The organism is Okeania sp. KiyG1 (genome assembly GCF_014132355.1).
Classification (GTDB): domain Bacteria; phylum Cyanobacteriota; class Cyanobacteriia; order Cyanobacteriales; family Microcoleaceae; genus Okeania.
Genome location: NZ_BLZO01000052.1, coordinates 1 through 47,193, shown reverse-complemented (window position 1 = coordinate 47,193; position 47,193 = coordinate 1). Strand labels below are relative to the sequence as shown.

The window sequence follows — 47,193 nt, the reverse complement described above, 5'->3', positions numbered from 1 at the left end:
AATGAATTTAGGGGAATTGTAGATTTGGTGGGGATGAAAGCTTTTATCTACACCAATGACCTGGGAACAGATATTAAAGAAACGGAAATTCCAGCAGAAGTAGAAGAGTTAGCTCAAGAATATCGTCTTAAGTTAGTTGAGTCAGTGGCGGAAATTAATGATGCTCTGACAGAAAAGTACCTTGAAGGTGAGGAGTTAACAGCAGAGGACATTCTTCAAGGTCTACGTCAAGGGACAATTGCAGGTACAATTGTACCTATGCTCTGTGGCTCTGCTTTCAAAAACAAAGGCGTTCAGCTTTTATTGGATGCAGTGGTAAATTATTTACCAGCTCCTACAGAAGTTCCAGCAATTCAAGGAACTCTACCAGATGGAGAATTGGATACTAGGCTATCAGATGATGAGGCACCTCTATCAGCTCTGGCATTCAAAATTATGTCAGATACTTATGGCCGTCTCACATTTCTTCGGGTATATTCAGGAGTCCTTGCTAAAGGTAGTTATATTCTAAATTCTACTAAAGATAAGAAAGAAAGAATTTCTCGTCTAATTGTTCTGAAAGCTGATGACAGAATAGATGTTGATGAATTGCGGGCAGGAGATTTGGGAGCAGTTGTGGGGTTGAAATATACCTTGACAGGAGATACGGTTTGTGATACAGCAAATCCAATTGTCCTAGAGTCTCTTTATGTTCCTGAGCCAGTTATATCTGTGGCTGTGGAACCGAAAACCAAACAAGATATGGAACAATTGTCTAAGGCTCTTCAAGCTCTTTCTGATGAAGACCCTACGTTCCGAGTTAGTGTTGATCCAGAAACCAATCAAACGGTAATTGCTGGTATGGGCGAACTGCACCTAGAAATCTTGGTAGATAGAATGCTTCGGGAATATAAAGTGGAAGCTAATGTGGGTCAACCACAGGTTGCTTACCGAGAGACTATTCGCCAACAGGTTCAGGCAGAGGGTAAATTTATCCGTCAAAGTGGTGGCAAAGGTCAGTATGGCCATGTAGTCGTAGAGATCGAACCAGGAGAGCTAGGTAGTGGCTTTGAGTTTGTCTCTAAAATTGTTGGAGGGACAATACCTAAAGAATTTATTAGTCCAGCAGAGCAAGGAATGAAAGAAGCTTGTGAAACAGGTGTCTTAGCTGGTTATCCATTAATAGATGTTAAGGCTACTCTGGTAGACGGATCTTACCATGATGTGGATTCTTCAGAAATGGCTTTTAAAATTGCTGGCTCTATGGCAATTCGGGAAGGTGTTACCAAGGCTTCACCTGTATTATTAGAGCCTATGATGAAAGTAGAGGTAGAAGTACCTGAAGATTTTATCGGTAATATTATTGGAGACTTGAACTCTAGAAGAGGACAAATAGAGAATCAAGAGTTAGAATCAAGTGTGGCCAAAGTGACGGCAAAGGTTCCTTTGGCAGAAATGTTTGGTTATGCTACTGACATGAGGTCAAAAACTCAAGGTCGTGGTATCTTTTCAATGGAATTTAGTAGCTACGAGGAAGTACCTCGTAATGTGGCTGAGACTATCATTGCTAAAAGCAGAGGATATGTTTAGTAGTTTGTGAAATTGTCTATTTTTAGGTTAAAATTTTAGCTTTGGGTTGAATAATGTGAAAATAAAATAGATAAGTAAATGAAAACTTACAGGTTACTAAAAAAATTTAGGTAATTGTCTAAAACCGAAGCTAACAAAGATTTAGGTAAAGGGATAGGCAGAGTTTTCAAAATTTATCTATCAACAATGGATCGAGAGGACTCCAGGTATAATCTCTAATTTACCGGGAGATGAATCGCGACCAAACAAACAATAAGCACTCCATCATTGAGGTGTTACTGCGGTTGGGCAGATCGTAGAATAAATTGACTGTGTAGGCGTACTGTCGGGGGACTGGCAACAGTCTAGATAAGTGCCATTCAAGCAGTAAACCTAAATCGTGAGGTTTGGGAATCTCCCGTTAAATCAAAGATTATAACGGGAGAGGATGTCAATATGAATCAGTGCATCCGTTTCCTAATTTAAGGGGAGCGGAATTAACAACGGAAAAAAGGAACGAGTAATTAATGGCACGCGCAAAATTTGAAAGAAATAAGCCTCACGTCAATATTGGAACTATTGGCCACGTTGACCATGGTAAGACAACTTTGACTGCTGCAATTACAATGAGTCTAGCAGCGCAAGGAAAAGCGAAGGCAAGGAATTATGCTGATATTGATGCAGCTCCAGAAGAGAAAGCACGGGGTATTACAATTAATACTGCTCATGTAGAGTATGAAACAGAAGACCGTCACTATGCTCATGTTGATTGTCCTGGACACGCTGACTATGTAAAAAATATGATTACAGGTGCAGCTCAAATGGACGGTGCAATTCTAGTAGTTTCTGCTGCTGATGGCCCAATGCCTCAAACTCGCGAACATATTCTATTGGCCAAGCAGGTAGGGGTTCCTAATATAGTTGTTTTCCTCAACAAGCAAGATATGGTGGATGATGAGGAACTTTTGGAGCTGGTTGAACTGGAAGTTCGGGAACTTTTAAGTGACTATGATTTTGATGGAGATAATATTCCTATCGCTGCTGGTTCTGCTTTACAGGCGGTAGAAGCATTAACAGCTAACCCAGGCATCGGAAAGGGTGAAAATGAGTGGGTAGATAAAATTCTCGCTCTGATGGATGAGGTTGATGGGTATATTCCTACACCAGAACGTGATGTTGATAAGCCTTTCCTCATGGCGGTAGAGGACGTATTCTCTATTACTGGTCGTGGTACTGTAGCTACAGGCCGGATTGAGCGTGGTAAGGTCAAAGTTGGTGAAACTGTGGAATTGGTAGGTATCAAAGAAACTCGTAATACTACAGTTACCGGTGTGGAAATGTTCCAGAAAATTCTGGACGAAGGAATGGCTGGTGATAATGTGGGATTACTACTGCGTGGTATGCAGAAAGATGATATTCAACGTGGTATGGTTTTGGCCAAACCAGGTTCTATCACTCCCCACAAAAAATTTGAATCAGAAGTATATGTTCTGAAAAAGGAAGAAGGAGGACGTCATACACCTTTCTTCCCAAATTATCGCCCTCAATTCTACATCCGGACAACAGATGTGACTGGTGCTATTGAGTCTTTTACTGCTGATGATGGTAGTGCGGCAGAAATGGTAATGCCTGGTGACCGGATTAAAATGACAGTTGGACTAATTAACCCAGTGGCAATTGAACAAGGTATGCGTTTTGCCATTCGTGAGGGTGGGAGGACTATTGGCGCTGGTGTTGTTTCTAAGATTATAGAGTAGAACAACTTTCTCAAAGATATAAGTGGCAGAAAAGTACATATATAAATAGATATTTGCTTTTCTGCTGCTTATTAATGAAGGAAGAAGGAAGAAGGAAGAGGGAAGAAGCGGTGCGACCCCGCGACGACGCCAGTCGCAAGGGAATGCGCACCAAGAGAGGAAGAAGGGTAGAGATTGAAAAAAAAGGAGAAACCGATAGAGATGACTATCTAAAATGAATTAGAGCAGCTATTTTTAACTATATTGAGTTTATATCTACCTTTTTGTGCATTTTGGATAAGCTATCTTTAAACATTTCCGTGATCAAAATAACTTCTGGCTTCTGACTTCATTAAAGTCTATTGCTGGTTAAGAAAACTAGCAATTGATAATTGAAAACTAAAAAATCTGAACCTAGAAAATTAAAGAGAAATGGCCACAATTCAACAGCAAAAAATTCGTATTCGTCTCAAGGCATTTGACCGCCGTTTACTAGATACATCTTGTGAAAAAATTGTAGATACAGCAAATAGAACGGGAGCCACAGCAATTGGGCCAATACCTTTGCCCACAAAACGACGCATTTATTGTCTATTGCGATCGCCTCACGTTGATAAAGATTCACGAGAACACTTTGAAACTAGGACACATCGTAGAATTATAGATATTTATCAACCTTCATCAAAAACAATTGATGCGCTGATGAAACTTGACTTACCAGCAGGTGTAGATATTGAAGTGAAGTTATAGCAAAATTAGTCCATGGGTAGTTGGTAGTCTAGAATTATTGAATGTACCCATGGCCTACAGTTATCCCTCGGACTTATATTGAAGTAGCACTCAGCACTCAGCTATCAGCAATCAGCTTCTAGTTGCGTGTATAATAGGGGATTAAAACCTCCATAAAAGGCGCACCACGCGCTTTTTCAAATAAGCGTGGGACTTAAACCCTTGAATTTTTAGGCTCCAGCTAAATACTGTTTGCGTTTGCGTAGCATTCTGTAGGAAAGCACTCCGGAACGGAAAAGCTGATAGCTAGTTAACGATTTTAATTATTTGATCCCGAACAACATAAGAACGAACTAATCTGTAAGGACGTTGTATGCAAAGTCCCTAACTGTTCCCTATTCCCTAAGTACGAAAACTATAGCTAAATTTACCAACTCCCAAAAATCTTAAAATCAAAAATAGTAAGCCCATAGATATCTAAAGAATAGAAAAATCAGCTAAAGTATAAGAAGTATTAAGAACCAAAACTTTATTTTAATAATGAAAGATGGCATCCTCTTCTGTAGCTGTTCGAGAACTTCCCCTATTTCCACTACCAGAAGTAGTATTATTTCCTGGTAGACCCCTACCACTACATATCTTTGAATTTCGCTATAGAATTATGATGAATACAGTTCTAGAAAGCGATAGTAGATTTGGAATTTTGATGTGGGATTCTACTCAAGACCGAGTTGTGGCCACTGGATGTTGCGCTAAAATTGAAAACTACCAACGCTTACCTGATGATCGGATGAAGATTTTGACAGTAGGCGAGCAAAGATTTAGAGTTTTAGACACAATTAGAGAGAAACCTTATCTAGTTGGTTTAGTTGAGTGGATAGAAGATAATTCTTCAGAAAATACTCTGGGAGAATTAGCAAATCAAGTTGAAGCTCTGCTAAAAGATGTAGTTCATCTTTCAGGTAAACTTATGGATCAGAGTATAGAATTACCAACTGATATTCCTAGTTTACCAAAAGAATTGTCATATTGGGTGGCTAGCAATCTTTATGGAGTAGCAACTGAACAGCAAGCTCTTTTGGAGATGCAGGATACTGCTACTAGGTTAGAGAGAGAAGTAGAAATTCTCACATCTACTAGGAATCATCTTGCAGCTAGAACTGTTCTGAAAGATACTTTAAAATAAACTGTAGCATTGATGTTGTAAATTCAAGGCTTTTGTTTAGAGGAAGTTATTAATAGAATATATAGCCTAATATATTGGTAGTGGGAAGCACGGAAGCTACTTAATTGTAGTTTCTGACTCACTTCCTCAATCTAATTTTTCCATCAGCTTTCTGATACCAAGTGTGAAAAAAGAATGTTACAAATAGTTTCGCTCCTTTAGATGTGAAATTACTGTAGTGTCAAAGTTTTGACTCCTAAAAATATTACTTTTAACTTTTAACTTTTGACTTTTGACTTCCATGAAACGGTATGACAAGGTCATCAAGTACTTTTTGAGTAAACTAAGCAGCTAGTAAACTCCTCTCTTCTGACTTTGCCCAGTTGCTATAGTCTAATAATAATTTATGCATCAATCCTTTCTTCATTTTGAGTAAAATACTACCTAATAAATTATTACCTGTAGATAGCAAAATTGATTTGGGTATTTTGTTGAAAGGAGCAGGTAAAAATATTTGTAAGGCTAACTCTACTTTTCCCTCTAGAATAGTTTTATTCTGAATTTTGGTAGGCTGCATTGTACCATTGAGATTCAATTGAAAATGTTCATTAATCATTTCAATCCCTTTAAGTTCACAACCAACAGACTTTAATTTGACTACTCCTTCAGAAGTTGTCAAAATTTTCATGTCGATAATTGGTTCAATTTTCAACATAAAGAATTTGAGAGGCTTCATTTTCAAACGATATGTATCGTTAGTTAATTTTTCTATACAATTAGGGTTTGCTAGAACTTCTACAATACGTTGTGGTTGACTTAAATAACTGTGAATACTTATAGACTGCTCTGGAACAGGTATATTGACAGATTGGGATGCAAAAAAATTATTATACATAGTAGCTAGTAAAAGTAACTTTTATTAAAACTATTAATTAGGGTTTGCTTATGGAAAGTCTTTTGCTGGGGTAGGAGACAGGAGACAACCCACCCCTAACCCCTCCCAACCCACCCCTAACCCCTCCCAGGAGGGGAGGGGAAGACAGGAGACAGGAGCGAGGAGTAAGAATTGTCAATTTGGGATTTTTCTGCCCAACTATGAGCCTAAAATACGCTCCTTTTTGAGCGTTTTAGACTGAAACAGGCGCACTGCAATTCGACCCCAAAAAGGCACTTGTCTTTATATGTCAATGCTTTTAGATTTAATCAGCAAGCCCTAATTACCTTATATTAGAAGATATTAAGTATTGTAACAACTTCTGTCAAGCTTGAGTGGAGAGAACTAAATACCGTTTCACCGAAGTTAAAAGTCAGGCATCGAGTGCGTAATTCTGAGGTTTCCTCAAAATGTAAGACGCACATCTGACAGTCAAAAGTTATTCATTAAGATTTTATAGAAGCTCAAAACTTTGATGCTACAGTAATTTATTTTGAAAGTGAATTGGTATAAATTAAACTGCCTGACTACCAGGAGATAAAACTGAACCTTGTTCGCTATGTGTTAATATTTCAGTTTCATCACAAGCCCATTTATGATAATCAGCTAATAGTTGATGGGTCAATCTTTGCTTAATTGTCATTAATACACTTTTCAGTAAACCATTACCAGTTGTTTCTAAAACTGGTAGAGGTGTTAACCATAATGGAGGGGGTAATTCTACCTTAACTTCTAAATCTGCATTGCCTTTGAGATGAGTAACTCCTTTAATTTGGTAGGTTTGGAGAATACCAACTAGATTGAGGGCAAAACGCTGATTAATATATTCTACGCCACGAATTTCACAACCCTCTGACTTTAAGTAAATTGTGCCATTAGCACTCACCCAAACCCGTATATCTACAGTTGGTTGAATAGTTAACATCATAAAGTGTAGTGGACGCATTTTGAGGCGGAAGCTATCTTTGTCTAATTGCTCCAATCTTGTTGGATCTACTAAAGCATTGACTAGGCGCTTCGGTTGACGAAGATAATGATGAATAGGAACTTGTTGTTCAACTACGGGAATATTTACAGATTGGGATGCGGTAAATCTAGTAATCATTATTTGTATAAAAGATAAATAAAAATAAATATTTTAATATCTAAATTTTATGAAATCTTCACATTTATTCATGTGACTTGGATCATACTGAAGTATTTACTCAAGTTTAGTCATTCTCCAGCAGGGGATTTAGGTAAAATTGAGTAATTCTAGTCATCATAATGGTTAATGGATGAGAACTGATTAAAGAAATGTAACGTAATTTTACGAAGTGTAACTTATTCAATTTTATAGAAAAGAAATTGGGTTTATAGCAGAAGAAAGAAGGAAGAAGGAAGAAGGAAGAAGGAAGAAGGAAAAATCTGGCGTTGTCTGGGTTTTTAAGCTTTTGATATGTCCTAACCTTTACTTCGACTGCTATAACTAGCTATAAGCATTTTCCGTACCGGAATGCTCTACAAACAGTACGCAGCTTTCAGCGCGCTAAAAGCTTGGGTTTAAATTCCCGACTTCTATAACTCGCTTAATTTTAGGAGGGTCGCGTATCCCCTTTCCGTTCCGGAATGCTCCACAAACGCCCAAAGCTGACTGTTAAACGCTGAAATACTTTTAGTTCCACATTCCGGAGCGAAACTATTTTTAATCTAAAATCTAAAAGAAAATGGAGATTCTATGACCATATCAATTGCACATCTTGGCCCCGCTGGTACTAATGCCGAGACAGCAGCAGTGGCATTTACTAATAAACTGAGTCAGTTTGGTCAAAAATCTTTTCTGTGTCCATATCCTAGTATTGCTCAAACTTTATGGGCAGTTTCTCAAGGGGAAGTTAATTTGGCAGTTGTACCTGTAGAAAATTCTATTGAAGGGAGTGTTACTGTTACTCTGGATACGCTTTGGCAATTGGACTCTTTAGAGATTCAAACAGCATTAATCTTGCCTATTTCTCATGGGTTAATATCATTAGCTGATAGTTTTGAGGAGATTAAAACTGTTTATTCTCATCCACAAGCTTTAGCTCAATGTCAAGGTTGGTTAGAAAAATTTTTGCCACAAGTACAGCAAATTCCTGATAATTCTACTGCAGAAGCATTGCGACATTTAGGTAAGGACCGGAGTGCCGCAGCGATCGCTTCTCAAAGAGCGGCTGAACTTTATCAATTACCTATATTAGCTTATCCAATTAATGATTATCCTGACAATTATACTCGTTTTTGGGTATTGAAAGAAGGATGTACAGAAATAGATAATTCTGATTTAAAACTAATAATTAATGGGATAAATCAACCGGGAAGTTATGTTTTTATTTCTCTAGGTTTTAGTGTTCCTGAAAATGTACCAGGAGCTTTAGTGAAGCCTTTGGAAGTATTTGCTAAAAGGGGAATTAATATGAGTAGAATAGAGTCTCGTCCTACGAAGCGATCGCTAGGGGATTATTTATTTTTTATTGATATAGAAACTAAGAATAATGATAATTTGATAACAATGGCAATAGAGGAGTTGAAGACCTATACGGAAACTCTAAAAATATTTGGCAGTTATAGGATTATGGCACTGAATTAAAAGATATCTTAAATAATTAATAATTAATAATTAATAATTAATAATTACCTCTTCTTTTCAAGGAGAGGATTGACGCGGTAGGGAAAATTTTTTCTTCTCTTGGTCGATTGGATATGGCGAGGAGACCCGCTCTTATCAGAGCCGCTCCGCTAACGCCATCCCATCCTACGGAATGCTGCGCAAACGACCGCTTTTTTCTCCTTTAAAGGAGAGGCTTTAAACTTTAATTATTGGGTAATTGGTACATTGCCGATAAAATATCAGTTTTTTTACTTAAAATATTTTGTTTTCAAAGATAGTCAATGATGTCTCTTTGATTAAGAAATAAATGATATTTAAGTGATTTATTATGACCAAAAAATCAGGTTTCAAGCTGTAAGCATTCCGGAGGAAATGCTTACTTCAAGTTTGCTCTTTTAAGGTAAGGAAATAAAAAAGAAAATTATGCATCTTCTCCCCTGCCTATTGCAGGAATTACTGATAGTGTAACTCCTCTGTCAAGAGGCTAACTTTTAAAGTAGTTCTTCCGGAGGAGGTTAACTGATAACTGATAACTGAATTGACTCCTGATTCCTGTAAAAAGTCTCACTATTTGTAGCAAATATTTATCCAATGGGTATAGTATTTTCAAATAATATTTCAATAATTTAGAATTTAGAATTAAGAATTAATAATTACCTCTCCTTTAAAAGAAGAGGATTGAGTCAAAGGAAATTTTTTCTTCTCTTGGTCGATTGGATATGACGAGGAGACCTCGCCATCCCTCGACCGCTTTTTATCTCCTTAAAAGGGGAGGCTTTATACCACAATTTTTCAGTAAATATAGATTGAGGTTTTTTCCCAGAAAAAAAGTGCTGTTTTGAGTCCTTTATATCCTGGTGTTTGCTACTATTTATAGCGTTTTTCACAAATAAAAATAGACTATAAAACTTCTACCCTCTGCCTTCTGCCTTTAAGTCAAAATCTCTCTATTCTATGTTAATGAAAACTGCTATATAACTTATCATACCAATTTTAAAAAATAATGTTACGAATAATAAGAGCAATTAAAATAGTTTATAAGAGATACTTAATGGACTAAAAAGATAAATTCAGACCTAAAATTTGCCATTAAAGCCATTCCCATACGACTCCTGAATTCCCTTCCCCTCCTGGGAGGGGTTAGGGTGGGTTGACTCCTAAGAAATACCCTAGTGCAGGATGGCAGAAATAACTAACCAGTTACAAAATCCTAAAAGCCTTACCAATCAATACTTTTAACTTTTAACTTTTAACTTTTAGCTTTTAACTTTTGACTTCCGCGTAGCGACACTAGCTATTTTTAGTAAACATTTACCAAATTGGCATAACTTATTAAATTACATTTTGCAGAACAACAAGCAGACGTTGAATTTGTTTTTCCCAAGTCAAGTCTTGCATAATACTAACAGCAGTTTTGCTCCTAAGTTGAGCATCTTCTCGGTCAAAATAAACCTTTTCTAACATTTCTACTACTTCTTCAACATCAGATTCTCCCCAACCATCTACACCTGGAAATTGTGGAGTAGGTTTCACAGAATTTTGATTATGTAAGGGATAACAATGAGAGTTATTAATAATATCTAAATGCCCAGTATTAGCAGAAATAATTGTTGGGATACCACAGGCAAGACTTTCCATTGCAACAAGATTTGTACCGCCTTCGCAGCGATTTGTAAATACAGCCACATCAGCTTCTCGTAATATTTGTCCTACCATATAATTAGGAATCGGACCAACATCAATAACTGCATTGCTAGGAATTTCATTTTCTAGTAACCATTGAGTAATTTGTAAACGTTTATTTTGACTAATTTTCGGTAATCCTACAACATTTCCAGTTTGCTCAATTCCTACCATAAATTGAGGCCAGAAGTTATGCCAAGCTGTAATTAATAGTGCTTTTGGATAACGTTTTTGGAAGATTTTAAAAGCTGCTATGACAATATCTTGACCTTTACGATATTCTAGTTTTCCACCAGAAAAAACAACAAAGCGATCGCTAAAAATATTAGATTTAGGTGCGGGATGAAAAATTGTTTGGTCAATGCCTTGTAAAATTTTTTGTACGGGTTTGATACCATTAGTTTCTAGAATTTTGGTATTCCAGGTAGATCCGGTAATAATCAAATCATAAGCTTTAGAGCGATTAATTTGTTCTGAGGTAAATTGAGTATTTTCTGAGAAAATAATTCCGATTAATACCCTTTTTTCAGAAATTTTATTGGTTGGAGAATTATTATCTAGCAAATTTTTTAAGTTGTCTTTAACTTGCTTAAATACATTATGCCAATCTCCAATTTTTGCCTGTCTAAATAATCTCATTGTGGGATACCAAGGACTATCTTCCCGGTCTATTAACCAGCGCCAGTCAGAATCAAAATTTAACATTACCCAAACTGGTTTTCCTAATGCTCCTGCTAAGTGAGCAATAACTGTATCTATTGTAATTACTAAATCTAATTGTTTTATTGCTGCTACTGTATCAGCTAGGTCATTAAAAGATGAGCCTAAATTATGAATTTTAGTTTGAGAGTTAAGCCATTCTAAATCTGTGGAAGAGACTTCTTTTTGTAAAATGTAAAAATTGACTGTATCTATATTAATAATTGCTTGTAAATATTCAACTGGGCAAGAACGTATTTGACTGGTTTTGTTGGTACTATTTGTTTGCCAACATATTTACTCTGACGAAATAATCTCATTGTGGGATACCAAGGACTATCTTCCCGGTCTATTAACCAGCGCCAGTCAGAATCAAAATTTAACATTACCCAAACTGGTTTTCCTAATGCTCCTGCTAAGTGAGCAATAACTGTATCTATTGTAATTACTAAATCTAATTGTTTTATTGCTGCTACTGTATCAGCTAGGTCATTAAAAGATGAGCCTAAATTATGAATTTTAGTTTGAGAGTTAAGCCATTCTAAATCTGCGGAAGAGACTTCTTTTGTAAAATGTAAAAATTGACTGTATCTATATTAATAATTGCTTGTAAATATTCAACTGGGCAAGAACGTATTTGACTGGTTTCGCTGGTACTATTTGTTTGCCAACATATTCCCACTTTGAGATTTTTTTCTGGAATAAGTGGAATGGGAAAATTGATTGATTTTGGTACAGATAAATAAGGAATTTCAGCAGGTATAGTTTCTGGGGTAGTTCCGAAAATTAGAGGTAGACTCATCAATGAAATCTGTAGGTCGAAATCTGGTAATTTTTCACCTTCAACAAATAATTCATCTATTTCTGAAACAGTGGTAAATAAGAATTTTAATCCAGCTTGATTACATTCAAAAATTACACGCCCTCCTAATTTTTTCACCAAAGGAATATAGCGGATAAATTGAATAGAATCTCCTAAACCTTGTTCGGTATAAACTAATAAAGTTTTTCCGGAAAAATCTGAGCCATCCCATACAGGTTGAGCAAAACTACGAGTTATGTAATCTTGACGTTGGCAGCGCCATTCATATTCAGAAAATCCAGCTAAAAAATCTCCTTGTTTAAGAAGAATAAATCCTTTAGCAAAGTGAGCATTGATATGGTTAGGATTGAACTCAAGACATTTCTCATAAAGAACTTTTGTTTCTGTTAAATTGCCCTGTTCTTTCAGAATATTACCCCAAGAGTAATAAATATCAGCATTATTTGGTTTAATCTGTAGAGATTGTTCAAAACAACGAATTGCTTCTGAAATATTGCCTTGAAGTTCAAATATTAGACCTAAATTATGCCAAGTTGAAGCATCATTTGGTTTCAGTTCAATCGCTATTTGATTATGAACTATTGCCTGTTCTAGTTTCTGTTGTTTTTTCAGAGCAATAGCTAACCTTAGATGAGTTTGATAATTATTAGGGTTGAAGTTAATTGCTTTCTGGTGGCAATCAATTTCTAAATCTATTTTGCCTGTTTTTTTTTGCACATAGAGCAAGTATCTCAAATGCAGCAGCGCAATGGGGTTGATATTGAATAATAAACTGACATATTTTCTCTGCTTCCTTCCAGTTTTCTCCTTCACATTTTTCTAACGCTGTTGTCAGTAACTGCTCAGTTGTAACTGATGACCCTGGTTGAATTATTGATGGATAATCTGTTTGATTAAAATTCAGTAATTTAGATGATAAAGCATTGACAACTTCTCGACATACTCCTTGCCAATTATCAGATTTACTCTGACGAAATAATCTCATTGTGGGATACCAAGGACTATCTTCGCGGTCTATTAACCAGCGCCAGTCAGAATCAAAATTTAACATTACCCAAACTGATTTTCCTAATGCTCCTGCTAAGTGAGCAATAACTGTATCTATTGTAATTACTAAATCTAATTGTTTTATTGCTGCTGCTGTATCAGCTAGGTCATTAAAAGATGAACCTAAATTATGAATTTTAGTTTGAGATTTCAGCCATTCTAAATCTATGGAAGAGACTTCTTTAAAAGATGAACCTAAATTATGAATTTTAGTTTGAGATTTCAGCCATTCTAAATCTATGGAAGAGACTTCTTTTTGTAAAATATAAAAGCTAGCATTCTCTACATTCAAAATAGATTGAAAATCTGCTACAGACCAAGAACGTTTTTTGCTAGTCTTCCTTTGACTATTTGTTTCCCAGGTTATGCCTATTTTGAAACTATTTCCAGTGTCTGGCAGTTTAATTTTTTTTGATTCTGGCACAAATAAATAAGGAATTTCAGCAGGTATAATTTCTAGGGTAGTACCAAAAATTTTAGGTAGACTCATCAATGGAATTTGCAGGTCAAAATCTGGTAATTCTTCACCTATAACAAATAATTCATCTATTTCTGGAACAGTGGTAAATAATAACTTTAATCCAGCTTTATTACATCCAACAATTACACGCCCTCCCAATTTTTTCACCAAAGGAATATAGCGAATAAATTGAATAGAGTCTCCTAAACCTTGTTCGGTATAAACCAATAAAGTTTTTCCTGAAAAATCTGACCCATCCCATAGAGGTTGAGGAAAATTACCAGTTACATAATCTTTACGTTGACAACGCCATTCATATTCAGAAAAACCTTGAATAAAATCTCCTTGTTTGAGCAAAACAACAGCTAAACCAAAGTGAGCATTTACATGATTTTTATTTAATTTCAGAGCTTGTTCATAATATTGTTGAGATTCTGCAAATTTTCCTAACTCTAAAAATATACTGCCTAGACTATTATAAACTTCTGCATAAATTGGTTTAAGTTCAAGAGATTTTTGATAATGCTCAATAGCTGCTTCAACTTGACCTTTATCTCGCAAAATACGTCCTAAGTTATGCCATGCTTCAGCACAATTAAGGTGAAAATTAATTGCAGTTTGACAATGATTAAGCACAGCATCAATTTCCTGATTATCTTGAAGTGCAACAGCTAAATTATTATGAGTTTCCGCATAATTAGGATTTACTTTTAAAGACTCTTGATAATAAGCGAACGCCTGTTCTATTTCACTGCTTTGATAAGCACATACACCCAAAAGTTCTAAAGCTAAAAAGTTATTGGGCTGTTTTTTAACAATCTTCTGACAAATACTCACCGTTTCTTTCAAGTTTCCAGATTTGTATTTTTTCAAAGTTTGTTTCATTGGAGAATCAGAAAATTTTATACCCATAATTTCTGGGACTTTCTTTTGAGAAGAACTATTCTCCAACAAATCTCTTAAATTGTCTTTCACTTGTTCAAATACATTATCCCAATCTCCAATTTTTGACTGTCTAAATAACCTCATTGTGGGATACCAAGGACTATCATTTCTATCTAACATCCACCGCCAATCAGAATCAAAATTTAACATTACCCAAACAGGTTTTCCTAATGCTCCTGCTAGGTGAGCAACAACTGTATCTATTGTAATTACTAAATCTAATTGTTTTATAACTGCTGCTGTATCAGCTAAATCATTCAAAGATGAACTGAAATTATGGATTTGAGTCTGAGAGTTAAGCCAATCTAAATCTGTTTGAGAGACTTCTTTTTGTAAAATATAAAAGTTAGCCTTATCTATATATATATTTAAAATGTCTCTGAAATATTGAATAGAACAAGAACGTTCTTGACTCGTTCTAGTAGTACTACTTGTTTGCCAAAATATCCCTACTTTAAATTTTTTTTCTGGGATAGGTGGCATCTGAAAATGAGTAGATTTAGGAATAGATAAGTAAGGGATTTTAGCAGGTATAGTTTCTGGGGTAGTACCGAAAACTCTAGGTAAGCTAAGTAATGGAATTTGCAGGTCAAAATCTGGTAATTTTTCACCACTAACAAATAATTCATCTATTCCTGAGACAGAAGTAAATAATAATTTCAACTCAGGTTGATTACATTCAAAAATTACCCATCCTCCTAATTTTTTCACCAGAGGAATATAGCGGATAAATTGAATAGAATCTCCTAATCCCTGTTCGGTATAAACTAACAAAGTTTTACCCTGAAAATTTGAACCATCCCACAAAAGTTGAGAAAAACTACGAGTATTAGTCTTCTTGTCTAGACAGCGCCATTCATATTCAGAAAAACCTTGAATAAAATTTCCCTGTTTGAGCAAAACAACAGCTAAACCAAAGTGAGCATTTACATAATTTTTGTCTAATTTCAGAGCCTGTTCATAATATTTTTGAGATTTTGCAACTTTTCCAAGTCTTAAAAAAATAAAGCCTAAAGCATTATATGCTTCAGTATAATCTGGATTGAGTTCAAGACATTTTTGATAATATTCAATAGCTGTTTCAACTTGACCTTGTTTTCGTAAAATATGTCCTAAGTTGTACCATGCTTCAGCATAATTAGGATTAATTTTAATTGCCTGTTGATAATAGGTACTCGCCTTTGATAAGTCTCCCTTTTTTTCCCAAGCAAAGCCTAAATTGAGATTTGTGTATGAGTTGTCAGGATTAATTTCTCTAGACTTTTCATAGTTAATAATTGCCAAATCAATTTGACCTTTTTCTAAAAAAATTAGTCCTAAATTTGAATAGTTACTACTATCACTAGATTCCAGAGAAATAGCTATTTGATAATGAGCGATCGCTTCTTCTAAACGACCTTCTTTTTTCAGGATATTTCCTAAATTTGAATAACCTTGACTAAAGTTAGGGCGAAGATTAATAACCTGATGAAAAAGATTAATAGCAGTTTCATTTCTACCTGATAAATATTCCAGTACAGCTAATAAGTGCAGTGCATCAAAATATTGTGGTTTTTCCTCAAGTATTCGACGACATATTCTTTCTGCTGCTGCCCAATTATTTTGTTGATAATACTGATATGCAATTTGAAATCTTTCTGTTAACTTCATCTGAGATTCTATAAATTCAATTAATGCTTGTTTTACCGAAGAATTAATAATTCAATAATTCAATAATTCAATAATTCAATAATTCAGGTTTAAAGCCTCCCCTTTCAAGGGGAAAAAAGCGGTCGTTAGCGGAGCTTCCCGTAGGGTAGGATGGCGAGGAAACCTGCGCCATATCCAATCGACCAAGAGAAGAAATTTTTTCCTTTTATTCAATCCTCTCCCTAAAAGGAAGAGGTAATTATCCATTATCAATTATCAATTATCAATTATTGAACTGAATCCTTGCCGAATAATTAGGGCTTGCTGAAAAAGTCTTTTTGTCAGGGGAGAATCCAGAATTTCCTACGGAATGCTCCGCAAACAGCAATCCTGCAATTCAGGAGGAATGGGAATTATAGAAGAGGTAGGAGGAAGAATCTTCCCTTGATTTTCTTCTCATCGAAATGCTCAAAATGCTAACTTTTTGAACGATTGGAGCTAAAAAAAAAGGTACTTTTTCAAGACCTAAAAATGCTAAAACCTTTGTCTGTAAAAGCTTTGATATTTAATCAGCAAGCCCTAATTAATAATTAATAATTAATAATTAAATAATTCTAGTTTTAAACCTCCCCTTTTAAGGAGAAAAAATCGGTCGTTAGCGCAGCTTCCCGAAGGGTGGGATGGCGAGGAAACCTGCGCCATATCCAATCAAGCAAGAGAAGAAATAATATTTCCTTATATTCAATCCTCTCAGTTTTAACCAGAGGTAATTATCAATTATCCATTATCAATTATCAATTAATGAAACTATCCCAATCATTAATTTTTGGCTGTCTAAATAATCTAGTGCAGGATAGCGGAAATAACTGGTTACAAAATCCTAAAACAATTACAAATCAAAAATGATTGACTTTTAACTTCCGCGTAGCGGGATTAGCTGTGAGATAGCAAGGACTATCATTTCTATCTAACATTCATCACCAGTCTGGCACAAAAGGGTAAGCATTCAGCTATTAGCAGTCAGCTATTCCTACGGAATGCGCTCGCATTCAGCAATTAGTAATGAATAATTACTTTTCAGGTTTATAAATGGGACTTTGGCAGTAAATTTTTATTCTTTCTCAATTTCAAAGGTTGTTTTTACCTTCTCTAAAATTAATAGCTTATAGCTAATAGCTGTTTGCGCAGCATTCCGCAGGAAATTATTACACACAAGGTAATAAAATCCACACAGGTTTACCTAATTTTCCTGTTAAATGTGCTACTGCCGTATCAACAGTAATTACTAAGTCAAGTTTAGCAATAATTCCAGTCGTATCAGCAAAGTCATTTAACTCACTACTTAAATCTAATATAGGTAATATTTCTAATAATTGAATATCTACTCCAGCCTCTTTTTGCAGACTATAAAAAGTCACTCCTGCTATGTCTAACAATGATTGAAAACATTTTAACTTACAAGAACGTTTAGCAGCAGTTGGATTGCTTGCTTTGGCAGCCCAAATAATACCAAATTTCAAGAAACTTCCGACTGGTAGCTCTAATTTTATAGGTTGAGTATTGAGTATTTTTAAATTCGGAATTGGTAGAGGAATATTATCTAAAGTACTTCCCAATATCCGAGGTAATTCTAACAATGGTGAATGAACATCAAAATTATGAAAATTTGCTTTGCGGTATACACATTTTTCAATTCCAGGAATAGTTTCCAGCAATTTAATTAAAGATTTTTGACAAGCCAAAATCACTAACCAATAACTCCTAATACTTGGATAAAATTTCTCTGCTTGAGCAAAACAACAGCTAAACCAAAGTGAGCATTTGCATAATTTTTGTCTGATTTAAGAGCTTGTTCATAATATTATTGAGATTTTATAAGTTTTCCTAGCTCTAAAAATATGGGTGCATCTCAATGCGTGAATAAAGCCAAAAATTTATCGCTTTTAGACAACAGCTCCGAAAGGCAACAAGGAATATATAGGAAAATAGTATTTTTGCAAATATGAGATGCACCCAAAAATATGTTCCCTAAACCGTTATCTGGTTCAGGATAATTTGGCTTAAGTTCAAATGCTTTTTGATGATTTTCAATGACAGCTTCAAGTTTCTGGTTGTCCTTCAGTGCTAGACCAAAATTACTATGAATTTAGGCATTATTTGGATTAAATTTCACTGCTTGAGAAAATTAGGCAACTACTTCTTTTACTTGTCTCTCTCAACCAGCAATAACTCCTAATAAATGTAGCGATCGCCAATTTTCTATATGTCTTTCTCAGATTTTATGGCAGATTTTTTTCGCTAATTTTAAATTTCCTTTTTGATAATGTTCAATAGCTACTCCAAATTGAGATTCTGTAAGTTTTCCTAATTCTAAAAATATGTTCCCTAAACCGTTATCTGGTTCAGGATAATTTGGCTTAAGTTCAAATGCTTTTTGATGATTTTCAACGACAGCTTCAAGTTTCTGCTTGTCCTTCAGTGCTAGACCAAAATCACTATTAATTTTGGCATTATTTGGATTAAATTTCACTGCTTAGTAAAGGTAGGCAACTATTTTTTTTACCGAATAATTAAGGCTTAAAGCCTCTCCTTTAAAGGAGAAACAAGAAAAAATTTTCCCTACCGCGTCAATCATCTTCTTTTCCAGGAGAAGTAATTGTTAATTGTTAATTATTAATTATTAATTGTTTAATAGCCCCTCTAAACCAGCAATAACTCCTAATAAATCTAGCAACCGCCAATTTTCTGTATCTCTTTCTAAGATTTTGTGGAAGATTTTTGCTCCTAATTTTAAATCTCCTTTTTGATAATTATTAACTGCGGTTTTAAACAGATTTTCTGGAGATTATAGAAATTCAATTACTGCTTGTTTTAGCTCAATAAAAACACTATCCCAATCTCCAATTTTTGCCTGTCTAAATAATCTAGCTGTGGGATACCAAAGACTATCATTTCTATCTAACATCCACCGCCAATCAGAATCAAAATTTAATATTACCCAAACAGGTTTTCCTAATGCTCCTGCTAGGTGAGCAACAACTGTATCTATTGTAATTACTAAATCTAATTGTTTTATTGCTGCTGCTGTATCAGCTAAATCATTAAAATATGAACCTAAATTATGTATTTTAGTCTGAGAATTCAGCCATTCTAAATCTGCTACTGAGACTTCCTTTTGTAAAAGATAAAAATTAGTTTTACCTATACTGAGAATTTGCTGTAAATATTTAACTTGGCAAGAACGTTTTTGACTGGTTTTAGTATTACTACTTGTTTGCCAACATATCCCGATTTTGAGATTTTTTTCTGGAGCAGATGAAATCTGAAAATGGGTAGATTTAGGAATAGATAAATAAGGAATTTCAGCAGGTATAGTTTCCAGGGTAGTACCGCAAATTCTAGGTAAGCTCATTAATGGAATTTGTAAATCAAAATCTGGTAATTTTTCACCTTTAACAAATAAGTCATCTATCCCTGAGACAGTAGTAAATAATAATTTTAACCCTGCTTGATTACATTTAACAATTACACGCCCTCCTAATTTTTTCACTAAAGGAATATAGCGGATAAATTGAATAGAATCTCCTAATCCTTGCTCGGTATAAACCAACAAAGTTTTGCCATTAAAATTAGACCCATTCCACAGAGGTTGAGAAAAATTAGGAGAGATAAAATCTTTCTTTTTCCAGCGCCATTCATATTCAATAAATCCCTGAATAAAATTTCCCTGTTTGAGCAAGATAATTGCCAGACCAAAGTGAACATTTGCATGATTTTTGTCTAATTTAAGAGCTTGTTCATAATATTGTTGAGATTCCAGCAGTTTTCCTAGCTCTAAAAATATCTTCCCTAAACCGTTATATGGTTCAGCATAGTTTTGCTTAAGTTCAAGTGCTTTTTGATAATGTTTAATGGCAGCTTCAAGTTCCTGGTTATCCTTCAGTGCCAGACCCAAATTACTATGAATTTCGGGATTATTTGGATTCAGTTTCACTGCTTGAGAAAGGTAGGCAACTGCTTCTTTTACTTGCCCCTCTAAACCAGCAATAACTCCTAATAAATGTAGCGATCGCGAATTTTCTCCCTCTGTTTCTAAGATTTTGTGGCAGATTTTTGTCGCTAATTTTAAATTTCCTTTTTGATAATTTTTAACTGCAGAGTTAAAAGATTTTCTGGAGATTCTTGAAATTGAATTAGTGCTTGTTTTACCTCAATAAATACACTATTCCAATCTCCTATTTTTGCCTGTCTAAATAATCGAGCTGTGGGATACCAAGGACTATCATTTCTATCTAACATCCATCGCCAATCAGAATCAAAATTTAATATTACCCAAACAGGTTTTCCTAATGCTCCTGCTAGGTGAGCAATAACTGTATCTATTGTAATTACTAAATCTAGTTGTTGGATAGCTGCGGAGGTATCGGCTAAATCATTAAAAGATGAACCTAAATTATGTATTTTAGTTTGAGAGTTCAACCATTCTAAATCTGCTGGCAATACCTCCTTTTGTAAAATATAAAAATTAGCTTTACCTATACTTAGAATTCCCTCTAAATATTGAACTGGGCAAGAACGTTTTTGACTGGTTTTAGTATTACTACTTGTTTGCCAACATATCCCTACTTTGAGATTTTTTTCTGGAGCATATGGGATGGAAAAATCAGTTGATTTTGGTACAGATAAATAAGGAATTTTAGCAGGTATAGTTTCTAAGGTAGTTCTCAAAATTCGAGGTAGACTCATCAATGGAATTTGCAGGTCAAAATCTGGTAATTTTTCACCTATAACAAATAATTTATCAATTCCTGAGATAGTGCTAAATAATAATTTCAATCCAGCTTGATTAAGTTCAACTATTACACGCCCTCCTAATTTTTTCACCAGATAAATATAGCGGATAAATTGAATAGAATCTCCCAAACCTTGCTCAGTATAAACTAACAAAGTTTTACCATTAAAACTTGAGCCATCCCACAAAAGTTTAGAGAAATTACGAGTTCTAAAACCTTTCTTTTGCCAGCGCCATTCATATTCAGAAAATCCTTGAATAAAATTTCCCTGTTTAAGTAAAATAACTGCCAAACCAAAGTGAGCATTTGCATGATTTTTGTCTAATTTAAGAGCTTGTTGATAATATTGTTGAGATTTCACCAGTCTTCCTAGCTCTAAAAATGTATTACCTAAACCATTATATGGTTCGGCATAATTTTGTTTAAGTTCAATGGCTTTTTGATAATGTTTAATGGCTGTTTCAAATTTTCCTAGCTCTAAAAATGTGTTACCTAGACCGTTATATGGTTCGGCATAATTTGGTTTAAGTTCAATGGCTTTTTGATAATGTTTAATGGCTGTTTCAAGTTGCTGGTTATCCTTCAGTGCCAGACCCAAATTACTATGAATTTCGGGATTATTTGGATTTAGTTTCACAGCTTGAGTTAGGTAAGAAATTGCTTCTTTTGGTTGCCCCTCTAAACCAGCAATAACTCCTAATAAATGTAGCGATCGCGAATTTTCTCTCTCTCTTTCTAAGATTTTGTGGCAGATTTTTGTCGCTAATTTTAAATTTCCTTTTTGATAATTTTTCTTTGCGGAGTTAAAAAGATTTTCTGATGTCTGATTTTCCATAATTTGAGCCTACTTACAAAATTTTTGATTCAAATTAGCTAGAGTAGTGGAATTAAATTTTTCAATTTGTAGCTATGATTATAGTGGTTCTATTTTGGTTATGTAAAAAATGTAAGCATTCAGCAGTCAGCCATCAGCTAGTCTCCTCCGGAGGAACTGCGGACTTCAGCTATTGCTTTTAGTTTAGGATAAAAGCAATATTTAATTGTTTTACTACAAAAGTTGCTTCCCTTGCTCTTAAAATCTATATTAATTTAAACACTGTCCTTAAGAAGAGAATCTTGTTGCTGATAGCTGACAGCTAATAGCTGAATGCTTACTAAAAAATAGCGTTGAAAAACGCAACAGCTCTGAAAAATAATATACAACAGGAGTAAAAGCTTCAGACTTTTTATCTATTTTTTGAGTTTTTACCGAATAATTAAGGTTTAAACTCTCTTCTTTAAATAAAGGAAAAAAAAGCGGTCGTTAGTGCAGCTTACCGAAAAATTGTGGTTTAAAGCCTCCCCTTTTAAGGGGATAATAAGCGGTCGTTTGCGGAGCAGTCCGTTAGGATGGGATGGCGAGGTCTCCTCGCCATATCCAATCGACCAAGAGAAGAAAAATTTTCATCTCTTTGTCAATCCTCTTCTTTTCAAGGAGAGGTAATTATTCATTATTCATTATTCATTATTAATTGTTGAACGAAGGGTGAGATAGCTAGGTTTCCTAGCCATATCCAATGGACAAGGAGGAGAAAAAATTTCCTTTTCGTCAATCCTCTTCTTTTCAAGGAGAGGTCATTATTAATTATTAATTGTTGAATATACTTTTAAAATATGTGGCAATCTACTCAAGGTATTCCCAATATTCCCGATATTACTCATCCCCAAGAATTAATTGAATTTGGCAATCAAATTCTCAAAGTATCTCTCATATTAATTATTCTCATTGGTTTCTTAGGTATAGGAATAGCAATTTTAAATTCTTCTTTCCGTCATACGCAAAAATCAGAACCAAATATTTTGATTAATGAATTAGTATCTCAATATTTCAATTTACTTAAAAAGTTGGCACATCTAATTCTAGTTTTAATTTTGCTAGTAGGAGGATTTTTTCTCTGTTCAACTCTTAGTAATCGTTACCATAATTGGGAACAAGCAAAAATCGCCAAAATTGCTGCTGGAGTAGCAGGCGATCGTGCAAACGGAACGGAGTTCTATCGTCTCGAACAAATTGCTCCAAAAGTTCGTTATATAGTAGAAGAACCATATACATATTATCAGTGGGTTGATAATAAACGGGTTGAAATTAAAAGTATGAGAAATGTGGATAAATATCTCAGAATAAATTCCTCAGAAATTGAAGTAAATATTAATCAAGCCAAAGATGTTCAAAATCTTAAAGCCATTTATGTTGTAGATTTTTCCGCAGAATATCAAGTTACTAACCAACTTCAAGATATCCAGGATTTTTTCTTTGAAATTCGTCCTCCTTATGGCTATTCTTTACTTCAAAACTTTCGCGTTGAACAAAATAATCAAAGATTAATTCCTACTAACCCTGAAAATTATAATTTTCCCTTTAATTTATCCCCTGGAGAAACTATCAATTTCAAAGTAAACTATCAAGCTCAAGGCAGACCTCGTTGGATTTATAATGCCAATAATCAACTATTATCAAACTTTCAATTAACAGCATTAGCAAATTTTCCCAAAGCAGACTTTGCTAGTGGCATTGTTCCCACTGAAACTATCGAATCAAATCAGGGTCGTAAATTTACTTGGATATTTAATGACAATGTTTCTGTCAAAAATCCTTTTGGAGTTTTTACCGCCACAGACCCAGTTAAAAATACTGGCATTTTACCCCGTCTATTAATATTAACTCCATTATTATTTTTATGGTGGTTAATTCTCTTATATTTTTCCCTACCTTTGAATTTACGAGATGTGGCAATATTAGGCGGAATTTTCTTTGCTTGTTTATTGACTTTGACTTACTTTAGTCGCTTAATTGATGCAAAATTTGTCTGGAGTTTAATTTCTCCTATTTTGCTATTTTTAGTTTGGGGTTTAGGCTCAAATCGTCAAGCTTCTTTAGCCGCAATTATTTGTACTATTGCAGGCGGAATTTTACCTATTTTTGCATTATTAGTTCCCTATAGTGGATTAACTTTAAGTATTGCCGGATTACTTTCTATTATTTGGTTAGTAGTTCGCCATTGGTATGGGCGGAATATAATTAATAATTAATAATTAATAATTAATAATTAGGGTTTGCTGATTAAATATCAAAGCATTGACTGATATTGGTTTTAGTATTTTTTGGTCTAAAAAAGTGCCAGTTTTTCAGCTCAAAAAGTTCAAAAAGCTAGTATTTTGGGACGATTATGGCAGAAAAATCACTCTTACAATTTTTCCGACTACCTCCTCTATAATTCCCCGTTCCTCCTGTCTCCTACCCCTACTAAAAGACTTTTTCAGCAAACCCTAATTAATAATTAACAATTACCTCTCCTTGAAAAGAAGAGGATTGACGCGGTAGGGAAAATTTTTTCTTCTCTTGGTCGATTGGATATGGCGAGGAAACCTCACCATTCCACCCTACGGGAAGCTCCGAAGATAGACCGCTTTTTTCTCCTTTAAAGGAGAGGCTTTAAACCTTAATTATTTGGCAAAATATTTTTTGTTAAAACACAATTATTAGTTAAAAATACTCAGATTTTTTACCCTTAATATCATGTCTGAAGGTAATCGTTTGTGTAAAGTAAAAGGTCATTTCAGTTATTAGTTATCAGTTATCAGTTATCAGTACCTCTACCTTTTTCGCAGCATGACCTAGGAAAGTAATACCAAATTCAAAAAAGGTAGTTACATCTTAGTTGATAATTTATTCCTACAATAAAAAATATAAATTCCATAAATTCTAACAATTCAACCTTTTTTCCTCTTTAATATTTCTGTTTTTCTTTCCCTATTCCCTCCATACCTATTCCCTCCATACCTGTGCCATGACTGTAGTAATATTTTATGAAATTGGTATAAGAGGCTTGAAATATTGAACTTGATTTTTTTATCCCCTTGAAATGGGAGGCTTCAGACCTTATTTTTTGGTGAATATCTACAGGAAATTTCAGTTTTTTTCTTGCTTAATAACCTTCCTCCCTCTTCCTTATTCCCTCTTCCTTCTTCCTTCTTCCTTTATTAGTTGAAAATACTCAGATTTTTCACCCTTAATATCATGTCTGAAGGTAATCGTTTGTGTAAACTAAAAGGTAATTTCAGTTATTAGTTATCAGTTATCAGTACCTCTACCTTTTTCGCAGCATGACCTAGGAAATTCAGAAGCTTGAAATATTGAACTTGATTTTTTTTATCCCCTTGAAATGGGAGGCTTTAGACCTTATTTTTTGGTGAATACCTACAGGAAATTTCAGTTTTTTTCTTGCTTAATAACCTTCCTCCCTCTTCCTTATTCCCTCTTCCTTCTTCCTTCTTCCTTTATTAGTTGAAAATACTCAGATTTTTCACCCTTAATATCATGTCTGAAGGTAATCGTTTGTGTAAACTAAAAGGTAATTTCAGTTATTAGTTATCAGTTATCAGTACCTCTACCTTTTTCGCAGCATGACCTAGGAAATTCAGAAGCTTGAAATATTGAACTTGATTTTTTTTATCCCCTTGAAATGGGAGGCTTTAGACCTTTATTAGTTATCAGTTATCAGTACCTCTACCTTTTTCGCAGCATGACCTAGGAAATTCAGAAGCTTGAAATATTGAACTTGATTTTTTTTATCCCCTTGAAATGGGAGGCTTCAGACCTTATTTTTTGGTGAATATCTACAGTAAATTTCAGTTTTTTTCTTGCTTAATAACCTTCCTCCCTCTTCCTTATTCCCTCTTCCTTTTTCCTTTATTAGTTAAAAATACTCAGCTTTTTAACCCTTAATATCATGTCCGAAGGCAATAGTTTGTTTCATTAATTGATAATGGATAATTGATAATTACCTCTGGTTAAAACCGTTACGGAATTGAATATAAGGAAATATTATTTCTTCTCTTGGTCGATTGGATATAGCTCCTAGACCCGCTCTTATCAGAGCCGCTCCGCTGTTAGCGCAGCTTTGCGATAGCAAACGCCATCCATCGACCGCTTTTTTCCCCTTAAAAGGGTCAGCTTTAAACCTGAATTATTGAATTATTAATTATTCGGTAAACCCAAAGGTTAATATATACAGGAAATTTAAGTTTTTTCTTGCTTAATAACCTTCCTCCCTCTTCCCTCTTCCCTCTTCCCTCTTCCCTCTTCCTTCTTACTTTAATTGATAACTAATACCTGCATCTTTCATTCTTTTTAATGCTGCATAAATCCGCTGTTGTTCCACTGTTAACGCAATACGAAAAAACCCTTCTCCAGAAGCACCATATCCATTTCCAGGAGGCACAATAATCCCACATTTGTCTAACAATAAATTAACAAATTCTTGAGATGTATAATTTTTGGGAACCGGAACCCATACATATAAACTTGCTAAATTAGGCTTAATCGGCCACCCTAAAGATTGTAAACCTTCAATTAAAATATCTCTTCGCTTTTGATAAACAACTACTAAACCTTGCAACTCTTCTTCAGTAGTAGAAAAAGCAGCGATCGCTGCTTTTTGAATTGCTTTAAATACTCCAGAATCTACATTAGATTTAACTTGACTTAATCCCTTAATTCCCAAACTATTTCCTACTACAAAACCAATCCGCCATCCTGTCATATTGTAAGACTTAGATAAACTATGAAATTCAATTGCTACATCTTTTGCACCAGGAATTTGTAACACACTAGGAGGTTTATAACCATCATAAGCCATTTCAGAATAAGCATGGTCGTGACATAGTAATATGTCATAATGCCGACAAAAGTTTACTAATTCCTCAAAAAAATCTAAAGTAGCTGTGGCACCAGTAGGATTATTAGGATAATTAACCCACAATAATTTTGCTTTTTGAGCCACTTCTTGAGGAATAGTCTTTAAATTTGGCAACCAATTTTCACTCTGGAGGTGCATTGGATAAGGTTGACCCCCCGCAAAAATTGTTGAGGTGCGATAAACTGGATAACCAGGGTCAGGAATTATGGTATAATCTCCTGGGTCTACAAAAGCTAGGAAAGTATTGTGAATTGACTCTTTTGAACCTATTGAAGAAATTACTTCTGTTTCTGGGTTTAAATCTTCAATGGCAAACCGACGTTTCATCCAATCTGCTGCTGCTTGTCTATATTCTTTTATACCTTTGTAGGGAGGATAATGATGATTGGTAGAGTCTTGAATTGCTTCGTGCATTGCCTGAATAATATGTTTTGGTGTTGGTTGGTCTGGATCTCCTACACCCAAGTTGATGATGTCAACTCCTCTTTCAACTAATTCATTCCGTTTACGGTCAATTTCAGCAAATAGATAAGGTGGTATTCGTTCTAACCTTTTGGCAAGCTGCATAGTAATTTCTATAGACTCCTGAATTAAGTTAATGTACAACAGCAAAGTGTATATTATCAAATTAAAAAGGAGTCAGGAGTTTTTCAAAGTCAAAAGTAAAAATTGAAAAATTTCGGATTTTTTTCCTTGTACCTGTAGTTAAAATCCCGGTCTCACAAATTATTATCTACTAAAAGCTTTTAGCAATTCAGCATTCAGCATTCAGCATTTTCTCACCAAAAAATAAGGTCTGAAACCTCCCCTTTCAAGGGGATAAAAAAGCGGTCGAGGGATGGCGAGGTCTCCTCACCATCCCTCGACCAAGAGAAAATAAATTTCAATATTTCAAGTCTCTGACTTTAGGTAGAGGTACTGATAACTGATAACTGATAACTGATAACTGATAACTGATAACTGATAACTGATAACTGAAATGACGGGATGCTCCCCAAACAACTTATATTTCTTCTACTGAAACTAAGAACAATACAATTTCAAAGAAATGTCTACCCAAGATGTTAGCTGAAAGCTATTTAATAGTGAATTATTCTAGTTATTAATATCTTGAGAATTTCACTGTAGCTAACGCACTTGCTCTGCCATCGCTATTATTCACAAACCAAAGAAAATTCATCATTTTGTGAAGCTCAAAAAAAACGGCAAGGTATTTCCCCTTGCATCCTCAATAAAATCGTGATACCATGTAATCATTGCGTGTAACTCGCCCCTACGCATGACTTTTTATTCAACCCAAAAACAGCATTTCGCCACTGAATATATATAGATACAGAGATACTCACACCATCAAAGCAGAGAAAATTATCATCCTGTGAAGCACTCGGATAAAGAAGTAGCAGACGCAAAATTTACCCGCCCCATCAACACATTCATATATTTACTCATGTAGAAGTCATCGCTATTATTCACAAACCAAAGAAAAATCATCATTTTGTGAAGCTTCAAAAAAAACGGCAAGGATTTTCCTCTTGCATCCTCAATAAAATCGTGATACAATTTAACCATTGGGTGCGACTCGCCCCTACGCATGACTTTTTATTCAACCCAAAAACAGCATTTCGCCACTGAATATATATAGAGATACTCACCCCATCAAAGCACCAGAAAATCATCATCCTGTAAAGCACTCAGATAAAGAAGTAGCGGACGCAAAATTTACCCGCCCCATCAACACATTCATATATTTACTCATGTAGAAGTCATCGCTATTATTCACAAACCAAAGAAAAGTCATCATTTTGTGAAGCTCAAAAAAACGGCAAGGATTTTCCTCTTGCATCCTCAATAAAATCGTGATACCATGTAATCATTGGGTGTAACTCGCCCCTACACATGACTTTTTATTCAACCCAAAAATAGCATTTCGCCACTGAATATATATAGAGATACTCACCCCATCAAAGCACCAGAAAATCATCATCCTGTGAAGCACTCAGATAAAGAAGTAGCGATCGCACAATTTGCCCGCCCCATCAACACATTCATATAATTTACTGTAACCGCTCAATAATTCGGGGTAAATCGGTAAATTGCAAGGCTCAAATGGCGTAAAATCGTTCCTAAACTGGTAGTCCGCCCCCATTTATTGAGCGGATACTATTTACTCATGTAGAAGTAATGTAGTTACCGCACTCGCTCTACCAACCCTATATTCACAAGCCAAAGAAAAATTATCATCTTGTGAAGCTTCAAAAAAAACGGCAAGGATTTTCCCTTGCATCCTCAAAAAGCGAGTGTGTAATTCCGAGGAGACCTCGGAATGAAAGACACACTCAAGACAAATCGTGATACCATGTAATCATTGTGTGTAACTCGCCCCTACGCATGACTTTTTATTCAACCCAAAAATAGCATTTCGCCACTGAATATATATAGAGATACAGAGATACTCACACCATCAAAGCACCAGAAAATTGTCATCCTGTGAAGCACTCGGATAAAAAAGTAGCGGACGCAAAATTTACCCGCCCCATCAACACATTCATATATTTACTCATGTAGAAGCCATCGCTATTATTCACAAACCAAAGAAAAGTCATCATTTTGTGAAGCTCAAAAAAACGGCAAGGATTTTCCTCTTGCATCCTCAATAAAATCGTGATACCATGTAATCATTGGGTGTAACTCGCCCCTATACATGACTTTTTGTTCAACATTAAAAAACTTATATTTTGCGTTGATACTTAATCCAAAAATCATTACCACTCAGCAACGCCCAAATCAATACTTTTGACTTTAAAATGCATGACTTTTAACTTTCGCGTAGCAGCACTAGCTATTTGTAGCAAATATTTATCAATTTGCTATAAGAACTCAATAAGCAATTTCCCTTTTCCTAGGTAATGCTGCGCAAACAACATAGCTGCCTTCTTCAATGAATTTGACTAAAGTTATCAAAATAACATGGGTCTAAAACCCCGCTTTTAAGGTGAAATATTTTTGGAGAGTTGCTCAAATCCCCGTTACAAAAATAACATCTGACTTCTGACTTCGTTAAAGCACTACACATTAAGGTGTTTGACATGAATAGAAACTGTTTGCGCAGCATTCCGTAGGAAAACCCTTTTGTATTTCCCTGTAGCCTTGTGCGTAGCACTATAAAAGTAATTAAACATTTTAATTAAAACTTATTAAGTTTAGATATTGTGTTAATAATGTAGAAAATAAAGCCTGAAAATAATAAATAATCAACACTCAAAATCTAAATCTAAATCTAAGAAACTTCACTTGCGCCTCTTAAATTTATCTCCAACCAAATCAAATAAATCTACTTCAAAAACTCTAGATAAAATATCAAAATTATATATAAAACCCAGATTTATGCACCCTAAAAAAATATATCATTATAATTAAACTTCATCACTAGATTCAGATACAATCTCAACTAGATAATTGTACCAATTAAAGCATTCACTATCCATTGACCAAAACTATCTATCAATGACTTATATATACCAAAGACCAACAATTGATAGACCTTAGATATAAATTAAATATCTCAAATTTTCAACCAAAATAAAGTTAAAACGATTTGCAGTTTAGATAGTAGGAACAAGCTGAACTCTACCTGCATCCATCTCCTCCATTAATAATTCTAAAGCTTCATAATCTACATCAGAAATATGGCCAAGTCTTGTCAACTCAAAATTGATTTGATTTTCGATTTCAGGAGTCAACCTGCGAAAATAGAGAGCTTTAGATACAAGTTTGCGAATCATACATTTTGCTTCCATTGCTAATAGAAAAACTCTACATAATTAAATTCTCTGCTAAATGCTTACTCTAGTAGGTGATCCAATCCCAGATAAGACAGTGATATTAATCATTTGGACTATAAATAAGGAGTAAATTTTCAATAATTTAGAATTTAGAATTTAGAATTTAGAATTACCTCTCCTTTAAAACGGAATTGATTGACTAATCATGAAATTTTTCCTCTCTTGGTCGATTGGATATGGCGAGGAGACCTCGCCATCCCTCGACCGCTTTTTATCCCCTTAAAAGGGGAGGCTTTATACCACAATTTTTCGGTAATCTGTGAATCATAATTTCACAGTAAGTATAAGTTTTTGGTGTTATCTTGAAATATGTGTGTCCAAAAAATACAAGTTAGGTACAAATAGTGGCAGTAGCAGTAGAGAATTTACTAACATCCGAAATCTTAAAACCTGCTCGTTACCTCGGTAATGAGTTGGGAGCTTTCCATAAACCTTGGGAAAACGCTCAAGTCCGCTGGGTACTGACCTATCCAGAAGTTTATGAAGTAGGAGCTTCTAATTTAGGACATATAATTCTTTATAACATATTAAACTCTCAACCAAGACAACTATGCGATCGCGCGTATTTACCAGCTCCAGACTTAGCACAGAAATTACGAGCTACAGATACCCCACTATTTGCTGTAGAATCAAGGCGATCGCTGACTGACTTTGATATTCTAGGATTTAGCCTCAGTTATGAATTAGGAGCCACAAATATTTTAGAGATGCTAAGTTTGGCAGGTATTCCCCTAACTTGGCAAGAACGAAAATTAACGTCCCACTCTCCTCAAGCACAACAAACCTATCCTTTAATTTTTGCAGGTGGTCAAACAGCAACTTCAAACCCAGAACCTTATGCAGACTTTTTTGACTTTATTGCTCTAGGAGATGGAGAAGAATTACTGCCAGAAATTGGACTAATAGTCGAGCAAGGGAAAACTAATAGACTAACTAGAGAAGAATTATTGTTAGATTTAGCCCAAATTCCTGGGGTGTATGTGCCACAATTTTATGAAATGGCGAAAGATGGTTCTGTGTTTCCCATTCGTAAGGATGTGCCAGAAAAAATATTGCGCCGAGTGGCCGCTCCCATGCCAGCTTATTCTATAGGTTTAGTTCCTTATGTAGAAACAGTCCATGACCGACTGGTGATAGAAGTAAGACGTGGATGTACCAGAGGATGTCGCTTTTGTCAACCAGGTATGTTGACTCGACCAGCAAGAGATGTAGAACCAGAAGAAATAGTAGATACTATTGAAAAGGGTTTGAGAGTTACCGGACATAATGAGTTTTCTTTACTTTCCCTAAGTTGTTCTGATTATCTGGCATTGCCAGCAGTGGGCACTGAAATTAGAAACCGCCTCAAAGATGAAAATATTGCTTTATCTCTACCAAGTCAAAGAGTTGATAGATTTGATGAGAATATTGCCAATATTATTGGTGGTACGAGGCAAAGTAGTCTAACTTTTGCACCAGAAGCAGGCACACAAAGAATGCGGGACATTATTAATAAGGGATTGACAAATGAAGAACTTTTGCGAGGAGTCAAAACCGCTTATGAACAAGGTTGGGATAAAGTTAAGCTCTATTTTATGATTGGTTTACCTGGTGAAACTGATGCGGATGTGTTGGGTATTGCAGAAACCGTTAATTGGTTACAACAAGAGTGCAGAACTAAAGGTCGGAAGAAACTACAGGTGACTCTGACAATTTCCAACTTTACTCCAAAACCTCATACACCTTTTCAGTGGCATTCTGTCTCAGTAGCTGAATTTGAACGTAAACAAGAATTACTGAAGACAGAATTTAGAAGAATCAAAGGTGTAAAGGTAAATTATACCGATGTTCGTATCTCAGCAATGGAAGACTTTCTGGGTAGGGGCGATCGCCGTCTAGCATCTGTAATTCGCCGTGCTTGGGAACGAGGAGCAGGAATGGACTCTTGGTGGGAAAGTTTGGACAGAGCTTTTGCTGCATGGAGTGAAGCTATTGCAGAATCAGACTTGAGTTGGAAATATCGCCAAGTAGAAAATGGTGAGTGGAATGTATTTCATAATACAGAAATTTCTACTGAAATGACTCCCGCTCAAAACCTATCATCTCTACTTGACCAACCTCTACCTTGGGACCATATAGAGACTGGAATTGATAAAAATTGGCTAAAAGAAGATTTGCACAGAGCTTTAGCAGCAATAACTGTTCCGGACTGCTTTTTCGCAACTTGTTCTCATTGTGGTGTATGTGGTCCAGATTTAGGTCATAATATTGTAGTACCGCCTTTGCCTATTCCAGAATTTGATGGTCAGTTTGTGCCAAACCAGAATAAGGTACAACGTCTAAGAGTTTGGCTAGGGAAGTTGGGAGAAATGGCTTTGGTTAGTCATCTAGATTTAGCTCGACTATTCGCTCGTGCAGTTCGTCGTAGCTCTATACCCATTGCTTTTACAGGCGGATATCATCCAAGTCCACGAATTATTCCGGCTAGTGCTTTATCTCTTGGAACAACTAGCACAGGGGAAATTGTGGATTTTGAGTTGACAGAACCAATGGATGTGGTAGCATTTCAAAATAAACTGGGAGCTGCTTTACCAAAAGATATACCTATATATAAGGTTGAAGAAGTAGAGGTAAAGAGTCCTTCTGTATCTCAGATATTGGAAAAAGCAGAATATATTTTGAAGGTCCGGAAAATAGCAGAATCTTCAGAAAATTTAACAAAAGATTTCCACAATCAAACAACTGAAGAAAAGCCAAATTGGCAAGAGTGGGTAGAGGCAATTAATAATAGTGAATCAATTCTGTGGGAACAAACCACAAAATCGGGTAAAGTAAAAGTTATTAACTTACGCGATCGCTTATTTGAGTTGGAGTTTATAGAGTATCCAACCACTGATATTTTTTCTTTAGAAACCAAATGGGACGCTAAAATAGATGGCATTCTTCGTTATGTAGGAAGTTATCAGAATGATGGAACTTTACTAAGACCACAACATATAATTTATATGCTGGAACAAGTAAGCAAACAGGAATTTGAATTACTGCATTCTCACCGGAAAAAGTTGTTTTTGAGGTAATATAAATTAAATAAGAATCTAATGAGTAATTACTTCTAATGTTTAGGAAGGGGACGCATGCCAGTAACTTTTATTATTTCTCAATTATAAAGGTTACTTTTATCTTCCTCAAAATTAATAGCTGAAGTTCGCAGTTCCGACCTTATAAGGCTAGCTAATAGCTGACGGCTGTTTGCGCAGCATGACAAACGGAAATGCTTACGAAAATCCAGTAGGTGAAAGATAATTAGGCATTGATGCCGGAATCGAAAGTTTTGTCGCTACTTCCACAGGAAAGTTAATCAAATAATCAAATCTCCTAAGTTTTTGCTATTGTCAACTGCGCGAGTTTAAATTACTGCAAAGAAGACTTAATAAAAAAAGAAGGGGTTAAGTAATTGGTTAAAACTTCAGAAAAAGATAGCTATAATACATGAAAAATAGCTAATACTAGACGTGATTGGTATTTAAAACTAGCTCATAAACTTTGCGATTTAACAGATAATATTTTTGTAGAAGATATTAACTTTAAGTCTTAGTCTAGAGGAATTGTTAGAAAACAATCTTTAGATAGTGGGTAAGCATTTCCTCCAGAATGCTGCGCAAACAGCCGTCAGCAATCAGCAATCAGCTATTACTTTTAGTTTACTATCAAAGCTTTATTAATTGTCTTACTAGAAAAGTAGGCTCCCTTGACCTTAAAGTCTATTTTAATTTAAACACTGTCCTATATGAGAAAGTCTTGTTGCTGAAGTCCGCAGTTCCGACCACAGGAGGCTAGCTGAAGTCCGCAGTTCCGACCACAGGAGGCTAGCTAATAACTGAATGCTTACGATAGTGGTATAGGTCAATTTATCAATCAAATATTACCTTAATATATACTGGAAAAGAGGTAAGTATTTTGCTAAAATTGATAAAAATCATACATCTCAAAAATGTCCTAAATGCGGGCAGATTGAAAATAAAAAACTCTCTTTTTGCATAGCATTCCGTAAGAATAGAAAACATATTTGTAGCAGTTGTGAATATCAAACTAATCGTGATATAGCTGCTGCAAAAGTAATTAGAAATAGAGGTTTAATAGCCGTGGGGCGCACAGTTAAATAAAAGCGCACCGCCTGCGCGGAGGTTTCCTCAGCGTCAAGAGGGAGCAAGAAGGCTTGTGGAGATGGTCTGATACCACTTTGAAAAAAGAATGCTACAAAAGGGTAGAGTTTTATCGGATATGCTTAGAAATAGCATCTCCAGTTCATTTTAGATATTTATATCTATTGTTTTTCCCTTTTTTTAAATATTTTTCCCCTCTTCCTTCTTCCTTCTTCCTTCTTTCGTACGGACGTTGCATAAGGGCGTCCCTACCATTTGTAACAAACATTTATCACGCTTAGTATGACAGGAGTACAACTCAGTTTACTTGATTTGTTATCTAGCCCGAGAATCTATTAAACAAGAATCTCCCGTTATAATCGCCCTTATTTAATGGCGAAAGCGTCAACTAATTCTAAGTGCCTGAAAAATTAAATACTTTAAACGATTTAATAGAACCGATCAAAAAATGAAGATTTGTAAAAAATTGGATTATTTTTAGTGTGAATAATTGAAAATACCGTAATATATAATTTGGTGAAACTATTCAAATTGGTAAGGGTAAACTGAAGCATAAACTACTCAAAACCAGACCAAGCATTATCAAAAAAAAAGAAGTAAAATTCACCGAAAAAACAAGCATTGTAGTGAATATTCACGATTAAAAATAACCTAAATAACACCAAAGGTGACTTAATCCATAGCGCCACATTTTTATTAAGCAATTGAGGGAATTGAATGCCAAAGCAAATAATTATTGCCGAGCAACATAGAATTGCTGCGGTATTTTCTGAAGACCAAATACAAGAACTTGTCGTTGCTACAGGCAGCCATCAAGTTAGTGATATATACCTAGGAGTAGTAGAAAATGTACTACCTGGGATAGATGCAGCATTTGTAAACATTGGAGATCCAGAGCGCAACGGATTTATTCATGTTAGCGATTTAGGGCCATTAAGATTAAAACGGTCTTCCGGTGCAATAACAGAACTACTTACACCCCAACAAAAAGTCCTGGTGCAAGTAATGAAAGAACCCACTGGTACAAAAGGACCACGCTTAACAGGCAACATAACTCTACCAGGCCGTTATTTAGTCCTAATGCCTTATGGACGAGGTGTCAACCTATCCCGACGTATTCGTTCTGAAAACGAAAGAAATCGCCTCAGAGCATTAGCGATTTTAATCAAACCAGCAGGTATGGGACTATTAGTCCGTACTGAAGCAGAAGGAATGGAAGAAGAAGCAATTCTAGAAGATTTAGAACTCTTGCAGAAACAGTGGGAAACAGTCCAAATGGAAGGCAACTCCAATAGAGCACCTGCACTACTAAATCGTGATAGTGACTTTATTCAACGAGTCCTGCGGGATATGTATAACACAGATGTAAATAGGATTGTAGTGGACTCCAATGAAGCAGTAAAGCGAGTCAAAAAACACCTGCTTAACTGGAGCGGTGGCAAACCACTACAAGTTTTAATTGATTATCATAGCGATCGTATCCCCATTCTAGAATATTTCCGCGTTAATGCAGCCATTCGAGAAGCTCTTAGACCCAGAGTGGACTTACCCTCTGGTGGTTACATTATTATCCAACCGACTGAAGCACTAACTGTAATAGATGTCAACTCCGGTTCTTTCACACGCTCCGCTACAGCTCGCGAAACAGTACTTTGGACAAATTGTGAAGCAGCTACAGAAATAGCCCGTCAACTACGCCTGCGTAATATTGCTGGAGTCATTATTGTTGACTTTATTGATATGGACTCACGGCGAGACCAATTACAAGTTCTTGAACACTTTAATCAAGTTCTCAAAGCTGATAAAGCCAGACCTCAAATAGCTCAGTTATCAGAATTGGGGTTAGTTGAGTTGACTCGTAAACGCCAAGGTCAAAATGTATATGAACTTTTCGGTCACACTTGTCCTAGCTGTAATGGATTAGGACATTTAGTTCGTTTACCAGGGGAATCAGAAACTCCCATGGAAGAAGTTAATTTGCCTGTGGTTAGTCGTACCCCAGAGGTCGAAGAAACCACAAGACCTGTAACTATTGCTCCTCCAACTTTAGTAACAGCAACTCAGACCCCTAATGGGGAAACTACACAGCGGTATCAAGAAGTAGAACCTACTAATCATTCCTCAGACTTAGAATTGTTGAATCATCCTAGTTATCAAGAATCTAACCGACGGCGACGACGGCGGCGAGTAGTAGTAGGTGAAACAATGCAAGATGAATCATTGGAATTGCAAGAAAGAGAAATGGGTACAGAGATGGAATATCCTACGCTTTCAGAAGGATATCCAATTACAGCACCCAATCGACGCCCGGGAAGAGAGATAATTAGACCTATTACTGAACCTCCAGAGATAGTGAAAGTAGAAATGACTCCTGATGAGCAAGATGTGTATGCTTTGATGGGTATTTCTCCAATCACACTTTTAGAAGAGGGAACGGTAAAAAATCCTAAATCAGTAATTATTTCTATTCAGGAACCAGGGGAAAATAGTATTAGAGAAATAGCAGAAAAAAAAGAAGATGTTGAGTTGGAGTCAGTAGTAGAGTACGAAGAGAATAATAACGATGAGGATAGGGAATTAGAAGAGGTTGACTCATCAATTTCTTTAGAACCAGAAGATCAAAGTGATTTTGATAGTGATGAGGAAGATGGTCAGTACGAGGCAGAATTGAGTGATTCAGATGTCGATCTAAGTTCAGATAGCAATGACTCTGATGATTCCGGGCCAATTCGGCGTCGTCGCCGTCGTTCTTCAGCAGCTACAGAAGAATAAACAGAATTTATATTCATAGCAGGGAACAGTGTTCAACAATTAATAATTATTAATTATTAATTATTACCTCTCCTTGAAAGCGGATAGGATTGACGCAAAAGGGAAAATTTTTTCTCCTTTAAATGAGAGGCTTTAAACCTTAATTATTCGGTAAAAGCTTTTCTCTGTCTCAGGTTAATCGTCAATCTCTGTCAAACACCAACTCGTTCCTTGCTATATCTATAACCTCAGTTCTGTAATACCAATTTGAAAAAAAATGCTACGCTTAAGTGAAACTTCAGTTATTAAGTAATTAACATATAATGAAGATTTTTTTGATAATTATTAACCAGTTATTGTTAATTATTCTGATGTTTACCGAGAAATTGTGATCTAAATCCTCTCCTTTTAAGGGGATAAAAAAAAAGAGAATATTCCTTATGTCAAGCTTCCTTATTGCAGAGGTACTGATAACTGATAACTGATAACTGATAACTGAAATGGCTTCTCCCCTACTCCCCTACTCCCCTACTCAAGAATAAATGGTATACCCTATTAATATAATTGAACCTTTTACTGCTGGTGTGGATGAAGTAGGACGTGGAGCATTATTTGGACCTGTAGTAGCAGCAGCAGTAATTTTGCCAGAATTGGATGATTTGCCATCCCCTTTTTCCCTCTATAAGGGAGGTGAAATAACAGATAGTAAGAAATTAACAAAAAAGCGTCGTTGTAGTTTGGCTAATGAGATTCAAGCTATAGCTTTGGATTGTAAAATTGGTATAGCTTCTGTGCGCGAGATTGACCGCTTGAACATTTTACAAGCTTCTTTATTGGCTATGAAGCGAGCTGTCCTCAAGTTGAAATATAGGCCAAATTTGGTTTTGGTTGATGGGAATCAGCAAATTAAAGATTTGTCTATACCTCAGAAAGCTATTGTTAAAGGAGATACTAAGTGTTTGGCGATCGCTGCTGCAAGTATTGTGGCTAAAGTCTGGCGAGATACATTGATTATACGTTTGGCAAAAAAGTATCCTGTTTATGACTTGACTAATAACAAAGGTTATGGTACTCCTAAACACAAGCAAGGAATATTAAATTATGGGCTATCGTCTCAACATCGGCTCTCATTTAGTCCTTGTCAGCCTTCTCTATTTACCTGATGAAAAATAAATTTTTATAAAGATACAATAATCAAGGAGATAGAGTACTCAAAAATTTAAACAATAACGAACGAAGGTAAATAGGAAAAAACCTATTTTAAGGGAATAGCAAATCAAAAAAATCAATAAAAGATTAGAGTAATAGCAGAAGGAAAAAGGAAGAAGGAAGAGGGAAGAAGGAAAAATATTGCTTTGTCTGAGTTTTAAGCTTTTGATCTGCCCTAACTTTTCCTTCTACTGCTATAAAACTATCAGATGGTAATATTTATCTGAGTAATAAAGTTGCTCTTTGTATACAAAAAGTAAAGAGTAATTGACAAAATTGAGAATTACAGCAGTTTTCATTTGGGTAAACCACAGTAGGGGCGTTAACGATAGTTATGCGAAGCAAATGGCCATTTGCGTTCCGCAAAGCTGCGAATGGCTCCCCTACAGGATTTTTGCTTGTGAAGATGTGGTTCATCAAGAGCGAAAAGCGCTGTAAACGGTAAGGATGATTTTCAAAAAATCAGAGAAAAGAGACGATAAAACCCACATTCCGCACCACAAAATGTAGTAGAAAAATAAGTCAAAAGTCATGCATTCAAAAGTCATGCATTAAGAAGGAAGTAAGAAGTAAGAAGTAAGTAAGCATTCAGCCGTCAGCCAGCCTCCTATGGTCGGAACTACGTTATCAGCTATCAGCTATTGCTTTTAGTTTAGGATAAAAGTTTTATTAATTGTCTTACTATAAAAGTTGCCTCCCTTGCCCTTAAAGTCTATATTAATTTAAACACTGTCCTAGTATGAGAGAGTCTTGTTGCTGATAGCTGAGAGCTAATAGCTGAATGCTTACAGAAGTAAATTATGGTGGTCAATAGGAGTCAAGGATTCAGTAAGTGTTTATGCTGGCATAAGTAATCTGAGAATTTGACTCTCGATTGAGGTAAATGAAGATAATTTATATAGTATAAATACCTAAGCAAGCTAAGGATTTTATACTAATTTTTATGTTACGCTCTTGAAGTGCGGAATGTGGGATAAAATATCAACCCAAAACTCTTAATAAAGTTATGCTTAAAATTAAAAATAAAGTGTAAATAAAGGCAAGTAAAAAGACAGTAAAAATAATTATTAAAAAGCTGAATATGAAATGGAAAATAATTAAGATAGGAATGAGTAATATCAAGTCTCATTAATTAGCCATAATAAAAATGTTTTCTCTGATAAATTTCTCCCTGTTCCCTGTTCCGTATTCCCTGTTACCTAAAATTTTTATTGTGGGTATTCAAAGAGACATGATATAAGACTCCTAATGAATAGGAATAATCAGAAAGAATAACTTTTAAAAATTGCCAAACCAAGATAATTAATTTTTAGGATTTTAAATGAAATGTAAGAAATCAGGAATAAAGAGAAAATATTATTTGACCAAAAATAAATAAAGCACGTCTATACTAAAAATTAGCGTCAACACAATAAAAGAATACAATAATGGCTCCTAGTTCTGATGGTTTCTCTTATTTATTAGATAACGACCCTAATAACTTTATTGTACCCGTAAATTTACTGAATCCATACCCAGGAGGTCTACAAGCTCTAGATGGTAATGATACAGTAATAGGTTCATCAAATCCTGAACTAATTAATGGTAATAAAGGCAACGACAACCTATTTGGTGGGGACGGTTCTGATACTTTACGAGGAGGTAGAGATAATGATTTAATTTATGCTAACCAAGGTAACGATCTAATTTTTGGAGAAATTGGTAGCGATACAATTTATGGAGAAATTGGTAACGATACAATGTTTGGGGGTAAAGAAAACGATATTTTATTAGGTGGAGATGGTAACGATTTAATTTCTGGAGACTTAGGAAAAGATACATTAATTGGAGGAGCAGGGAATGACACATTTGTGCTGCGAGAACCTCAAAGCAATAATATAGATGCGGCAGACATTATTGATGATTTTGATGCTAATTTTGACAGAATTAAAATACCAGAAAACTTAACAGAAAATGACATCTTATTAACAGCAGATTCTTTATCGGGGGATACATTAATTCAAGTTCAGACAAATGGCTTAATCTTAGCAAGAGTTAAAGCAATATCTGACACAGAACTTATTGAAAGTCGCTTAATTTTTGGGGATACTATAAGTATAAATGAAGTTCCACAAACAGCTAGTTCTATACAGTCAAGCTTTAACAGTACTTTTGGATATGGTTTAGTCGATGCCTCAGCAGCAGTGGCCAGTGCTATTGGAACTGCCCCTTTTCCAGATATTCCAGATGTCGGCGGAAATCAGTGGGGACTAGATTTAGTTAAAGCACCAGAAGTTTGGAATCAAGGTTTTCAGGGAGAAGGTATTGTAGTAGCTGTCATTGATAGTGGTGTAGATAATACCCATCCTGAATTAACAGGGCAAATGTGGAGCAATAGCGACGAGATTCCCAACAATGGTATTGATGATGATGACAATGGTTATATAGATGATACCTGGGGCTGGGATTTTGTAAATGATGATAATGACCCAATGGATGAAGAAAGTCATGGAACTCATATAGCAGGTACAATTGCTGCCAAGAGAGATGGAATAGGAACAACTGGAGTAGCTCCAAATGCTGAAATTATGTCTCTCCGGGTACTAAATGATGAAGGAGTCGGTAGAGTTAGCGATGGAATATCAGCTATTCGCTATGCTGTTGATAATGGAGCAGATGTAATTAACTTTAGTTCTGGTGGAAGAAATTTAGTTAGCAGGGAACTCGATGCCATTCGTTATGCTGCCGATCGAGGTGTTGTATTTGTTTCTGCCGCAGGTAATGATAGTTTAAGCAGTCCTGATTATCCAGCAAGATTAGCTGATGAATATGGAATTGCAGTTGGGTCAGTAGATCGAAATGCCCAATTTTCTTCTTTCTCTAATAAAGCTGGTAGCGAACTGGATTATGTTGTGGCCCCTGGAGGAAATGGTTTTCCTGAAGATGCAGGAGATATTTATGGACCTGTAGTTCCTTCAATAACTGGTAATTTATATAGTTTCTTTGCTGGTACTTCTATGGCAACGCCTCATGTTGCAGGTGTCGCAGCTTTAATTAAACAAGCTAATCCTAGTTTATCTGTTGAGGAAATTGAGAATATAATTATTGAGACTGCTAATTCTACGACTGTTAGTGTTTGACCTATTAGTAGTTGAACAACTATGCATCCCAGATGTAGAAAATCACATTAGACCCCTCTGGAAAAGAGGGAGTAGGGAGTAGAGAGTAGGGAGTAGGGGGAAAGAATTGATGATTTTTGTGCGATAATTGATCTTATTTTTGATTATCACTAGATGTCTATTTTGACATCCTCCCTACACTGCTCTGCGAGACAGCGCGGGATTCCCATCTATCATTCAAACAGACACTTGCTGAACGAACGACTCAGGGCGGTTTGACACCTCGCTGGAAAATGCTGACTTGCCTGTTACCACGCTTCCTCCATGTCCGTTTAATTTCTCCGAAGACTGATACTGCGAGCCCAGCAGCCTTATTATATTGATAATAGCATATTATTTTAAGAACCACAACATTGATTGGTTTTCCTCCCGACGCTCCCCTGACCGGAGAGCGCGGGTCTCCAACCAACGTTGAAATAATCCTGATGATTAATCTTGAGATTAAAACAAATCTTTGATTTGTATAAAGTTTATTAATATAGACACGGAAGAATCTGAAGCGAGAGGGAAATAATTGTCCTTTTTCAAAATAAGTCATCTTTTTCGTAACTAAAATTTCCCTCTATTTCGCTATAAGCTTTATGATCAGGACTGTGTGTGGTGTGAAGTGAAGGAGTAAGATGACTGCCGATAGCCAATTCATCTCTGGCAAGGTAATTAGAGGGTTTACAGGACGTGGTTTTCAACCTTTCCTCTCCAGAGATAGACAAAAAAGTCGATTTCTAGAGGGCCTAGAGGTAGGGTTTTATAAACGATTATTTGATATCCTGTTCTCTCTGTCGGTTCTGATATTGTTTGCCCCCGTTTACCTGTTTATAGCTTTACTAATTGTCTTTAGCTCACCTGGATCGGTTTTTTATGTTCAAGAAAGAGTGGGTAAAAATCGAAAGCTTTTCCGTTGTTTGAAGTTTAGAACTATGGTGAAAAATGCAGATGAAATGTTAGGAGAAATTATGGAAACATCTCCTCATCTGCGCCAAGAATTTCAAGAAAGTTTTAAATTAAAACATGACCCTAGAATTACATGGATAGGTAAATTTCTTAGGGTGACGAGTTTAGATGAATTTCCCCAATTTTGGAATGTTTTGAAAGGTGATATGAGCGTTGTAGGGCCTAGACCATTAGTGGTTGAGGAACTACCAAAATACGGTCATCACATGGATAAAATTCTGACCATCAAACCGGGAATTACAGGTTTATGGCAAGTTTCTGGTCGGAATGACATTCCCTATCCTAAGAGAGTTCAAATCGACCTTTTTTATGTAAACTTCAGAAATTTTTGGATAGATATATGGATTATGTTTAAAACAATTGGTATTGTTGTTTTCCCAAAAAACAATGGTGCTTACTAAGGCTTGTCATTAATGACTAAGTGATTTAAAATCAACTGAAGTTATTATGGGGTTAGAGGTTGATAGTATTTTTCCAACTATTATCTTTCTAACCCAAATTTATAAGTTTAAATATAGCAGGGAACAGGGAACAGGGAACAGGGAACAGGGAACAGTGAGAAAAGAATTTATCTGTCTAAGATTTATCACCAGTCTATGTCCTAACCAACTCGTACCTTGCTATAAAATCTGTTTTATTTCCTTGAGAGAAATAGTATTTTTCAAGGAATCAAGTTGATGAATATTAACTCAAAGCTCTTGGTTATGAGAACAATTTTAGGTTAGTCTAGATATCTGGGAATGGTAGAGAGTATAACCCTACTATTAAGCAAAAAAATAAATATATATTTATTGCTTTTGCACTGTAGCGATGGAACTAATTATTATGGACATTCCCTGCCAATTTATTACCTTGTAAATATTAACTCCAATGACTGAAAAGAAACGAGCGCTAATTACTGGTATTACAGGTCAAGATGGTTCATACTTGAGCGAATTTTTGTTAGAGAAGGACTATGAGGTTCACGGTATTATTAGACGTAGTTCTAGTTTCAATACAAATAGAATAGACCATATTTATCAAGACCCTCACAATCCCCATGTTAGTTTATTTCTGCATTATGGAGATTTAACTGATGGAACTACTATACGCCGTATCCTTGAAGAAGTTAGACCAGTAGAAATATATAATTTGGGCGCCCAGTCCCATGTGAGAGTGAGCTTCGATTCTCCAGAGTATACCGTAGATACAGTAGCAATGGGCGCTCTACGTTTACTAGAAGCAATTCGAGACTACCAATATCGTACTGGAATTGAAGTCCGTTTCTATCAAGCTGGTTCTTCTGAAATGTTTGGTAAAGTTCAGGAAGTACCTCAGAAGGAAACTACGCCTTTTTATCCTCGTAGTCCTTATTCTTGTGCTAAAGTTTATGCCCACTGGCAAACTCTAAATTACAGAGAATCATACAATCTCTTTGCTTGTAATGGCATATTGTTTAACCATGAAAGTCCACGTCGGGGAGAAACTTTTGTAACTCGCAAAATTACTCGTGCTGTAGCTAGAATTGTAGCAGGTAAACAGAAGAAACTCTATCTTGGTAATCTAGATTCTAAGCGAGATTGGGGATATGCAAAGGATTATGTCAGAGCTATGTGGATGATGCTACAACAGGAGCAACCAGATGATTATGTGATTGCTACTAATGAAACTCATTCTATTAAGGAATTTCTAGAAATAGCATTTACTCATGTTAATCTAAATTGGCAGGATTATGTAGAGTTTGATGCTCGTTATTTACGCCCTGCAGAAGTAGATTTATTGATTGGTGATTGTACAAAGGCAAAAGAAAAATTAGGTTGGCAGCCATCGGTTACGTTTACAGAGTTAGTACATTTGATGGTTGATTCTGACATTAAAGCTTTGGAAAAATCTACTATGGTTGGTAGTGGGTTTGATTAAAGTTTTTTGCCTAAATTTAGGCTCGTAATTACTGTTGAAGTCAATCTTTAATTATTTTGAAGTGATACTTATTTAGCTGATTTTTTTGCGCTATATAACTAAAAGTTGACAAAAAGTTGGGACTTTAAAATCTGCTCTGCTGAAAAGTAAAAAAAATGGGGTGTATCTATAAAATTAATCTGAGTTCCAGTAGTCAATAATTTATAGAATAACATCCCTAATCAATTAAGATAAATGAACTCGAAAATTTGTATTACTAATAAGATGGCAGAGAGCTACAGTTATATTGAGGAGAATTAATGATTTTTAAGGTTTTAAATAGATGTGAAATAAAGTTAGGCATTAGAACTAAGAAACTGAATGCCTTGTAGAAATTTATAGATAGTTTGCTATACCTAAATATCAGGGTCATTTAATTCTAGATTTTAGCAATGAATTTATTGATTTTCAGGCAGTGAAAGATAAATTTCCTCAAGCTTGAAATAACGTGATTTCGTCAATAAATAAAATGGCACAGTTTAGAATGAAATAGCTCTGACCTGAATATGAGGAATATAATCAACTTTAAAGTGATAAATAAGGTTCTGATAAACTGCAAAAATATCTCAGAACAATTCTAAATTTTCAGGAAAATATGACAAATTAAATTGAACTACTATAAATGCCAAACGATTGGTAAACTTGAGAAGAGAAAATCAGCAATATATAATATCAATTACATTCCTCAACTGGCAAATAGAGGATTTTTCCTATAACTTCATATCAGTCTAATTTCTGAGATACTAATATTGCATCGCTTGTTTTTCCAAACTGACTGATTCTAATTCCCTAAACCCTAGACTTAATGTTTGATGAATATCAATCTCGGAGATTTTTATGACTAAATTAGAGTTAGAAAACAAAAAATTCTAGTAACAGGTGGATCTGGTTTTCTTGGACGCCAAGTTTTAGATCAACTTCATCAGGCAGGAGCTAATCCTAATCAGATTACTATACCGCGATCGCGTGATTATGACCTTTGTACCTTAGAAGCTTGTCAAAAAGTAGTTGATGGACAAGATATTGTAATTCATCTTGCTGCTCATGTAGGTGGTATTGGTTTGAATCAAGAAAAACCTGCTGAGTTATTTTATGACAATCTAATGATGGGGGTTCAATTAATTGATTCTGCTTATAAATCAGGTGTAGAAAAATTTGTTTGTGTAGGTACAATATGTGCTTATCCTAAATTTACTCCTGTTCCATTTAAAGAAGAAGACCTTTGGATTGGTTATCCAGAAGAAACTAATGCTCCTTATGGTATTGCTAAGAAAGCTCTTTTAGTTCAATTAGAAGCTTATCGTCAACAGTACGGTTTTAATGGAGTTTATTTACTACCTGTTAATTTGTATGGCCCTGAAGATAATTTTAATCCAAAGAGTTCCCATGTTATTCCTGCTTTGATTAAAAAAGTGCATGAAGCACAAATTAGAGGGGATAAAGAATTACCTGTTTGGGGTGATGGTAGTCCTAGTCGTGAATTTTTATACTCTACAGATGCGGCTAGAGGAATTGTTATGGCAACTCAATTTTACAATGAATCTGAACCTATTAATTTAGGAACTAATTATGAGGTAAAGATTCGTGATTTAGTAGAGTTAATTTGCGATCTAATGGAATTTCAAGGAGAAATAATTTGGGAAACTGATAAACCAAATGGTCAACCTAGAAGATGTTTGGATACACAAAAAGCAAAAGAAAAGTTTGGTTTTATTGCTAATGTAGATTTTAAGCAAGGACTGAAGAATACAATAGAATGGTATCGAGAAAATGCTGACCAAGTTTAAAGGTATAGATTTTATCTTTTATAGTTAGTTGACATAATATCGAGCTGAAGGAAACTATCTTTCAGCTTTTATTATATAGTTAAAAGCTTTTCTGGGTAAAATTTACTATAGATTTATTAAAAATATCGGGAAATTCAGGTTGTAAGTAATCCAAAATCGATAGAAGTAAAATTCAAATTAGTTTATAGCTTCGATGGGTGCCATGAGATAAAAAAATTGGGATTTAGAGGACCAAATAAAAAAAAATTATCTTTATCCCTATATGGGTTTAATACCCCACCGTCAGCGGGGGTGTAAATGTGGTTGTCGGGGGACCAATTCCCATCGACCCCATTCTCCTGACTCCTGACTCTTGATATCATGTCCGGATAATTAGGGTTTGCGCTTCACTAGTCTTTTTTAAGGAGTAGGGGAGTAGGGGAGTAGGGGAGTAGGGGAGTAGGGGAGTAGGGGAGAATTTTTTTGCCCAACTCTCGCCCAAAATACGCTCTTTCTTTGAGCATGAAGAGTTGAAAATCAGGTACAATTTCTAGACCTAAAAAGTCTAAAACCTTTACCTGTAAATGCTTTGATATTTATGAGCGCAAGCCCTAATTAGTGATAAAAAAACTTTCTCCTTCTTTTATTCTTTCTTCCCTCCTGAATTCAGAATTCAGCAATTCAGCAATTCTGAGTAGTTTATTTATAACTGTTCAACCGGACATGATATGACTCCTTCTTCAAAGCGTTTTTCAAGCTACTGAAGTACAGTTGTTTTTGTTCTTTTTTCTCTTGATGTACTACCAGGTGCGTCTGTCACCGATGCAGGGTTGCACCTCTATTCCCAGTTTCCCTAATTAGGGCTTGCGCTCATAAAG

The 47,193-nt window shown here is 35.4% G+C and carries 27 protein-coding genes and 1 pseudogene; 15 read left to right on the top strand and 13 right to left on the bottom strand.

Annotation, left to right across the window (positions count from 1 at the left end):
- The 5 genes from fusA to SAGCYANO_RS09460 all read left to right on the top strand — a co-directional run.
- On the top strand, positions 1–1,569 hold a 1,569-nt coding region (gene fusA, locus SAGCYANO_RS09480; protein WP_202219841.1), incomplete at its 5' end, for an elongation factor G.
- Positions 1,570–2,075: 506 nt separating this feature from the next.
- Positions 2,076–3,305: an elongation factor Tu gene (gene tuf / locus SAGCYANO_RS09475; RefSeq protein WP_202219840.1), complete on the top strand. Its 1,230-nt coding sequence runs from the start codon at positions 2,076–2,078 to the stop codon at positions 3,303–3,305.
- Positions 3,306–3,379: 74 nt separating this feature from the next.
- Positions 3,380–3,523, top strand: a complete 144-nt coding sequence (locus SAGCYANO_RS09470; protein ID WP_202219839.1) for a hypothetical protein — start codon at positions 3,380–3,382, stop codon at positions 3,521–3,523.
- Positions 3,524–3,725: 202 nt separating this feature from the next.
- Complete coding sequence (gene rpsJ, locus SAGCYANO_RS09465) at positions 3,726–4,034, top strand: 30S ribosomal protein S10 (protein WP_202219847.1); 309 nt, start codon at positions 3,726–3,728, stop codon at positions 4,032–4,034.
- A 526-nt stretch (positions 4,035–4,560) separates the two neighbouring features.
- Positions 4,561–5,199 (top strand): LON peptidase substrate-binding domain-containing protein, encoded by a 639-nt coding sequence (locus SAGCYANO_RS09460; RefSeq protein WP_202219838.1) that lies wholly within the window; start codon positions 4,561–4,563, stop codon positions 5,197–5,199.
- 322 nt (positions 5,200–5,521) lie between these two features.
- Here SAGCYANO_RS09460 and SAGCYANO_RS09455 read toward each other — a convergent pair whose 3' ends face one another.
- Together SAGCYANO_RS09455 and SAGCYANO_RS09450 are read right to left on the bottom strand one after the other, a co-directional pair.
- A complete protein-coding gene (locus SAGCYANO_RS09455) occupies positions 5,522–6,073 on the bottom strand; it encodes a DUF1997 domain-containing protein (protein WP_202219837.1) in 552 nt (183 codons plus the stop codon).
- 553 nt (positions 6,074–6,626) lie between these two features.
- Positions 6,627–7,217, bottom strand: coding sequence for a DUF1997 domain-containing protein (locus tag SAGCYANO_RS09450; RefSeq protein WP_202219836.1), 591 nt, complete (start codon positions 7,215–7,217; stop codon positions 6,627–6,629).
- A gap of 612 nt (positions 7,218–7,829) precedes the next feature.
- Between SAGCYANO_RS09450 and pheA the strand changes: the two genes are divergently transcribed.
- Positions 7,830–8,720, top strand: a complete 891-nt coding sequence (gene pheA, locus SAGCYANO_RS09445) for a prephenate dehydratase (RefSeq protein ID WP_202219835.1) — start codon at positions 7,830–7,832, stop codon at positions 8,718–8,720.
- A 1,353-nt stretch (positions 8,721–10,073) separates the two neighbouring features.
- Here the strand turns inward: pheA and SAGCYANO_RS09440 are convergent.
- From SAGCYANO_RS09440 to SAGCYANO_RS09405, 9 genes and pseudogenes are all read right to left on the bottom strand, one after another.
- Positions 10,074–11,129, bottom strand: coding sequence for a glycosyltransferase family 4 protein (locus SAGCYANO_RS09440; RefSeq protein ID WP_202219834.1), 1,056 nt, complete (start codon positions 11,127–11,129; stop codon positions 10,074–10,076).
- Between the two features lie 206 nt (positions 11,130–11,335).
- Positions 11,336–11,509: a hypothetical protein gene (locus tag SAGCYANO_RS44470; RefSeq protein WP_237396013.1), complete on the bottom strand. Its 174-nt coding sequence runs from the start codon at positions 11,507–11,509 to the stop codon at positions 11,336–11,338.
- Between the two features lie 155 nt (positions 11,510–11,664).
- The gene (locus tag SAGCYANO_RS09430; RefSeq protein ID WP_202219833.1) at positions 11,665–12,663 is read right to left on the bottom strand and encodes a tetratricopeptide repeat protein; all 999 of its coding nucleotides are present in this window, start codon (positions 12,661–12,663) and stop codon (positions 11,665–11,667) included.
- Complete coding sequence (locus SAGCYANO_RS09425) at positions 12,626–16,048, bottom strand: tetratricopeptide repeat protein (protein ID WP_202219832.1); 3,423 nt, start codon at positions 16,046–16,048, stop codon at positions 12,626–12,628. The genes SAGCYANO_RS09430 and SAGCYANO_RS09425 overlap by 38 nt, the downstream gene beginning before the upstream one ends.
- A gap of 1,184 nt (positions 16,049–17,232) precedes the next feature.
- On the bottom strand, positions 17,233–17,769 hold the full coding sequence (locus SAGCYANO_RS09420; protein ID WP_202219831.1) for a hypothetical protein: 537 nt from the start codon (positions 17,767–17,769) through the stop codon (positions 17,233–17,235).
- Between the two features lie 5 nt (positions 17,770–17,774).
- Positions 17,775–17,876 (bottom strand): annotated as a pseudogene (locus tag SAGCYANO_RS50185) (hypothetical protein); the annotation flags it as partial.
- 423 nt (positions 17,877–18,299) lie between these two features.
- Positions 18,300–18,557, bottom strand: a complete 258-nt coding sequence (locus SAGCYANO_RS09415; RefSeq protein ID WP_202219830.1) for a hypothetical protein — start codon at positions 18,555–18,557, stop codon at positions 18,300–18,302.
- 315 nt (positions 18,558–18,872) lie between these two features.
- Positions 18,873–20,126 (bottom strand): tetratricopeptide repeat protein, encoded by a 1,254-nt coding sequence (locus SAGCYANO_RS09410; RefSeq protein ID WP_255502515.1) that lies wholly within the window; start codon positions 20,124–20,126, stop codon positions 18,873–18,875.
- A 26-nt stretch (positions 20,127–20,152) separates the two neighbouring features.
- On the bottom strand, positions 20,153–21,655 hold the full coding sequence (locus tag SAGCYANO_RS09405) for a tetratricopeptide repeat protein (RefSeq protein WP_202219828.1): 1,503 nt from the start codon (positions 21,653–21,655) through the stop codon (positions 20,153–20,155).
- 818 nt (positions 21,656–22,473) lie between these two features.
- Between SAGCYANO_RS09405 and SAGCYANO_RS09400 the strand changes: the two genes are divergently transcribed.
- The gene (locus tag SAGCYANO_RS09400; protein ID WP_202219827.1) at positions 22,474–23,889 is read left to right on the top strand and encodes a hypothetical protein; all 1,416 of its coding nucleotides are present in this window, start codon (positions 22,474–22,476) and stop codon (positions 23,887–23,889) included.
- Positions 23,890–25,949: 2,060 nt separating this feature from the next.
- Here the strand turns inward: SAGCYANO_RS09400 and SAGCYANO_RS09395 are convergent.
- Positions 25,950–27,125, bottom strand: a complete 1,176-nt coding sequence (locus SAGCYANO_RS09395; protein ID WP_202219845.1) for a pyridoxal phosphate-dependent aminotransferase — start codon at positions 27,123–27,125, stop codon at positions 25,950–25,952.
- Between the two features lie 3,035 nt (positions 27,126–30,160).
- Positions 30,161–30,355, bottom strand: a complete 195-nt coding sequence (locus SAGCYANO_RS09390; RefSeq protein WP_202219826.1) for a hypothetical protein — start codon at positions 30,353–30,355, stop codon at positions 30,161–30,163.
- Positions 30,356–30,744: 389 nt separating this feature from the next.
- On the opposite strand from SAGCYANO_RS09390, the gene SAGCYANO_RS09385 reads away from it, so the two are divergent.
- The 8 genes from SAGCYANO_RS09385 to SAGCYANO_RS09350 all read left to right on the top strand — a co-directional run bounded on the left by SAGCYANO_RS09385 (position 30,745) and on the right by SAGCYANO_RS09350 (position 46,336).
- Positions 30,745–33,456 carry a TIGR03960 family B12-binding radical SAM protein gene (locus SAGCYANO_RS09385; protein WP_202219825.1) on the top strand — a complete coding sequence of 904 codons (2,712 nt, stop codon included), beginning with the start codon at positions 30,745–30,747 and terminating at the stop codon, positions 33,454–33,456.
- Positions 33,457–34,293: 837 nt separating this feature from the next.
- Entirely contained in the window at positions 34,294–34,542 is a 249-nt protein-coding gene (locus SAGCYANO_RS09380; RefSeq protein WP_307785858.1) for a zinc ribbon domain-containing protein, read from the top strand.
- Between the two features lie 717 nt (positions 34,543–35,259).
- On the top strand, positions 35,260–37,314 hold the full coding sequence (locus tag SAGCYANO_RS09375) for an Rne/Rng family ribonuclease (protein WP_202219824.1): 2,055 nt from the start codon (positions 35,260–35,262) through the stop codon (positions 37,312–37,314).
- 521 nt (positions 37,315–37,835) lie between these two features.
- Positions 37,836–38,456 (top strand): ribonuclease HII, encoded by a 621-nt coding sequence (locus tag SAGCYANO_RS09370; RefSeq protein ID WP_202219823.1) that lies wholly within the window; start codon positions 37,836–37,838, stop codon positions 38,454–38,456.
- Positions 38,457–39,929: 1,473 nt separating this feature from the next.
- Positions 39,930–41,621, top strand: a complete 1,692-nt coding sequence (locus SAGCYANO_RS09365; RefSeq protein WP_237396012.1) for a S8 family serine peptidase — start codon at positions 39,930–39,932, stop codon at positions 41,619–41,621.
- A gap of 659 nt (positions 41,622–42,280) precedes the next feature.
- Positions 42,281–43,012, top strand: a complete 732-nt coding sequence (locus SAGCYANO_RS09360) for a sugar transferase (protein WP_202219822.1) — start codon at positions 42,281–42,283, stop codon at positions 43,010–43,012.
- A gap of 469 nt (positions 43,013–43,481) precedes the next feature.
- Complete coding sequence (gene gmd / locus SAGCYANO_RS09355; RefSeq protein ID WP_202219821.1) at positions 43,482–44,510, top strand: GDP-mannose 4,6-dehydratase; 1,029 nt, start codon at positions 43,482–43,484, stop codon at positions 44,508–44,510.
- An 884-nt stretch (positions 44,511–45,394) separates the two neighbouring features.
- Complete coding sequence (locus SAGCYANO_RS09350) at positions 45,395–46,336, top strand: GDP-L-fucose synthase (RefSeq protein ID WP_202219842.1); 942 nt, start codon at positions 45,395–45,397, stop codon at positions 46,334–46,336.
- The last annotated feature ends 857 nt before the right edge of the window (positions 46,337–47,193 follow it).

Bases quoted from the DNA above. Each gene is read 5' to 3' on its own strand.
- SAGCYANO_RS09395 (WP_202219845.1), bottom strand. From the start codon at position 27,125: ATGCAGCTTGCCAAAAGGTTAGAACGAATACCACCTTATCTATTTGCT.
- gmd (WP_202219821.1), top strand. From the start codon at position 43,482: ATGACTGAAAAGAAACGAGCGCTAATTACTGGTATTACAGGTCAAGAT.
- SAGCYANO_RS09390 (WP_202219826.1), bottom strand. From the start codon at position 30,355: ATGGAAGCAAAATGTATGATTCGCAAACTTGTATCTAAAGCTCTCTAT.
- SAGCYANO_RS09405 (WP_202219828.1), bottom strand. From the start codon at position 21,655: ATGGAAAATCAGACATCAGAAAATCTTTTTAACTCCGCAAAGAAAAAT.
- SAGCYANO_RS09400 (WP_202219827.1), top strand. From the start codon at position 22,474: ATGTGGCAATCTACTCAAGGTATTCCCAATATTCCCGATATTACTCAT.
- SAGCYANO_RS09425 (WP_202219832.1), bottom strand. From the start codon at position 16,048: ATGAAGTTAACAGAAAGATTTCAAATTGCATATCAGTATTATCAACAA.
- SAGCYANO_RS09370 (WP_202219823.1), top strand. From the start codon at position 37,836: ATGGTATACCCTATTAATATAATTGAACCTTTTACTGCTGGTGTGGAT.
- SAGCYANO_RS09450 (WP_202219836.1), bottom strand. From the start codon at position 7,217: ATGATTACTAGATTTACCGCATCCCAATCTGTAAATATTCCCGTAGTT.
- SAGCYANO_RS09360 (WP_202219822.1), top strand. From the start codon at position 42,281: ATGACTGCCGATAGCCAATTCATCTCTGGCAAGGTAATTAGAGGGTTT.
- tuf (WP_202219840.1), top strand. From the start codon at position 2,076: ATGGCACGCGCAAAATTTGAAAGAAATAAGCCTCACGTCAATATTGGA.
- SAGCYANO_RS09365 (WP_237396012.1), top strand. From the start codon at position 39,930: ATGGCTCCTAGTTCTGATGGTTTCTCTTATTTATTAGATAACGACCCT.
- SAGCYANO_RS09440 (WP_202219834.1), bottom strand. From the start codon at position 11,129: ATGTTAAATTTTGATTCTGACTGGCGCTGGTTAATAGACCGGGAAGAT.
- SAGCYANO_RS44470 (WP_237396013.1), bottom strand. From the start codon at position 11,509: ATGTTAAATTTTGATTCTGACTGGCGCTGGTTAATAGACCGGGAAGAT.
- SAGCYANO_RS09375 (WP_202219824.1), top strand. From the start codon at position 35,260: ATGCCAAAGCAAATAATTATTGCCGAGCAACATAGAATTGCTGCGGTA.
- SAGCYANO_RS09455 (WP_202219837.1), bottom strand. From the start codon at position 6,073: ATGTATAATAATTTTTTTGCATCCCAATCTGTCAATATACCTGTTCCA.
- pheA (WP_202219835.1), top strand. From the start codon at position 7,830: ATGACCATATCAATTGCACATCTTGGCCCCGCTGGTACTAATGCCGAG.
- SAGCYANO_RS09460 (WP_202219838.1), top strand. From the start codon at position 4,561: ATGGCATCCTCTTCTGTAGCTGTTCGAGAACTTCCCCTATTTCCACTA.
- SAGCYANO_RS09470 (WP_202219839.1), top strand. From the start codon at position 3,380: ATGAAGGAAGAAGGAAGAAGGAAGAGGGAAGAAGCGGTGCGACCCCGC.